44 protein-coding genes and 1 pseudogene are annotated in these 45562 nt (G+C 48.7%); 23 read left to right on the top strand and 22 right to left on the bottom strand.

Annotated elements, in window-relative coordinates:
- Window positions 1–675: 675 nt before the first annotated feature.
- Window positions 676–873, top strand: a complete 198-nt coding sequence (locus J7438_RS20320) for a hypothetical protein (protein WP_209203467.1) — start codon at window positions 676–678, stop codon at window positions 871–873.
- 2 nt (window positions 874–875) lie between these two features.
- Window positions 876–1409: a DUF2878 domain-containing protein gene (locus J7438_RS20315; RefSeq protein ID WP_209203468.1), complete on the top strand. Its 534-nt coding sequence runs from the start codon at window positions 876–878 to the stop codon at window positions 1407–1409.
- A 63-nt stretch (window positions 1410–1472) separates the two neighbouring features.
- On the opposite strand, the gene J7438_RS20310 is transcribed toward J7438_RS20315, so the two are convergent.
- Window positions 1473–1958, bottom strand: coding sequence for a hypothetical protein (locus J7438_RS20310; protein WP_209203469.1), 486 nt, complete (start codon window positions 1956–1958; stop codon window positions 1473–1475).
- Between the two features lie 249 nt (window positions 1959–2207).
- Between J7438_RS20310 and selD the strand changes: the two genes are divergently transcribed.
- The gene (gene selD / locus J7438_RS20305; protein ID WP_286196756.1) at window positions 2208–3278 is read left to right on the top strand and encodes a selenide, water dikinase SelD; all 1071 of its coding nucleotides are present in this window, start codon (window positions 2208–2210) and stop codon (window positions 3276–3278) included.
- A 123-nt stretch (window positions 3279–3401) separates the two neighbouring features.
- On the opposite strand, the gene J7438_RS20300 is transcribed toward selD, so the two are convergent.
- Window positions 3402–3647, bottom strand: coding sequence for a hypothetical protein (locus tag J7438_RS20300; RefSeq protein ID WP_209203471.1), 246 nt, complete (start codon window positions 3645–3647; stop codon window positions 3402–3404).
- 160 nt (window positions 3648–3807) lie between these two features.
- On the bottom strand, window positions 3808–4236 hold the full coding sequence (locus J7438_RS20295) for a secondary thiamine-phosphate synthase enzyme YjbQ (protein WP_286196754.1): 429 nt from the start codon (window positions 4234–4236) through the stop codon (window positions 3808–3810).
- 177 nt (window positions 4237–4413) lie between these two features.
- On the opposite strand from J7438_RS20295, the gene J7438_RS20290 reads away from it, so the two are divergent.
- Window positions 4414–4869: a M78 family metallopeptidase domain-containing protein gene (locus J7438_RS20290; protein WP_209277983.1), complete on the top strand. Its 456-nt coding sequence runs from the start codon at window positions 4414–4416 to the stop codon at window positions 4867–4869.
- Window positions 4870–4998: 129 nt separating this feature from the next.
- The gene (locus J7438_RS20285; RefSeq protein WP_209203474.1) at window positions 4999–5376 is read left to right on the top strand and encodes a RidA family protein; all 378 of its coding nucleotides are present in this window, start codon (window positions 4999–5001) and stop codon (window positions 5374–5376) included.
- Between the two features lie 85 nt (window positions 5377–5461).
- Here the strand turns inward: J7438_RS20285 and J7438_RS20280 are convergent, their stop codons facing one another.
- The 9 genes from J7438_RS20280 to J7438_RS20240 all read right to left on the bottom strand — a co-directional run bounded on the left by J7438_RS20280 (window position 5462) and on the right by J7438_RS20240 (window position 13689).
- A complete protein-coding gene (locus J7438_RS20280) occupies window positions 5462–6010 on the bottom strand; it encodes a DUF2058 domain-containing protein (RefSeq protein WP_209277982.1) in 549 nt (182 codons plus the stop codon).
- 177 nt (window positions 6011–6187) lie between these two features.
- Window positions 6188–6958, bottom strand: a complete 771-nt coding sequence (locus J7438_RS20275; RefSeq protein WP_209203476.1) for a cytochrome c1 — start codon at window positions 6956–6958, stop codon at window positions 6188–6190.
- Window positions 6958–8193 carry a cytochrome b gene (locus J7438_RS20270; RefSeq protein WP_209277981.1) on the bottom strand — a complete coding sequence of 412 codons (1236 nt, stop codon included), beginning with the start codon at window positions 8191–8193 and terminating at the stop codon, window positions 6958–6960. Before J7438_RS20270 ends, J7438_RS20275 begins: the two co-directional genes overlap by 1 nt.
- Window positions 8193–8786: a ubiquinol-cytochrome c reductase iron-sulfur subunit gene (gene petA, locus J7438_RS20265; protein ID WP_101745149.1), complete on the bottom strand. Its 594-nt coding sequence runs from the start codon at window positions 8784–8786 to the stop codon at window positions 8193–8195. Before petA ends, J7438_RS20270 begins: the two co-directional genes overlap by 1 nt.
- A gap of 441 nt (window positions 8787–9227) precedes the next feature.
- A complete protein-coding gene (locus J7438_RS20260; RefSeq protein ID WP_209277980.1) occupies window positions 9228–9416 on the bottom strand; it encodes a hypothetical protein in 189 nt (62 codons plus the stop codon).
- Between the two features lie 102 nt (window positions 9417–9518).
- Entirely contained in the window at window positions 9519–9911 is a 393-nt protein-coding gene (gene rpsI, locus J7438_RS20255; protein ID WP_101745147.1) for a 30S ribosomal protein S9, read from the bottom strand.
- Between the two features lie 12 nt (window positions 9912–9923).
- Window positions 9924–10352 carry a 50S ribosomal protein L13 gene (rplM, locus tag J7438_RS20250; RefSeq protein ID WP_209203478.1) on the bottom strand — a complete coding sequence of 143 codons (429 nt, stop codon included), beginning with the start codon at window positions 10350–10352 and terminating at the stop codon, window positions 9924–9926.
- 316 nt (window positions 10353–10668) lie between these two features.
- On the bottom strand, window positions 10669–11619 hold the full coding sequence (locus tag J7438_RS20245; RefSeq protein ID WP_209277979.1) for a hypothetical protein: 951 nt from the start codon (window positions 11617–11619) through the stop codon (window positions 10669–10671).
- 231 nt (window positions 11620–11850) lie between these two features.
- Entirely contained in the window at window positions 11851–13689 is a 1839-nt protein-coding gene (locus J7438_RS20240) for an NEL-type E3 ubiquitin ligase domain-containing protein (protein WP_209277978.1), read from the bottom strand.
- Window positions 13690–14333: 644 nt separating this feature from the next.
- Here J7438_RS20240 and rpe point away from each other — a divergent pair.
- Window positions 14334–15011 carry a ribulose-phosphate 3-epimerase gene (rpe, locus tag J7438_RS20235; RefSeq protein WP_209277977.1) on the top strand — a complete coding sequence of 226 codons (678 nt, stop codon included), beginning with the start codon at window positions 14334–14336 and terminating at the stop codon, window positions 15009–15011.
- Between the two features lie 3 nt (window positions 15012–15014).
- Window positions 15015–15728 (top strand): phosphoglycolate phosphatase, encoded by a 714-nt coding sequence (locus J7438_RS20230; RefSeq protein WP_209277976.1) that lies wholly within the window; start codon window positions 15015–15017, stop codon window positions 15726–15728.
- Window positions 15729–15746: 18 nt separating this feature from the next.
- Here the strand turns inward: J7438_RS20230 and J7438_RS20225 are convergent, their stop codons facing one another.
- A complete protein-coding gene (locus J7438_RS20225; RefSeq protein ID WP_209277975.1) occupies window positions 15747–16868 on the bottom strand; it encodes a hypothetical protein in 1122 nt (373 codons plus the stop codon).
- Between the two features lie 172 nt (window positions 16869–17040).
- On the opposite strand from J7438_RS20225, the gene J7438_RS20220 reads away from it, so the two are divergent.
- From J7438_RS20220 to J7438_RS20200, 5 genes are all read left to right on the top strand, one after another.
- On the top strand, window positions 17041–18471 hold the full coding sequence (locus J7438_RS20220) for a hypothetical protein (protein WP_209277974.1): 1431 nt from the start codon (window positions 17041–17043) through the stop codon (window positions 18469–18471).
- Window positions 18472–19919: 1448 nt separating this feature from the next.
- Window positions 19920–21281, top strand: a complete 1362-nt coding sequence (locus tag J7438_RS20215; RefSeq protein ID WP_209277973.1) for an RING finger protein — start codon at window positions 19920–19922, stop codon at window positions 21279–21281.
- A gap of 188 nt (window positions 21282–21469) precedes the next feature.
- Window positions 21470–21619: a hypothetical protein gene (locus tag J7438_RS20210; protein ID WP_209203486.1), complete on the top strand. Its 150-nt coding sequence runs from the start codon at window positions 21470–21472 to the stop codon at window positions 21617–21619.
- A gap of 68 nt (window positions 21620–21687) precedes the next feature.
- Window positions 21688–22149 (top strand): hypothetical protein, encoded by a 462-nt coding sequence (locus tag J7438_RS20205; protein WP_209277972.1) that lies wholly within the window; start codon window positions 21688–21690, stop codon window positions 22147–22149.
- A gap of 3 nt (window positions 22150–22152) precedes the next feature.
- A complete protein-coding gene (locus J7438_RS20200) occupies window positions 22153–22932 on the top strand; it encodes a transposase (RefSeq protein WP_209277985.1) in 780 nt (259 codons plus the stop codon).
- 129 nt (window positions 22933–23061) lie between these two features.
- Here the strand turns inward: J7438_RS20200 and J7438_RS20195 are convergent, their stop codons facing one another.
- The gene (locus tag J7438_RS20195) at window positions 23062–23334 is read right to left on the bottom strand and encodes a hypothetical protein (protein WP_209277971.1); all 273 of its coding nucleotides are present in this window, start codon (window positions 23332–23334) and stop codon (window positions 23062–23064) included.
- 473 nt (window positions 23335–23807) lie between these two features.
- Here J7438_RS20195 and J7438_RS20190 point away from each other — a divergent pair, with 473 nt between their 5' ends.
- The 5 genes from J7438_RS20190 (at window position 23808) to trpC (ending at window position 30312) form a co-directional block, all read left to right on the top strand.
- Window positions 23808–25826 (top strand): ATP-binding protein, encoded by a 2019-nt coding sequence (locus J7438_RS20190; RefSeq protein ID WP_209277970.1) that lies wholly within the window; start codon window positions 23808–23810, stop codon window positions 25824–25826.
- Between the two features lie 516 nt (window positions 25827–26342).
- The gene (trpE, locus tag J7438_RS20185; RefSeq protein WP_209277969.1) at window positions 26343–27833 is read left to right on the top strand and encodes an anthranilate synthase component I; all 1491 of its coding nucleotides are present in this window, start codon (window positions 26343–26345) and stop codon (window positions 27831–27833) included.
- Window positions 27833–28417 (top strand): anthranilate synthase component II, encoded by a 585-nt coding sequence (locus tag J7438_RS20180; RefSeq protein WP_209203491.1) that lies wholly within the window; start codon window positions 27833–27835, stop codon window positions 28415–28417. The genes trpE and J7438_RS20180 overlap by 1 nt, the downstream gene beginning before the upstream one ends.
- A 24-nt stretch (window positions 28418–28441) precedes the next feature.
- The gene (gene trpD / locus J7438_RS20175; protein ID WP_209277968.1) at window positions 28442–29491 is read left to right on the top strand and encodes an anthranilate phosphoribosyltransferase; all 1050 of its coding nucleotides are present in this window, start codon (window positions 28442–28444) and stop codon (window positions 29489–29491) included.
- A gap of 17 nt (window positions 29492–29508) precedes the next feature.
- Window positions 29509–30312, top strand: coding sequence for an indole-3-glycerol phosphate synthase TrpC (gene trpC, locus J7438_RS20170; RefSeq protein WP_209277967.1), 804 nt, complete (start codon window positions 29509–29511; stop codon window positions 30310–30312).
- A 44-nt stretch (window positions 30313–30356) separates the two neighbouring features.
- Here the strand turns inward: trpC and sodC are convergent, their stop codons facing one another.
- The gene (gene sodC / locus J7438_RS20165; RefSeq protein WP_209203497.1) at window positions 30357–30932 is read right to left on the bottom strand and encodes a superoxide dismutase family protein; all 576 of its coding nucleotides are present in this window, start codon (window positions 30930–30932) and stop codon (window positions 30357–30359) included.
- Between the two features lie 81 nt (window positions 30933–31013).
- Window positions 31014–31667, bottom strand: a complete 654-nt coding sequence (gene crp, locus J7438_RS20160) for a cAMP-activated global transcriptional regulator CRP (RefSeq protein ID WP_209277966.1) — start codon at window positions 31665–31667, stop codon at window positions 31014–31016.
- A gap of 185 nt (window positions 31668–31852) precedes the next feature.
- Here crp and J7438_RS20155 point away from each other — a divergent pair, with 185 nt between their 5' ends.
- Entirely contained in the window at window positions 31853–32266 is a 414-nt protein-coding gene (locus tag J7438_RS20155; protein ID WP_101745137.1) for an OsmC family protein, read from the top strand.
- Between the two features lie 145 nt (window positions 32267–32411).
- Here the strand turns inward: J7438_RS20155 and J7438_RS20150 are convergent, their stop codons facing one another.
- Both J7438_RS20150 and cysZ read right to left on the bottom strand, forming a co-directional pair.
- Window positions 32412–32753 carry a histidine triad nucleotide-binding protein gene (locus J7438_RS20150; protein ID WP_209277965.1) on the bottom strand — a complete coding sequence of 114 codons (342 nt, stop codon included), beginning with the start codon at window positions 32751–32753 and terminating at the stop codon, window positions 32412–32414.
- A gap of 33 nt (window positions 32754–32786) precedes the next feature.
- A complete protein-coding gene (cysZ, locus tag J7438_RS20145) occupies window positions 32787–33521 on the bottom strand; it encodes a sulfate transporter CysZ (RefSeq protein WP_209277984.1) in 735 nt (244 codons plus the stop codon).
- A gap of 182 nt (window positions 33522–33703) precedes the next feature.
- On the opposite strand from cysZ, the gene trxB reads away from it, so the two are divergent.
- On the top strand, window positions 33704–34657 hold the full coding sequence (gene trxB / locus J7438_RS20140; RefSeq protein WP_209277964.1) for a thioredoxin-disulfide reductase: 954 nt from the start codon (window positions 33704–33706) through the stop codon (window positions 34655–34657).
- A gap of 48 nt (window positions 34658–34705) precedes the next feature.
- On the opposite strand, the gene J7438_RS20135 is transcribed toward trxB, so the two are convergent.
- Complete coding sequence (locus tag J7438_RS20135) at window positions 34706–35182, bottom strand: Z-ring associated ZapG family protein (RefSeq protein ID WP_209203503.1); 477 nt, start codon at window positions 35180–35182, stop codon at window positions 34706–34708.
- Between the two features lie 346 nt (window positions 35183–35528).
- On the opposite strand from J7438_RS20135, the gene zapE reads away from it, so the two are divergent.
- From zapE to J7438_RS20110, 4 genes are all read left to right on the top strand, one after another.
- Complete coding sequence (gene zapE, locus J7438_RS20130) at window positions 35529–36623, top strand: cell division protein ZapE (protein WP_209277963.1); 1095 nt, start codon at window positions 35529–35531, stop codon at window positions 36621–36623.
- A 33-nt stretch (window positions 36624–36656) separates the two neighbouring features.
- Window positions 36657–37442, top strand: a complete 786-nt coding sequence (locus J7438_RS20125) for an SDR family oxidoreductase (RefSeq protein WP_209203505.1) — start codon at window positions 36657–36659, stop codon at window positions 37440–37442.
- A 412-nt stretch (window positions 37443–37854) separates the two neighbouring features.
- Window positions 37855–40596 (top strand): ankyrin repeat domain-containing protein, encoded by a 2742-nt coding sequence (locus J7438_RS20120; RefSeq protein ID WP_209277962.1) that lies wholly within the window; start codon window positions 37855–37857, stop codon window positions 40594–40596.
- Window positions 40597–40902: 306 nt separating this feature from the next.
- Window positions 40903–43179 (top strand): ankyrin repeat domain-containing protein, encoded by a 2277-nt coding sequence (locus tag J7438_RS20110; protein WP_209277960.1) that lies wholly within the window; start codon window positions 40903–40905, stop codon window positions 43177–43179.
- A 386-nt stretch (window positions 43180–43565) separates the two neighbouring features.
- Here the strand turns inward: J7438_RS20110 and J7438_RS28450 are convergent, their stop codons facing one another.
- The 3 genes and pseudogenes from J7438_RS28450 to J7438_RS20095 form a co-directional block, all read right to left on the bottom strand.
- A complete protein-coding gene (locus J7438_RS28450) occupies window positions 43566–43730 on the bottom strand; it encodes a sigma factor-like helix-turn-helix DNA-binding protein (RefSeq protein ID WP_209277959.1) in 165 nt (54 codons plus the stop codon).
- A gap of 92 nt (window positions 43731–43822) precedes the next feature.
- A complete protein-coding gene (locus J7438_RS20100; protein ID WP_209277958.1) occupies window positions 43823–44938 on the bottom strand; it encodes a hypothetical protein in 1116 nt (371 codons plus the stop codon).
- Between the two features lie 442 nt (window positions 44939–45380).
- Window positions 45381–45562: pseudogene (locus J7438_RS20095) on the bottom strand (hypothetical protein); the annotation flags it as partial.

The following is a 45562-nucleotide window of genomic DNA, read 5'->3' as shown; positions in this document are numbered from 1 at the left end:
TTCTGATTTATTGTCGCCGGATTTTGATTTATTTGCGACCGGGTCAGAACGGGTCAACAACAACCATGACTGGCTTGAAGAGTTCCTGCAAGGATAAACCAGTTGTCATGACACAAGCATTTTACGGTTAAAATGGCAACATACGCAGGTTAAATTGGCGCTTACCTGAAGAGGAAGCCGGAAGCGAATATCAAGAAGAAAGTCAAACCACTACCGCTACTTCCGCAATAATAGTTGAAGCCTGAAGCGAAAATATCACTTCAGGATTCCTTCTTTTCCTCACACAGTTTATCAATTAACGCCGGTAGCAGGTTGAGAATTTACTGTTTTTTTCTCGCATTGATCCACCTTCAGGGTCCAACCTGAAGGACAAGAATAATCGTAACGAACGAAAGTGACACCAATTGTAGACTGAACTTGTCTACGGCACTGATTGCCATAAGGTTGTGTCCCAGAAGGACACACTGATTACTATTTGATCCTCTAGAGCATTACTTGTGGAGCACTCCGAACCGGCTGGGAAATTACTATCCCCAGCAGCCAAAACAACGGCATTTCTGCACCAAGACTCGGATTATCTATGCAAAATGCAGTTCATGTATTTGGGAGGCTCACCTGAATAATCATTTTGATGCCAACCCAACCATAGATTCTTGGGTTACTACAGTTATTGTGATGCCAATAACTCTTAGGCCACCCCGGACCTGCCAGGAGTCAGAACTGTTCGCCGTTGACAGCTACTCAGTCTCCCAGGCCATACGCCTTTGTATCAGCAGCCGTGATAGTAACAATAAAGTTCAGTTCGCTTTGGAAACCATTCGGGATATCCTGACCGTAGAACTGGAACCCACCTATCGCCCACTGGTGTTCTAATAATGATGACAAACGACAAAATAAAACTGATTACTAATTATCTGCTTTTCCAGCTTGGCTGGTTTGCCTGTGTTCTTGGGGGGGATCAAATTGCCCTGGCTGCAGCCGTAATAGTCCTTTTTATCCACCTGCTATGGATAGGTAACTGGCATAAGGAAAAACAAATACTGGCTCTTACTTTGCTACTGGGGTGCGCTATCGATAGCTTTCTTGGAAATCTGGACATCCTGAAGTTTAACTCTCAACTGGATGACGCTGGACGTATTTTACCACTCTGGCTGGCCTGTCTGTGGCTGATATTCGGCACCACTCTCCGGCACAGCCTTGACTGGTCCCGAACCCACAAACTCTACGGAGCCATACTGGGCTTCTTAGGGGGACCATTAAGCTATTTGGCTGGGTCAAAAATGAGTGATGTAACCCTTGCCCAGCCTTTATGGCAGACGCTGTTGATCCTGGCCATTATCTGGGCAGTTGTTATCCCAATGCTTCAGTCCTTTTCGCAGGCATGGTTGAATAAAGCAAAAAGCGGATAACGTCCCATGTTACTCAGCAGCTTTTTCAGTGATTAAAAAGCTGCTTTCAGCTACAAGTCAATCTCAATCAATCTCAGCTTCGAACTCTTTATAAGCGAAAATCCGATTGATGTGATGACTCCTGGCCAGCTTCTTAAACCAGTATGTACACCAATGCTCCGGCGTTATTAAATCCGCCAGGTCGGGAACATGTGCCTCAAAATAATCAATCAGAACACTCTGATCTTCATCATCCAGTACATTAAATAATATTCCGGGACCGGCGGTAGAGCCGTCATCCAATAGCCGCGCCCTGGTATGAAAGATCATATCTATATTAACTCGCCAGATGTCATATTTATTACACATCATCAGGCGAAAACGCGCAGTATCAAACCGGGCACCTGAGCCTGCTTTAATAAATTGGTCAGGCTCCAGCCAGGCGGGAAATTTACGAACAACCAGACCTTCGATCTTGCGACCACCGCTGGAAAGCCACTGCTGCAACGCTGCCGACTGTTGCTGCAGCAAATCATCGATAGAAGAACAAGGCAAAGTTAGTGCTCCCATCCGATTCTCCTGATTCATCAATTATCACTATTCTTCTTTCGCTTTGGATCAACCTGGTCCAAGGCAGTAGCCATATGTAATCCAAAATGCAGGGATTTATACGGTTAGCTACTTAACACTAACGTCTAAAATTACCTTTTATCACATAGAAATGACATTAGAAACCTCTGTTTTCTGCGGATGCCTGGTAAATGTGTGCAACCTTCTCCCCCTTAAGGCATTTAATGAAAGAGGTCGCGGTGCTAAAGTATGCGCATTTTAAGAGTTAGCTCAGAGGCAGTATTAATGAAGGATCTGAAGCTCACAGAATACAGTCATGGTGCGGGATGTGGATGTAAAATTTCACCACAGATTCTTGACGGTATTTTGCAAACCAACCTTACTCTCCCAGAGTTTCCTAACCTGGTTGTAGGTAATGCCAGCAAGGATGATGCAGCCGTTGTTGACCTTGGCAATGGTGAAGGGATCATCAGCACTACTGATTTCTTTATGCCTATTGTTGATGATCCATTTGACTTTGGTCGCATCGCTGCCACCAATGCCATCAGCGATATTTACGCCATGGGTGGCACGCCCTTGATGGCCATAGCCATTCTTGGCTGGCCCGTTAATAAGCTACCGCCGGAAGTCGCAGCTCAGGTAGTAGACGGTGGTCGTCAGGCCTGTGCCGATGCTGGTATACCTCTGGCTGGAGGCCACAGTATTGACGCTCCTGAACCCATCTTCGGACTTGCCGTCACTGGTCGTGTATCCCTTGAGCATCTGAAAAGAAATGATCAGGCTCAGGCCGGTCACAAGCTTTATCTGACCAAGCCGCTTGGCGTTGGTATTCTCACAACCGCGCAAAAGAAAAAGCTGTTGCAGGAGGAGCACCGGCATATTGCCCGTGACTCCATGTGCGTAATGAACACCATGGGGGCCGACCTGTCTCTGCTGAATGGCATCAGTGCCATCACCGATGTTACTGGCTTTGGTCTTCTTGGCCATCTTCTGGAGGTTTGTGAAGGCAGCAAGGTAAAAGCCACGCTGTATACCGACAAGCTGCCACTTCTTCCTCATGTGGAAACCTATCGTCAGCAGGGCTGCATTCCCGGCGGAACGGAAAGAAACCATGCCAGCTATGGCCACAAAGCCGCCAATATTACCGAGCAACAGAAACACATTCTCTGTGACCCCCAAACCAGCGGTGGACTGTTGGTCGCGGTAGACCCGGCAGCAGAAGAAGCTTTCCATAACGTCGTGGCAAGATTTGAATTGTCACTGGAACCAATTGGAGAACTATCGCCTTACGACGGTGGTAATTGGGTAGAAGTCGTTTGAATCTTCTGGAAGCGCTTACTGATCATTTTTCATGGGCAGCCTTGCATCCATGCTGGCGTGCGCTTCTGGTATAAAATATATGCGCAAAAAAAACCCGGCGAATGCCAGGCTTTAACGGTTAAACTATATTGGTCTGTTACCATATTCACCGGAGGGCTTTTTCGGTGGGTCTGCGGTAATGTTCGATGGAACCTCCTCAATCTGGCCTCCTTTCTTCAAAAACTCTTCTACCTGGGCATCCAGACTTGCCCTGAGTTTTTTACGAGACTCGACGGTCCTCTCTTCAGCAGGTTCGTCGCGGCTCCCCAGAAACCCTATATCAGCGCCATCAAAACCAGCAGCAGCTTTAGTCGGCTTTTTCCGTGCCATAGCTATGTCCTCTAGGTACTGGTTTTCGGAATGTCCATTCCGAAATATTTAGATTGACTTCTTGTCCAATTTTTATAGTTATAGTCCAGCATTGTTAAAATGCCAGTTTGGTCTCACCCTCCTGTATAAAAAATACATTATTAATGCTTGTTTTTTATCATTACGTATAACTTTCACCGTGTAAAGTGATGATTAACTTACGACTTCCACCGCTGTCTCTGTGTTCCCCCAGCCATATCCCCTGCCAATTACCCAAAGCCAGCGAACCGTCTGTGATTGGAATGATTACATCGGCACCAAACAGGCTGGATTTAATGTGGGCCGGCATATCATCACTGCCTTCTATCACATGGAGAAAATACTCTTCATTTTCAGGGATATAATGATTGCTGAAGGCTTCCATATCATGACGGACATTGGGGTCGGCATTCTCATTGAGTATCAGTGAAGCAGAAGTATGCTGTAAAAAGATATGACAAATCCCTGTCTTATACTTCTTCAGCTCCGATAACTGACCAATAATTTCGGCCGTAACCAGATGAAAACCCCTCTGGTAGGGACGCAGCTGAACCTGTTTCTGGAACCACATAATTTAACCCTCACTCAAAGGTGCCGATAACAATCCGTCAATCGCCAAAGGATCCGTACTCATGATGCCACTTTACGATAAAAATGTGACAGTTTTGAAATCTGACTTGGTGTTCATAATCCGGAATGAACGGAGTTATCTACCCATGGCAGTTTAGCAATATAAGACAAGGTTAACGTGAAGGCGATACCGATCATTCCTGTGTTCCTGTGGATCATTGCATCACCGCCAATCAAAGCAATGTACAGTGATGAACTTAATCCTTCAGGTTGTACGTTTCTGGATATGCAGGCTTTTTACATGGAAGAGTTAGGCATTGATCCTGACATTAGTATTGAGTATGTGCACATGAGGATGCCCGGGCCCAATATGCTCGGGTATACACTCCCACTGAAGAACGGGAGTTACCAACTGGCTCTTGCCAGGGGATTGGAGCCAAGTGAAGTCCGCATCACCATTGCCCACGAATTAGTGCATGTACGACAACTTGAAAATAAACAGATTAAGCTTTCTGAATTCAAAAAACACTATATGGAGAGGAGTTTTGAAGACGAGGCTTTTCGACTGAGCATCCCCCTCGCCATCAAGTTCTACACAAAGCATTCCTGCCAAAAGACGACATCTGAAGCGTAAACACAGCAGTCATGATCTTTGGGAAACAAGTCAAAAATAAACCCAAAAATTCATTTTGAACCGATGACAAACACACGTGACATCTCTAAAATCTCGCTCCTTTCCCTTAAACAAAGCAGCTTAATCATCATGGACAAAGTGATCGAAACCCCTGACGCTCCTCCGGCTATCGGCCCATACTCTCAGGGTATGCGCTTTGGTAACCTGGTATTCACATCGGGCCAGCTGCCAATCGATCCGGAAACCGGAGAAGTCTCTGAAGACACCAAACAGCAGGCTCATCAGTGCCTGAAAAACCTGAAAGCGGTATTGGAAGCGGCTGGCAGCGGCATGGACCGTGTGAAAAAAGTCACCGTATTCGTTCGCGATATGGATGAGTTCAGCAATATTAACGAAGTCTACAAGCAGTACTTCAAAGTACCTTTCCCTGCCCGCAGCCTGGTTGAAGTTGCCCGTCTGCCAAAAGATGTGAAGGTAGAAATTGAAGCCCTGGCAACGGTTGACTAACCCGTTGGCAGAGCAGCCAACAATGGTTCTCATTCATTAAGTAACATTTCGAGAACACATTAATTGAACGGGGGGTTAGCCCCCGTTACCACATCAGGTCATCCGGAATCTGATAATCCGCATACCAGTCTTCTTCTTCCTCGGTCAAATCACCAGACTTATCATTCTGCATGACAATCGCTTCTGGCTTTCGCTCTGCAATCTTACTGGCCACCGGCGCAGGAATGACCAGAAAATCGTCGCCCAGTATCGCCAGGGCCAGCAAGCCCCTTTCCAACCTGGTTAACTGTTCATCAGTCACATAAATTTTCTTGATTTTGTTTTCATAAACAAACTTATATTCTGCTTCGCCTCCATTACGGGACAATACATTAGTCTCAATCAGTTGACGAACCTGTGCCTCCAACGCCTTACGCTGACGTTCATCTTCAAGCTGTCGATTCAGCTCACGATCTTTCTCAGCCTGAGCCTGTCTCTCTTTCTCCAGCTCAATACGACGCTTTTCCTGATCGGTCATATCACCAGAGCGGGCAGCCTGCTGTTTCTTTTTCTTATTACTGGTCTTGGCCTGTAATGCCTGTTGTTTTGTCGCAAGGCCAGCTTTCATCAGCTGGTCACGCAGTGATTTACTCATCGTTATATACCAAGGGGATACAAAAAACTGGAATCTTAGCAAGCCCTTCTACTGACAGCCAGAGATGAAACCCGCCATTGTCTGCTTTTTGATAACCATAAAAAGCACAAAGCCCACAAAGAAGAACCTTCCTTTGTGGGCTAGTTGATTCAGAAAGCCAATAACGGCGACTATTGGTTAGTGGACATCCTTCCAGAATTCCCGTTTGAGCAGATAGGCAAACACAAAGAACAGCGCCAGGAACAGGTATACATAAATACCCAGCTGCTTACGCTGTTCTTGCATTGGCTCCGCAGAGTAAGCCAGGAAGTTGGTCAAATCATAGGCCATTTGATCGTATTCGGTGGGCGTCATACTCCCCTTACGCTCCGGATCAACCGTCAGGCCACAGATTTTGTCTCCGGTCAGCGGGTCACGGGCCGTTGGGTCGGTATCACCGCAATTGTCGATCTGTACTCCCTGAAGCCCCAGAAGCACATGGGGCATACCAACATCCGGGAAGACCTTGTTGTTTACCCCATAAGGACGGCTTGGGTCTTCGTAGAAAGTCCGGAGGTAGGTATATAGCCAGTCAGGCCCACCCTTGACGCGGGACACGAGTGTCAGATCCGGAGGCGCAGCGCCAAACCAGACCTTCGCTTCGTCCGGATCCATGCTGTTATGCATCAGATCACCGATCTTGGCAGACTTATCGAACACCAGGTGTTCCATCATCAGGTCATGGGGTATGCCCAGGTCATCCGCTACCCGTTCATAGCGCTGATACTGGGTCGCATGACAACCTGCGCAGTAGTTCTGGTAATACTTCGCCCCCCGCTGCAGCGAAGCTTTGTCAGAAGGGTCCACATTGGCCTCATCAAGAGGGTATCCCCCACCGGCTGCTGCTGCCAACGATGAAAACAGCACCGAAACCAGAAACAACTTAATGGTCAGTATTATTCTTTTCATTAGCCGGTCACCCTCTCAGGTACAGGTTTGGTCTTCTCCCATCGTGTGTAAAAAGGCATCAACAGGAAGAACGCAAAGTAAATCAGCGTACAGATCTGGGCAATGAGTGTATAAGTCTCAGTGGCCGGTTGCGTTCCGAGCCAGGTCAGCAAAATAAAGACAAAGGCAAAAACCACAATGCTGGTTCTGCTGATCATGCCCTTGTAACGCCATGACCTGACCGGACTGCGATCCAGCCAGGGCAGAACAAAGAGAATGGCAATCGCGCCACCCATGGCGATAACCCCACCCAGCTTGGAGTCGATTGGTCCGATATCAAAGGTAATCGCCCTGAGAATGGAGTAGAACGCGCCAAAATACCAGACTGGTGCAATATGCTCGGGCGTCTTCAGGCCGTTGGCCGGTTCAAAGTTGGCATGTTCAAGGAAGAACCCGCCCATCTCCGGGAAGAAGAAAATAATGCCACAGAACACAAACAGGAAAACCACAACACCGACAATATCCTTAACGGTGTAGTAGGGGTGGAAAGCGATACCATCCAGGGGCACACCATCGGATCCTTTGTTCTTCTTGATATCTATACCGTCCGGATTGTTTGAGCCCACTTCATGCAGCGCCAGGATGTGCAAAACCACCAGGCCAAGAATAACGATCGGCAACGCAATGACATGCAGCGCAAAGAAGCGGTTCAGGGTAATACCGGAAATCAGGAAGTCTCCACGAATCCACTGCTGAAGATCCGGACCAATTACCGGAATAGCGCCAAACAGGGAAATAATTACCTGCGCCCCCCAGTAGGACATCTGCCCCCAGGGCAACAGGTACCCCATAAAGGCCTCACCCATCAGCGCCAGGTAGATGGCCATCCCGAAGATCCAGATCAACTCCCGTGGGGCTTTGTAGGACCCATAGAGAAGACCACGAAACATGTGGCAGTAAATAACCACAAAGAACATGGATGCTCCGGTAGAGTGCATGTAGCGGATCAACCAGCCATACTCCACATCCCGCATGATGTACTCAACAGAAGCAAAAGCGGCTTCGGCGCTGGGCACATAACTCATGGTCAGCCAGATGCCCGTCAGGAGCTGGTTAACCAGAACCAGCAGGGCCAGAGAACCAAAGAAATACCAGAAGTTGAAGTTTTTGGGCGCATAATATTTGCTGAGATGCTTCTCCCACGCCTGGGTGACGGGAAGTCGGGCATCAACCCAGGCCATTATTTTATTTCCCATCACGCATTCTCCTCATCTTTACCGATAATCAGAATATCATCGCCTTCAAAGGAGTATGGTGGCACGACCAGATTCGTTGGGGCAGGAACTCCTTTATACACCCGACCGGCCAGATCGAACCGCGAACCATGACAGGGGCAGAAATACCCCCCCTTCCAGTTGGCATCAAACTCCATGGGTTTGACTTCCGGCAGATATTTTGGAGAACACCCGAGGTGGGTACACAAACCGACCAGAACAAGAACATCTTCCGTCCGTGAACGGTACGGATTGGTGGCATACTCAGGCTGCTCTGAGCTTTCTGATTTCGGGTCGCGCAAACGCCCATCCTGTGATGGCAGTTCATTCAGCATATCTTTGGTACGTCGCAGCACAAAGACTGGTTTACCCCGCCATTCGTAGACAACCTGTTGCCCGGGTTCCAGCTTGCTTAAATTGACTTTTACCGGTGCACCGGCAGCCTTAGCTTTTGCACTCGGGTTCCACGACTTCAGAAAAGGCGTAGCGACCCCTACAGCCCCGGCAGCCCCCACCACCGAAGTCGCTGCCACGAGAAAGCGGCGCCGGCCTTTGTTTATGCCGTTGTCACTCATTAACCTACTCTCCCCATCCGGGCTGAATGCCCAATGACTTCTTTTTGTTCATGGGTGTGATAACTGGAGTCTCCGCAAACCTCCAGCGAGGAACTCTGTAAAACGTACGATCGATCAGTAAACCGGCTTTCCGTTTTTGAACCCCGAACTTTATTATTGGCAGGATACCACCTATCACAGTCCATTCGTCACAAGTTCAAACAAAGGACACCAGAGATGATAACAGATTTACTTCTGAAACAGGGCTTTTGTTAACCCGGATATTTCATAAACGTGCTCCCGCTCTCGCTTGTCCTTTGCCGCTCTAAGGGAGTTTTGCTCAGTCAACCGTACTCCCCGGTACGGCACTGCCTCACAAAATCCCTTAGAGCGACAAAGTCCGGCGCGAGATTCGGGGCAGTTTATGAAATATCCGGGTTGCAGCCTGAAAAGAACAAAGACTCAAAAGCTCTCTCGCAGAACCACCCGCACCCCAAATAACAACCTGACAGCTGCAATCAACCCCCAACAATAAAGCCGCATCGCATTATACTTACCCACATAAGCGGCAGTGCGTAATGATACTGGTTTTAACGCATAAAAAAAATGCCCAAAACAGGGCACAGGTTTTTTAATAAAAGTTTCAGGCATAAAAAAACTTCCCGACACGCTCTCCCGAAAGAGGCACAAAGGGAAGTTTTCCAGTAATCCAGGCAACCAGCCGGAAAACCGGCAGGTTGTCTGAGCACAATATCAGCGCTTGGAGAACTGTGGACGCTTACGGGCTTTACGCAGACCCACTTTCTTACGCTCAACTTCACGAGCGTCACGGGTAACGTAGCCAGCCTTACGCAGAGGAGAGCGCAGAGTCTCATCGTACTGCATCAGCGCGCGGGTGATACCATGACGGATAGCACCAGCCTGACCAGAACCGCCGCCACCAGATACAGTGATCTTGATGTCGAACTTTTCAGTCAGCTCAGTCAGTTCCAGAGGCTGACGAACTACCATTCGAGCAGTTTCACGGCCGAAGTATTCGTCCAGGGAACGGCCATTGACAGTGATACTGCCAGAACCAGCTCTCAGGAAAACACGTGCGGTTGAGGACTTACGACGTCCAGTTCCGTAGTATTGAGTTACAGACATAACCACCCCTGATTAAATTTCCAGTTGCTGAGGCTGCTGAGCAGCATGTGGATGCTCGCTTCCGGCATAAACCTTCAGCTTGCTGTACATGGCACGACCCAGAGAATTCTTGGGCAGCATCCCCTTAACAGCCGTCTCGATTACCAGCTCAGGCTTGTGGTCGATCAGCTTGTCAAAGCTGATGGACTTCAGGCCGCCGATGTAACCGGTGTGGCGGTGGTACATCTTGTCAGTAGACTTACGTCCGGTAACACGTACTTTCTCGGCGTTTACTACAACGATGTAGTCGCCAGTGTCCACATGAGGAGTGAACTCTGGCTTATGCTTGCCGCGCAGACGCAGAGCGATTTCTGTTGCCAGACGACCCAGCGTTTTGCCTTCGGCATCAACTACGAACCAGTCACGTTTTACGGTTTCTGGCTTAGCACTAAAAGTTTTCATTAAATTCGCCTCTATGATACCGCTTACGCGATACCTGTTCCTACATGGCCGTTCCCTGCTGGACAAGAGCCAGGCTAATAGCCCCGGTTCAGCAATACCGGCCTGTTCAAAACATTGGGCGCTCAATCGGGAAACGGGAGCGGTATTATACCGTTTGGCAAGAGGAAATAAAGCCCCTTGCGAACCGGATCTCTGTTAAAAACCCGGAGCCACACTATTTGCCTTCTGTGACAGCACATCCGGGGAATAGCTGACCGGAAATTTTTGCCTGCACATTGTATTGCATCATTAATTTGCATAGCTCCGGGCGAGATGACTAACGAGCAACCTGCAAACCGCTGTCAGCAGCCCTGAGGACTTTTAAAATATGCTGCCCCTGAAAGTCCGGATTAAACTGAAGGCCATCCGGAAGCACCCTTCTGCCAAGCCTCTCAAGCTCTGAGGAAGCAGCACTGGTTCGGGCTTCAACGGCCAGTAACAGGGAGTTCAGCAGGAAGCCTATAATGCTACGATTCCATAAACTCACACCAAAACCACCGGCAAGGGCAGCGTAAGTGACGATAAAAGATACCCTGTTAACAAAACCGTTTTTCTGATCCCCGTGATACCCGGTCACCATTCTCACAGGAGGCTGCGTTCTGTCATTATCGGCAAAGCTGAACCCGACACCTTCTGAGAGGCCGTTTATACTGAAAGGCCCGCCAAGATCGAGAAAAAGTTCATTATCTCTGGGAAATTTGTAATATCGATAACCATAAATGCCACCGCGCCCTGCGCTACTGATATACAGTGACTTAAGATCCATCCACTCCAGGCTCATAATATAAATAGATCTTTCCGGGGACAGCATCAAATCAAGGGCTGACTGATGGGTTGCCAGAATTAAAAAAAGTAACAATGGGTTTTTCTGCAAAGGGGCGGGCATTGTCCTTGAATCAATTTTTTTTACCAACCGTCTGATCTTACTTTCCGTAGTAAATAGCACCTTGTAACCCGAAACCTCTGATGCGGATTCAGTCAATATCGCCTCAAAGTCCACCAACAACAATTGCCCGGTTCTTTTAAGGTAAGAGAGGTAATTGACATAACCAAAAGCCCCATCCTCCACTTCCTCCATTTGATCAATTTCTTCCGCCTCTGATGGGACTGAAATCATTATTCGACAGGACTCGGCAATCCCCTGCAGGCACCCCTCTGTATATTTCAAACTCCCTTGAACACCGTAAATATCCCTCAACTCCAGAGCACCAACATAATCTGGAGCCACAACCGCGTCAGAAAGGCCGTGATTACCGGCAATTGCCTGACCGGTAATAACAAGTGTGATACAAGCACACCAACACTGCCTCACTCCCCACGCCAAAGCTCTTGAAAAAAACAGGAACATCGTCTCAATTTTCACCACAAGCCTCACCAACCGTATGAATGCGCCTAATCCAATATCAGGAATTCAGCTCTCGATTATAGACACGAGCAACATGTCCCCCGTGGAACAATTTCATCGCTGAAATTTAGCCTTTTTCCGTGGCGGTGCCTCATCCTCCAGCCGATAGACAGCCGACCAGTCTAACGGCGATTTAAAAAATGGGTCACGGCTGTTTTCCAGGAAGGCTCTGCGCAGGCTTTGGTAATCAAAATGATCATCGCCAAAGGCAACCATTTGCCCGGTTTTCTCCAGACAGAACGGGCAGTCTTTAATCCGGTCAACAGTCATGGGTTGCAGCTGTTCAAAGGGTGGAATAGCGAGGTTGCGCCGGTATTTCTGCCAGGGCCCCCAGGTCTCGAGATAGCTATCCAGGGCTTGTTCCGTACAGGTTTGCTCTATGAGTTCAGCCGCACTGGCAATGTCCTGATCTGATAAATCGGCAACATAGCTGTAGTGCATTTTCCGGGTACTGCCGGGTAGATCAAAGTACCCACGCAAACCAATTTGAAAAGCCAGCTCCACCTCAACCATAAACGACGCAGGCCTACCTGATGACCCGATATGCTCACTGGCAATTTTTTTTACTTCATCAAGAATCATCATCTGTCGACCCAGGGCTCTTAACTCCGCTCTTAACTCGATAGTATCGTCATTTTGCAGGGCCATGGTCTCTGCCAAATGGGACAGCTGCAGTGTTTCCAGGTCGTCCAGGGCCAGGATCACCCCGTCTTCACAGCTGCTGATGGCCTGGTGTATCCGGGTCAGGGCGTTGTCACTGACCTCACTGTCACCGTTCAGCAGCGAAAACATCTCCGAGACCCGAACCGCCAATAAATATCGTGTCTCCGGGTCTTTATACTCCACTGTTTCCGTTAACCGTTCCAGAAACGTCACCAGGTCCTCAGCCTGGTCTGGCCGACACTCCAGTTTCGGCGCTGCAACAGCAGGCACGGCCCACCAGAAGAGAATGGCCTGATCGAGCGTCGCAAAGCTGGCAGGGCGTTTCCGAAAGTGGTCAACATGAAACAGTATGCCGGGTAAAGGTTTAGTCCTGAGGTTATCCATCAGCAATACGGGCAGTTGGGTATTCTTCAGATAAACATGGCGCCTTTTGTTCTCCCATGTTCTGCCCAACCCCGTGACCCAGTCAGGCAACTCCCCCAGACGGGTGCACCCCGTGAGGCAAAGGTCACCGCCCAGCCTGACATCTTTGGGCAAGCACTTCAGTCTGTGGCATCCGTGGAGATTGATATAACCCCGGACGAACATTGTCTCGGGTAATTCATCCAGATTTTCACAGTAGGCAAGGTCGAGATACCGCTCCACCTCAAGTTTGCGTGGCAGGTACCTCAAGTTTTGGCACCCCCACAGGTCCAGGCAACCATACCGGGAATGATTTGCTGGCAGGCTTATCAGGCCAGGGCAATCTTTGATGTAGATCCGCCTCTTGACCTCAATGGTCCGGGGCAGCTCTGTCAGTTTATACAGTGAACTCAGGAAAAGTGAGCCAGCTACCGAAAGGAACGGAGGCAGGTCTGGCAGGTCGCGGCATCCTTGCAGATAAAGGGATCCAGTGATTGAGAGACGTTCGGGCAGCAACATTGAGCCGCTGAGCCCCTGAAGAAACACACAACCTTTGACACGGTAATGAATATCATTCTGCAAGGTGCCGGCCCTGATCGCCTTAATTAACCCGGCCTCGCTGATCTCTGTGACCTTGATGATTGAGCGTTCCGATATCACCTCAATTTTTACCGTTTCCCTGACCCACCGCCTATCCGACAAAAACTCAGTGGGTCTACCGATGCGACAGGGCTGGTCAACGCCGTAAATGCCTGCCTCCTCCTCTTCAGCTGAACGGGTAGCATCATGCCGCCGGGCAGGAGGAGCATTGCGACTTATCCTGTCCATCAGTGCGGTCTCCGTTTACCTGCAAATAACGCGATATTAAGTCAGCACAGTTCGTGTCGTAGCAGCATAGACGATGTCAACCATTGTGAATAATGATGCAGGCATTCCACTCTTGTATGCACCTGTTTTGCATACATTCCGTAATGCTCTACCTCATTGGATAAACAGGCTCCCCCGGGGGGCGGTTCACTCAGTAGAGCTTTGTTTATTGCAGAAGAAGGCCTCTTTCCAGCTTGCTTTGATGACTATCTTCCAGATAATCATATACCCCATGCCCAGGCACCTGCCGGACTTACCACTGACCTACTGCGGAAAAATCCTACTAGCTCATGGGCGTTTAGCCACATACCGATTTTGTTGGCGTTTCGGATGCTCTCTCAATCTGATAATTGACTTATACGTCAATTAAAAAGCTCCGGGAATTTCAGCCACCTCTGAATAATGGTAATGTTTGGGCAGCACAATCCAGTAGTCCAGTAGTCTGGACTCAGCCTCAACAGTATCCAGTGACTCTGATAAACACGTTTAATAAAGCCTGAACACCCGGTTCATCTCTGCAATGAGCAAATGCCGACGGCACCTGACAGCGCCCTGACAACCCGCTACAATCGCCGGAAATCATACACAGGCAGATCAGGATAACCATGCGCGACTACATTATTGCCCCAAGTATTCTTTCCGCAGATTTTGCCCGCCTGGGCGAAGAGGTCGACCATGTTCTGGCCGCTGGAGCGGACTGGATTCACTTTGATGTTATGGACAACCACTACGTCCCGAACCTCACCCTGGGCCCGATGGTGTGCAAGGCACTGAGAAAGCACGGCGTCACTGCGCCCATCGATGTTCACCTGATGGTAAGCCCTGTGGATCGTATCATCGGTGATTTTATTGAAGCCGGTGCCAGCATGATCACCTTCCATCCGGAAGCATCTGAACATATTGATCGCAGCTTACAACTGATTCGCGAAGGTGGCTGCCAGGCTGGACTGGTACTCAATCCGGCAACATCCCCCGACGTGCTTGAGTACGTGATGGACAAACTGGATATGATCCTGTTGATGTCGGTCAATCCCGGCTTTGGCGGTCAGAAGTTTATCCCCTCAACCCTGAAAAAACTGTGCAGGGTTCGTAAGCTGATTGATGATAGCGGGCTGAATATCCGTCTTCAGGTGGACGGGGGCGTGACCACCAGCAATATCCGCCAGATTGCCGAAGCCGGCGCTGATACCTTTGTTGCCGGTTCAGCCATTTTTGGCGCGGACAACTATCAGGATGTCGTGACGCAAATGCGCTCCGAGCTGGCTGAAGTCGTGGCTTTATAAACCATGACAACATTTAGCGGCCATCCATTTCTGAACAACCTGACCCTGGTCATGTACGACCTGGATGGCACGCTGATAGAAAGCGCGCCGGACCTTGCCGTCGCGCTGGATAAGATGCTGCTCGATATGGGCAGGCCTGCCGCCGGAGAGTCGAAAACCCGCCTATGGGTTGGCAACGGCATTCCTGCGCTGGTGAAACGCGCGCTGGCTGATGATATGCATGGAGATCAGCCTGGCCGGGTAGATTCCTCACTGTTCGAGACCGCCCATGAATGCTTTAAGTCTTACTACAGCGAAGAACTCGGACATCACAGCTACCTGTACCCCGGGGTTTCTGACTTTCTTGAGGCGATGAAAGATCGCGGTATCAAGCAGGTCGTTATTACCAACAAAAGTGCGCAGTTTACTGACCGCCTGCTGCAGCTGATGGGTATTGATCACTACTTTGATCTGACCATCGGGGGCGACAGCCTGTCTGAAAAAAAACCTCACCCCTTGCCCTTACTGTATGCCATGCAGAAGTTTAATTGTCCTGCCGGGCAATCACTGATGATTGGCGACTCCGTTAATGATATTCGTGCCGCCAGAGCGGCGGGTGTCCGGGTGGTTGGCTTACCTTATGGATATAATCATGGTGAACCTATTGAGTGGGCCAAGCCTGACTTGGTGATTGCATCATTAACCACTCTCCTCCAGTTACACTCAGCGAAGTCTTAACCAGGTTCGCGGATGGAGTCATGCAGCCACTGCCATTTTCCAATCAGCCACCTCCGAAGTTACCTTACGCTGGTAAAGACGTGAACAAACCCGATTGCTGTGCCCCCATGCCTGCTCCACAACCTTTGGCAGAACGGGTACCGGATTTGGCTTCTCAGCCCTGAAAAACAGATAGTTAAGCGCAGTATATAACGCATATGCCCGACGCGATATATAAGCCCCGGGCTTAGCCTGATAACCACTCACCGCCGGTATCAACAGCTTACTCAGCAGTTCGGGTCGCTCATTGCAGGTGGCGCAAAACTGCATATTCCAGGTTGTGTAGAGATCACTCCAATGCTTCGGCAGCGGATAATTAAACAGAGGTTCCTGCCCCTGCTCATCCAACTCAGAAGCACATTGGGTGTATTTACCAGGATAATGCTGGGCCAGGGTCAAGCCTGCACAGGCATTTTCGTGACGGCCACTGACTGCCTCCACGGCGGTCGCTTCAATAATATTAAAGGGCAGAATACAACGCCCCTGCGAATGGGGGTAATTTGGTTTCTTTCGACCTTTCAACATCTTCACAATAGGCTGCTCAACGGAGATGAGCTTAATCGCTTTTTTGAAACCCAGCCCTCTGATAGCCCCCCCCATTTCATTTCGCTTTTTTTTCCACAAATGAACACACGCTTCCAGCACTTCGGTATTTTGAATCTGGGCTTTGGTCAGTAAATTAAGCGCCAGAGCAAATGGCAATACCGATTCCAGTTCATGAATAATTTCATTTTTACCCTTTTCGAGCATGCCTTCGTTCGTTTCACTGACATTAATAATGTTATGAATGGCACGCATCAAATAATCATTGTCCTTGATATTCCTGAAAACCTCACTGACTGCCTTTTCTATTGCTTCCTGCGAAGTATCATCGGATAAGTTACTACTGATTATTTCGAATATTTCCTGAGTCCACTCGCCTCTGCGATCCATCAACTCAAGATCCATGAAGGACTGCTTAACCTTTTCCCTCACTTCGTTAACATCCAGCTTCTGTATCAGCTGGCTGGCACGAGTATGCAAGTCACTCAGGAAACCATTTACCTTTTCTCTCTCTGCCGAACTCAGTGATGTTTCTGAGCGATCAATTGCCCCTTTCATACATAGTGCAATTTTCAAATAGATGGGTGAAAGTCTCATATTGATCACGCTCACAGGCTTTGAGCCACAACAAGCAGGCGTAACAGCAATTTTTTCAACCTGAGAGGGGAGCGACCAAACACAGCTATGATTCTAACAGCAAAGAAAGAGTCAACTGTGAGAGGCCGCTCCGATGGAAGTATGTCAGTCACTGACCAATGTCGCCAATGATTCCTGCCCTGCTATTGACCAACTGCAGCAAAAACTGACGCTCCTTCGTCAGTCCAATAAACCAATCCAGCATTTTGAGGATCATGAAAACGAGATTCACTCCCTCTTTGTTCAGGCAGAGCGAGAAATACTGGCAGAAGAACTGCAAAAATTAGACATCAATGAAGCCGCTATCGAGTTGAACGGGGTCGTGTATCACCAGGCACCGCGCAGCTATCAAACCTACCAGTCAGCAGCAGGACCTGTCCGGGTATTACGCAGCCTCTACCGCAATGCCGGGGATAAGTGCATTGTCCCTTTAGAGCTCAAAGCTGGCGTTGTAGAAGGCCACTGGTTACCAAAGGCTGCGAAGCAAGCAGCATGGTTGGTTGCCCAGTTACCACCCGCAGACGTAAAAAGCTTACTCGACCTGATGGGGAATATGATGCCCTCAACCAGCTCTCTGGCACGTCTTCCAAAAAAACTCAGCGAACAATGGGAACAGCACCTTGAACCTTTCGAGACCCTTCTCGCGGAGAATCTCACAGTACCACCTAACGCGGTGACGGTAGCGGCCTCCCTTGACGGTGTGATGCTACCAATGAAAGACGGCAAGCGTCAGGAGAAACGTGAAAAGAGTGTTGCTGACGGTAAACGTACCCGAGGGCCAGCAGGTTGTCAGGAGGCAAGTTGTGGAACACTGTCGTTTTATGATGACCAGGGAGATCGCCTCTCTACGATCAGGATGGGAAGAATGCCTGAAAGCAAGAAAGCGACATTGAAAAAATCCCTTTCAAACCTTCTGGACAAGGCGCTTCAGCAAAAGCCGGATCTGACTCTGGTCAAAGTGGCAGACGGAGCCCGGGACAATTGGACATACTTCACCAAAGACCTGCCTGAGGGAGAAGAAATTGTCGATTATTACCATGCGGCAGAACACCTGAAGAAGGCATTTGACCTGGCTTACGGTGAAAATAGCGCGAAATCCAAAGAGAAGTTCAGCACCTACCGACATATCCTGAAGGAAGAGCCAGATGGGGTTGAAAAAATCATCAAGGCACTGGCTTACCAGCATAGCAAGCATCCCCGGCGATCGAAATTAAAGACAGAGTTGAAGTACTTCAGAAAAAACCGGTTACGGATGAACTATGCAGAACACCTGTCGCTCAATCTGCCCATAGGCTCAGGGGTCATTGAAGCGTCCTGTAAAACGCTGGTTACACAGCGAATGAAGTGTTCGGGAATGCGTTGGCGGCACCCCGGGGGACAAGGCATCCTGACACTCAGGTCACTAATTCAAAGTGGTTGGTTCGACTGTGGCTGGATGCTGCTGTCGGTAACGTACCGAGCCAAGGTAAACATGGTCAGTGATAATGTGCTTCCATTTCCTGGGAGGGATAAGATTGAACGTTAGTACTCATCAATATGAGACTTTCACCCAAATAGATTGACAATACTTTATTGCAGATATAGACCAAAGGTCGGCTAATAAGGTAATCGGTGATCTTTTTCCTGATCGTTGACGACCCGTAACCTGTATGTGAACACTGGCCAGATATTGCTTTTGGATTATTGAAATTGCTCGGTAACAAGCCTTGAGTCTGCACCAGTCCCTGAACGTCAGCCTGCTGCAGACCCTGAGTATCGGTGGAATTTCCTATCATGTGAATCTCCCTGAATAGTTTCTGCCATATGAAGAACCTAACCTATTGATTAACCGGATAAACTGACAAATTGATCAGAATTGCTAACAATTGCAGCATTGCATCATTAAAGAGTCAGGAACCTTTTCAGAAGCAGGGAGTCGAACGAGATGCACATTATCTATATGACGGTCATGCTATGAATGCAAATTCGACGATATACGACGGATCACTCAGCGCTAAAACTCTCTGGTATTTGAACAAGATAAGAACTTCGCAGGAATCTTTATCCTCTTCAGTATCCGCCTTTAAAAGGCATGCTGAGCAATTATCTGGTGAACAGCGCCTTAATCTTGTCAAAAAGATCAAGCCTGATAAGCGTCCCGGCTGGTTGGTTGACTTAAAATTCAGTGAAAGACAGTTACAATTTCAGTCAATACTTTTGCAACCATTCATAAAGTATTGCTCAACTTCAAGGCACCGATTACCCCTCTGCCTGAAAGGTGGAGAGCCGTCGCGCCCCTGGTTGAGGTGACATTGATATTCAGGCAGCCATTTCAGATACTCCGATTTGCCCCATAATGCCGTGGCCATCAGGGGTGAGATACCGTGTTTATTACAGGGAATGGTACTCCTTCACTGTAACAGGCAGCTCTTTCAGGCATCCAGTGTCGTTTTCCTTTGTTTTGCTGGAACAGACTTCGAGCAGCCGGTTGCCATCGGTTAGTCTGCCCAAGGCTACATGTTTTTGACGGGCCTCGATCCTGCTGATTTTGGTGGCCATCAACAGGGGCGTTTTGCCTTTATTATTGGTGGCATTGACACTCGCTCATGGGCAACCTAAATTTTATGGCATTGTAAATGGCCGTTCTCAGCCGCCGTGTGCCCAGTACCAATAGCGATAGCTGACGGGTATGCAGGCTGACCGGTGAGTGCCGGGCGGTTCGTCCCCGTTGCCAGACCGGCATCAACGGCCAGCAGCAGTTGGCGGAATTCCACCGGTTTGTTACCAGAAGCCTGTCCCTGTGGTTATGGTATCCGCTATCGATTGTCTTGCAGGAATCGGTCGATGCCGTCAAAGCAGCGACCAAACGAACCGCTTGACCGATCAGATCATGAAAGCATTTCAGCACTGGAATAAGTAGCTAACCAAGGAACCAAAAAGGATAACGCAAATCAAATCGGGTAAAGTAAAATCAAATATTACAGGACAGGTAATATGGAGAGAAAGATAACAGGCTCTGACCAAAATAACCCGCCAATCGTCTCTTATCAAACTGAGTCAGACGACTGCTCTATTTGTCTTCATCCTTTTGCGGGAAAAGAAGTAATGGTAACCAGTTGTCGCCATATGTTTCATGAAGAATGCCTGAAGCTTTGGCGACTGAACGAAAATTACTGTCCTATATGTAAAACCAATCTTAATGAAAGGGATACTCAACAAGCCCCTGTTGCCCAACGCTACACCTTTTTTCGATCTCGAACACCCCATTGGAGCCCCCTCATCCCCTACATGGAGGAGTTGTACCAACTCCACGCGCACCCTTGGCTGCGGGAAGATCCCGTTTTGAATGCCATTGCACGCATGACTTATGGGCGTGAGCTTCCCGAGATGGTGCATGTGCATGTGAAGCAACTCCTTGATCACCCTCGCCTGCAGGAAAATGGCACATTGAACCTGCCCCTGTTGAACGCCATTGCAGACATGATGCCCACGGGTGGTGGGCTTCCCCGGATGGGGCATTTAGACCAACTCCTCAATCACCCTCGTCTGCAGGAAAATGGTGTATTGAATCTGCCCCTGTTCAAAGCCATTGCCGACCTAATGTATGGGCGAGGTTTACCCTCGATGGAGGATCTGGACCAACTCCTCAATCACCCCCGTCTGCAGGAAGAAAATGGCGCAGTGAACCTGTCCCTGTTCAAAGCCATTGCAGGCATAATGTACCAGCGAGGTTTACCCCGGATGGAGGATCTGGACCAACTCCTCAATCACCCTCGCCTGCAGGACGAAAATGGTGCATTGAACCTGCCCCTGTTCAAAGCCATTGCAGGCATGATGTGCAGGTCAGGACTGCCACGGAATGGGGAGCTGGAGCGATTCCTGAATCACCCTCAACTGCAGGAAAATGGCGAATTGAACCAACCCCTTGTCAAGGCAATTGCAAGCATGATGTACAGGTCAGGGTTACCCGAAATAGAAGAGATGGACAAATTCCTCAATCACCCCCGCCTGCAAGACGAAAATGGTGCATTGAACCTGCCCCTGTTTCAAGCCATTGCAAGCATGAGGCACATGCGTGGTTTTCCCCGTATCGAGCAGTTGGAACAATTCCTTGATCAACCTCGCCTGCAGGAAAATGGGGTATTGAACCTGCCCCTGTTGGACGCCATTGCAAGAATGATGCTCGCCAATGGCTTTCCCCGAAGGGCTCATGTGGAAGAACTCCTCGATCACCCTGGCCTGCAAGAAAATGGCGTATTGAACCTGTCCCTGCTCAATACCATTGCAACTGAAATGACAGGTCGTGGGATACCCCGATCAGAGGGTGTGGACGCCATAATCCTGCAACACCAATAGCCGTTTAACGGACTGATTGCCAGGAGGCTGTTCGGGCCATAGCGGTTTCGATCACAAAATGTGCCTAAATCCTGCCTGTTGTATACACACCTTTTCTGCAACAATACCATCCAACTTTTATCATCCAACAATCTTATGCTTAAGAATATTGCTCCCAACCTTTTTTCGTACCCTAAATACTGGGCTGAATGCTAAAGCTGGACAAGCTCCAGCATATCCCACTGGATATGGATGTTTTCCCCATGGACAACAGCAAGACTAAAAAGGAAAAGGTGGAGTGGCAGCAATTCCCGATGAATCCTGAAGCACTACAGCCACGGGAGATACAGAAGAGGTAAAAAAATCATGCCCGCACAATTCTTCGACTAAAATCTTATGTTATTCAATCATTGTCGTCGGGTCAGTCATGGGTACGGCCATTCAGAAAAATGTCAGGCAATTCAGTGCTTCTTACTTGATAAAAAAGGTATCAGAATGCTTCGACAGCATTCCAGATCATCGTCCAAACAAATGCGTGATCCCCTTTCCTAATTTCCTGAAATCTGCTTTTGCGATGATGCATCAAAAGTTCGATTCACTATTAGGATTCGATGAAGAGCGGCTTGATGAAATTTGCTGTCATAATCTTGAAAAGCTCTATCACGTCAAAGATGGCAGAGTCCCCTCCGACACCAGAATGAGAGAGGTTGTTGACCCGGTTAATCCACTTGGGTTGAAGACGCCGTTTAAAGAATTGTTTTCTGTCGTTCAGCGCAATGGTGCCCTTCAAGCTTATGCATTCCAATGCGGCAAATTGAAAGATCTTTATCTGCTTCCTATTGATGGTACTGGTCTCTTCTATTCGGGTACCTGCCGCTATGATGACTGATGCATTAAAAACGAGGGCAAAAAAAATGATTGTGAAAAAGCGGCAATAAGACGTTTTCTGGCGCAGACAAAGCACGACCATCCACGCCTGAAACTGGTGATTCTGCTGGATGGCCTATATGCGGACAACCCTACCATTACTCTGATCAGAGAGTATGGCTGGCACTATATCATCGTGGCCAAAGATGGTAACCATGTGTCGCTTATTGAGGCCATGAATGCCCTTTATGACGAAGGCCAGGTTCATCACCACAAAATCGTTGATGAGAAAAATAACACGACTCATAAATTCCGCTACGCCAATAACGTTCCCCTCAATCTTCAGAATGAAACAGAGCGGGTTAATGTTCTGGATTACATTGAAATCGACAAAAAAGGGATCCAGCATGTCTGGTGCTGGGTAACAGATCTTGAATTAAACGATGATACCGTTGAATCCGTGATGCGAGGAGGTCGTTGTAGATGGCGGATTGAAAATGAAACGTTTAATACCCTGAAAAATCAAGGCTATCAACTTGAACACAATTACGGTCATGGCGAAAAACATCTGGCTACAAATTTCGCCTACCTTACTTTTCTGGCATTCCTGGTTGATCAGATTCAGGAACTGTCTTGTCCAAAATTTCAACAGGCCTTAAATAAGCCTAAGAAGCCTACACGAAAGCGATTATGGAGGAAAATCACCAGCTTCTTTCTCACGTTAATGATTGATAGCTGGGATAGTTTGTTTAAAGCCATTGCCCATGGTGCTAAAGCACAAAAGATAGCTTTTGACACATCATGATTTGGCAAGGTAGCCAGAGTTTTTCAGGGTTGTGATAGTTATTTTTCTTAGCAGCGAAAGCTGAGATCTTTTTGTGTTTTCAGAAATTACGAATACGTCAGTTTTCAGGTTATGGCAGCTGACGTGTATTCATCGGGAGTAGCTGCTTTCTATTGCTTCCTGCGAAGTATCATCGGATAAGTTACTACTGATTATTTCGAATATTTCCTGAGTCCACTCGCCTCTGCAATCCATCAGCTCAAGATCCATGAAAGACTGCTTAACCTTTTCCCTCACTTCGTTAACATCCAGCTTCTGTATCAGCTGACTGGCACGAGTATGCAAGTCACTCAGGAAACCATTTACCTTTTCTCTCTCTGCCGAACTCAGTGATGTTTCTGAGCGATCAATTGCCCCTTTCATACATAGTGCAATTTTCAAATGGATTGACAGTACTTTATTGCAGATATAAACCAAAGGTCGGCTAATAAGGTAATCGGTGATCTTTTTCCTGATCGTTAACGACCCGTAACCTTTAAGTAGCTGGCCATATGGAATCAAATATTTCTGACTCCTTGGGCAGGTACTATGCGAGGCACAACGGAGGGAGCATAGCCGTAGCTATGTGACCGGAGTTGTAACGAAGCAGAGTGCCGGCACAAGGAGTCAGAAATATATGATTTCATATGGTTAGCTACTTATGTGAACGCTGGTCAGATATTGCTTTTGGATTATTGAAATTGCTCGGTAACAAGCCTTGAGTCTGCGCCAGTCCCTGAACTTCAGCCTGCTGCAGACCCTGAGTATCGGTGGAATTTCCTATCATGTGAATCTCCCTGAATAGTTTCTGCCATATCAAGAACCTACCCTATTGATTAACCGGATAAACTGACAAATTGATCAGAATTGCTAACAATTGCAGCATTGCATCATTAAAGAGTCAGGAACCTTTTCAGAAGCAGGAAGTCGAACGAGATGCACATTATCTATATGACGGTCATGCTATGAATTCAAATTCGACGATATACGACGGATCACTCAGCGCTAGAACTCTCTGGTATTTGAACAAGATAAGAACTTCGCAGGAATCTTTATCCTCTTCAGTATCCGCCTTAAAAAGGCATGCTGAGCAATTATCTGGTGAACAGCGCCTTAATCTTGTCAAAAAGATCAAGTCTGATAAACGTCCGGGCTGGTTGGTTGACTTAAAACTCAGTGAAAGACAGTTACAATTCAAGTCAATACTTTTGGAACCATTCATATTGAATCTTAGTAAAATAGGCAAAGTTACCATTGCAGATAACGATTCACTGTCAGATTTTCTCAATGAACATGTGGTGACTCCCTTTAAACACCAGGAGTCATATGCACACTTTGCTCCTGCAGACCAGCCAGAAGGGCTCGTACTATTAGGTTCTGATAACAACTCCCGCCAGGAGATAATCAACAAACTGCAGGATACCCTCGGGAACCCGGTTTATCAGTTGACTGAAATCAATAAGGGCTCCGCCATAGACCAGATGATCCTGCAGATAAAAGAAGACGGTTTGAGCTATGCTGTCATCGCTATCGAGGCGGACTGTTGCAATGACAGTTGTATACAAACATTACTGAATCAACTTCGTTCCAAGCTCAAACACAACAATATCAATGCTGTTGTTATGGTCATGGCCTCCCGGGAAGAACAAATACCTGAACTTTTACTGGATAAACAGTTCAAGTGTTACCGGTTTAATCAACAGAACCATTGGAGTCCACAAGAGAAGGTTGCCTTGCAGATATTGGCCAGTATCAATCAGTACATTCGTGGACACAAGTATTCCGTGAATGACAATGTTGACTGGAAACAGGTTGCCGACCAACTGTCTGACCGAATCCCTGAAGGGGTTAGCGACATTGACAGAAAAGACAAGTGTAGAAAAGTCGTGAATGAGTTCTTCATCAAAGTGGGCCAGGCATGCGCCAGGGCTGGCTTGTTTGAGATAGATCAGAAAATCATTGATCAATGCATCACGCAACGGCTCAACAAGGAAGTTGAACCACTTGGTAAAAAACTGGAGGATTTTATCCTGCATGGTCAACCGGAACTGACTCAATTTTTCAGGAATCATGTCATCCAACAGCTATTAAAACCTGAATTTTATGAACTTTATAACCTCTACTTTCCACAATCATTTTTGTTATATGGCATCCCGGGAACTGGTAAGACTCGTGGGCTGAAAGCACTGGCGAATTTTTTGGATCTGGCTTTCTATGAGATGAATCCTAAAACGGTTGGAAGTTGCTTGGTGGATGAGTGCGAGCAAAACATTGCTGATATGTTTGAAAAAGCCTGTGAGGCAAAAGGGGCCATAATTATGATTGATGAAATTGACAGTATGCTTCCGAAACGGAACGGTAGCTCTCATTTCAATGTTAAACGAACTAACGAATTGCTAAGGCATATAGAAGCGGCAAATGAGAATCGCATCATCGTGGCGGGAACCACTAATCGGCCAAACGCCCTTGACCCTGCTGCTCTCAGGAAAGGGCGATTAGGTACTCAGTTTGAAGTCAAAGGGCTGAACCAGACCGGAATAGAGGAGCTACTGACTCATCAGCTGCAGAGGTTTATGGACAAGGATAAAATTCTCGAATTGACCCCCGCCGTTAATTACCTGGGAGATAATTGTCTGGTTTCTGATGTTTATGATTTTTGCAATGACTTATGTTCTTTTGCTGCAAAAAAAGAAGTTCACCCCCTCAATCAGCAGATTCTAAATCAGTATATCAGTGAAAAAACGGATAAAATCATGTGTAATGCTCATGAAAATCCTGTCACCTCCCCTCCCCCATCGAAGCCGGGAAAATATAATCTGAGGTCAAAAAAGAGTTTTCTTTCTATCTTAAGCACTGAAGGAGCGCTCTTTGGATAGATATCAAGCTTGGGGGGAAACATCATCGGCTGTAAATTCATATCAAGCAGTCCTTTGACCACTGATTTCAGGAAAAGATCAATATCAAAACCGTACGCAGCCAATGCTCAAATCCAGACACACTGATTGCCCCGCCCGATGCACTCTCATCTTCGGGAACCCCCATCGGGTCAGCATACTCGCTGATTTGCAATAGCCCCTGTAGTCATATACCCTTAGCGCAGATCATAATGACATAAAGCAGTACTAAAGAGTCTGGATAGATCCTGCCCTGGTACGGAGTTTGCCGTGAAGCCCTGTCAAAGCCAAGACCGTTATCACCAACATAGCTTTCGACTCAGATACAACGACCATAACGGCTGTTCCGATACTTCCTTGTCTTCAACTTCCCTCCTTACTGCCTCTTGGCGCTGGCCATAGGCCTGCAAATTTCACTTAGCCCAACGGCAACATGGTTGTTGCCAAACATAGATAATTTAAATCAATAATCCTGTTAGCTTATTCGAGAGAGCTGCTATGACGCCTGAAGCGTTTGCGCGTCTGACCAGAGAAGGATACAACCGCATCCCTGTTGTACGTGAGATTCTGGCAGACCTTGATACACCATTAACCACCTATCTCAAGCTGGCCAATGGCCGCTACTCCTACCTGCTGGAGTCTGTGGAGGGCGGTGAAAAGTGGGGCCGTTACTCGATGATTGGCCTGCCCTGCCGCACCTTGCTCCGGGTCAACGGCGATCGTATTCAGATCGAAACCGATGGCCAGATTGTGGAAGAACACACCACCAGCGACCCGCTGGCGTTTATCAAGGCATTCCAGCAACGTTATCAAGTGCCGGAGTTGCCGGAACTGCCCAGATTCACCGGCGGTCTGGTGGGTTATTTTGGTTACGATACGATTCGCTACATTGAACCCAAACTGGCACAAAGCGCCCCGAAGGACGAGCTGCATACACCGGACATTCTGTTAATGGTGTCTGACGAACTGGTGGTATTCGATAACCTCAGTGGCAAACTGATCCTGATTACCCATGCCAACCCTGATCAACCAGCCGCACTGGAAAAAGCACAATTCCGCCTGGACAACCTTGTCCGCCAGCTGCAGACCAGCCATATTCAACCTCCGGTCCAGGCCTCTCTGAACCCCGCCTGTGAAGATGATTTTCAATCAGGATTTGGCGAAGAAGCCTTCAAAGATTCCGTTGGCGCTATTCGGGATTACATTCTGGCAGGCGACGCGATGCAGGTGGTTCTCTCCCAGAGAATGACAATCCCTTATGACAGTTCACCGCTGAACCTTTATCGGGCTTTGCGAAGTACCAATCCTTCCCCCTACATGTACTACATGGATCTGGGGGATTTTCATGTGGTGGGCTCTTCTCCTGAAATTCTGGCCCGGCTGGAAGATGGCGAGGTGACCGTAAGGCCCATTGCCGGCACTCGAAAGCGGGGTGATACCGAAGAGAAGGATAAAGCGCTCGAACAGGAGCTGCTCAATGACCCCAAAGAGCTGGCAGAACACCTGATGCTGATCGATCTGGGAAGAAACGACGTTGGACGTGTAGCAACCACAGGCTCAGTAAAACTGACGGACAAGATGGTCATTGAGCGATACTCCCACGTTATGCACATTGTCTCCCATGTGACGGGCGAACTGAAAAGTGGACTGGATGCCCTGGATGTACTAAAAGCTACGCTACCCGCAGGGACGTTAAGTGGGGCACCCAAAGTACGGGCCATGGAAATCATCGATGAAATGGAGCCGGTAAAACGGGGCGTCTATGGCGGCGCAGTGGGCTACCTGGCCTGGAACGGCAATATGGACACCGCTATTGCCATCAGAACCGCGGTCATCAAAGACCGGCAGCTCCATATTCAGGCCGGTGCCGGTATTGTTGCTGACTCCAGCCCTGACCTGGAATGGAAAGAAACCATGAATAAAGGGCGTGCCCTGTTTCGTGCGGTAGCCATGGCCCAAACCGGATTCATTAAAGGGATGAAACACTGATGCTGTTAATGATCGACAACTACGACTCATTCACCTTTAACCTGGTTCAATACTTCTCAGAACTGGGGGCTACTGTCGATGTCCACAGGAACGATCACATCACCATTGATGACATCGAAACGCTAAAGCCAGACCATATCGTTATTTCCCCAGGCCCCTGCACGCCGAACGAAGCTGGCATATCCATGGATGTTATACGACACTTTCAGGGTAAGGTCCCGATCCTGGGTGTCTGTCTTGGCCATCAGAGTATTGGCCAGGTGTATGGCGGCAGGATTGTTCGCGCCCGACAGGTGATGCACGGTAAAGTTTCCCCGGTCTTCCATCAGGATTTCGGGGTGTTTCAGGGTCTGGCCAACCCGGTCACCACAACCCGTTACCACTCACTGGTTATTGATAAAGAGAGTCTTCCTGATTGTCTTGAGGTCACCGCATGGACGCAATTTGCCGATGGCAGCAATGACGAGATCATGGGCGTTCGCCACAGAGAACTGCCCGTTGAGGGCGTGCAGTTTCATCCGGAGTCCATTATGACCGAACAGGGGCATGACCTTCTGGCCAATTTTCTCAAACAGTCCATATAACCATTGATTTAAGGGAATGAAGACATGCAGATAAAAGAAGCCATCAACCGGGTCGTACAACATCTTGACCTGAGCCGGGATGAAATGGTCGAGGTCATGCAACAGATCATGACAGGCCAGTGCAGTGACAGCCAGATTGCGGCTTTTCTGACTGGCATGCGGATGAAAAGCGAGAGCATTGAAGAGATCACCGGGGCGGCCATGGTCATGCGACAGCTGGCTACCCGGGTTGAGGTAAACGCTGAGCATCTGGTGGATATTGTCGGTACCGGCGGGGATGGAGCCCACTTGTTCAACGTCTCAACAGCGTCGGCATTTGTCTGTGCGGCTGCCGGTGCCAAAGTGGCAAAGCATGGTAACCGTGGGGTTTCCAGCTCAAGTGGCAGCGCCGATCTTCTGGAGCAGGCTGGCGTCAACCTGGATATCAGCCCTGATCAGGTGGCCCGCTGCATTACTGAGGTGGGGGTTGGCTTTATGTTTGCACCAGCCCACCACTCAGCCATGAAAAATGTGGTCGGTGTACGCCGGGCGCTGGGCATTCGTACTCTGTTTAATATTCTTGGGCCGATGTCTAACCCGGCTAACGTAAAAAATCTGCTGATTGGTGTCTTTAACCGGGAGCTATGCCGTCCCATGGCCGAAGTACTGCGTGAACTGGGCAATGAGCATGTTATGGTGGTGCATTCTGTCGATGGACTGGATGAAATCAGTATTGCCAGTGCAACTCACGTTGCTGAGCTGAAGGATGGCAACATCCGCGAATACACCCTGAAACCGGAAGATTTCAATATCAACTCCCAAAGCCTGATCGGGCTGGACGTGAAAGACAGTGATGAATCACTGGCGCTGATCAAAGACGCCCTCGGTAAACAGGAGGGAAAATACGCTGAAAAAGCCGCCAGCATGATCGCCCTGAATGCCGGTGCCGCCATCTATCTTTCGGGGGTTGCCGGTGGCCTTGAGGAAGGTATTCTGATGGCCCGGGACGCCATCGATAGTGGCCTGGCGCTGGAGAAAATGAAAGAGCTTGCCAGCTTCACCCGCGTTTTTTCTGCAGAAGCAGCCAACTGGTAAGTGAGAGGATTCAATTCATGTCGCTACCGACGATTCTGAATAAAATCATAGCACGCAAGCATGAAGAAGTTTCTGAGCGCCAGAATACCAGGCCGTTTGATGAAGTAAAAACGCTGGCCGCACAAAACACCCCAACACGGGGCTTTGCCCGCAACCTGCTGTTACGGGTGGAAAAGCAGCAGGCCGCTATCATTGCGGAAATCAAAAAAGCCTCTCCCAGTAAAGGGGTTATTCGGGAACACTTCGAGCCTGCTGACATCGCCAGAAGCTACGAACGCTCCGGAGCCAGCTGCCTGTCCGTGTTGACGGACCAGGATTTCTTTCAGGGGAGTGATCGCTTTTTACAGGCCGCCCGGGATGCCTGCTCTCTGCCGGTGTTACGCAAAGACTTTATGGTTGACCCGTATCAGATATACGAAGCCCGGATGATTGGTGCTGACTGTATCCTGTTGATCGTCTCCGCACTGTCTGACCAACAGCTCAGTGAATTTAATGCGCTGGCACAATCCCTTGGAATGGACGTTCTGGTCGAGGTGCACGGGGCCAATGAGCTGGAAAGAGCACTGCCATTGCCGGGCGCTATTCTCGGTATCAACAATCGCAATCTGCATACGTTTGAAGTCAGTCTGGACAATACGTTTGAGTTGCTGAACCGGATTCCTGATGGTCGGCTGGTGGTTACGGAAAGTGGTATACACACAAAACAGGATGTGGAATCCATGGTCCGGCATAATGTGAAAAGCTTTCTGGTGGGTGAGGCTTTTATGCGCCAGGAAGATCCGGGAGAGGCGCTCAGCAGCTTGTTTAGCCGTTATTTATGATTAAAGGCCGCCCTGAGAGGGTCGGCCAGTCTTTATCACGTCAACTATTGAATAATCCCACAGGCTATTCTGGCACCACCGCCACCCAGGGGAGGGTTGTCAGAATAGTTATCGGAACCGGCATGAATCACCAGTGAACGCCCCTTCAGTTCAGAGAGTGAAAGTCGAGGTGCTATAACAGGGCTGACCGCGTTCCCATATTCATCAACCATTAATACCGGCAAATCACCTGAATGACCATGACCTTCAGGCCCCTCGTGGTGACCGGTGCTGTTTGGGTCATAGTGATCACCTGCGGCCAGGGCAGCAACGCTCTGGCCACCTTTTTCTCCTGGCTCACAGGAGGGATTTTCATGAACATGAAAGCCATGCTTCCCGGGTGGCAGATCATGCAGTGCCGGCTGCAGTCTAATCCCTTTGGTAACATCATCATCGTCAGCATGATGTATAAACACGTTGCCTATTGTTGGCCCATTACCTGCCGGAGTCACCTGAAACATCGCAACTTCCAGCTTTTCCTCTACCTTGCCTTCAACCTGATCCGTATTATTTGAACACCCGGACAGCAAAGCAGATAGCGCGATCGGCAGAGCCAGAAACCTGATACTTTTATTAGCCATGATATGAAACCCCTGAGAAAACATATAAGCCTCAGTATAGGTTCCAATGACACTCAACAAGGGCTGATTATTACGGCTTTGCTAACGGGTGCCAAACACAACCATGGTTTTTCCCTTTACCGAAACAAGCCCCTGGGCTTCAAGGCTTTTCAGAACCCGTCCAACCATTTCACGGGAGCAACCGACAATACGACCAATTTCCTGACGGGTTATTTTGATCTGCATCCCATCAGGGTGCGTCATGGCATCGGGTTGACGGCATAAATCCAGCAACGTTCTGGCCACCCGGCCGGTCACATCGAGAAATGCCAGATCCCCCATCTTCCGGGTGGTATCCTTCAACCGGGCAGCCATCTGACCAGACAGCATCATCAGAATCTCTGGTTCTTTCTGCACCAGATCCCTGAACTGCCGGTAACTGATTTCCGCTACCTCACAGGCGGTCCTGGCCTTAACCCAGGCACTGCGTTCCTGCTGGCCCTCGTCGAAAAGACCCATTTCTCCAAAAAAGTCACCCTGATTCAGATAGGCGACGATCATCTCACGACCACCATCGTCTTCAATAACCACGGATACAGCACCCTTGATGATGTAATATAGTGTCTCTGAAGTATCACCAGCACAGAGTATGGTACTTCTGGCCGGATAGTTTTTCCGGGAGCACATGTCCAAAAAAACAGACAAAAAGTGTTTTACTCCGGAGGCTGGTCTGACAGGTAAATTCTTTGCCAACATCTTCTCACCACAACTGCCTTGTTTTGATCACATCATACCGCAAACTTTTCTTGACTGTCTTGGCACTATTCGATGAATGGATGCTGTTACGAAGAATACAGAATTCTGATTGAATGGCTGTTTTGACACAAAGGCTTTAGAATTGCCCCCAAATAGAAACAGTCAAACGAAAACAGGAATTTCAAATGAAGGCTCAAGTCAAGTGGGTTGATAACCAGCGTTTTCTGGGACTGACCGACAGTGGCAACTCCATCGTTATGGATGCCGACAAACACCAGAAGAGCGCACCGAGCCCCATGGAGATGGTGCTGATGGGTTTAGGTGGGTGTTCTTCGGTGGACGTGGTCAATATCCTGGAAAAAGCGCGTCAGAAAGTGACCAGCTGCCATGTGGACATTGAATCCGAACGTGCTGATGCCATTCCCGCCGTATTTACCAGAATACACCTGTCTTTTGTGGTGAAAGGCAGCAAGATCAAAGCATCCCAGGTGGAACGTGCCGTAAACTTATCCGCCGAAAAATACTGCTCGGTTGCCCATATGCTGGGCAAAGGTGGTGTTGAAATCACCCACAGTTACGAGATTATTGAAACCGAATAGATGATTTAAACCACAAAGACACGAAGGCACAAAGGAAGCCTTTTTTGTTAGCTGAGCCTGAAAATCAGGCAAGCCCAGAAAAAACTTTGTGTCTTTGTGCCTTTGTGGTTCCCTTCTTTTTAAGGCCTTTCGCAAAGACTCACAATCAGCCCGGCGGCCACTGCATTTGACGTCCCGCCAGCAAATGCAGGTGTATATGGTAGACCGACTGCCCACCATGGCTGTTGGTATTCACGGCCAGGCGAAAACCATCCTCACTTACCCCTTCGCTGGCTGCGATGTCTTTTGCCACCAACATCATCTTGCCAAGCAGTGGCTGGTCTTCTGCTACGGCGTCATTCATGGTCGCAATATGCTTTTTCGGAATGACCAGAATATGGGTTGGAGCCGCCGGGTTAATATCCCTGAAGGCCACCACCTCATCATCTTCAAATACTTTATCTGCGGGAATATCGCCCTCAGCAATTTTACAGAAAAGACAACTCATTAAACCCACTCCTTGCCTATATGAAAGATCCCATCACCCTGCGGCCACAGGCTGCTCTATTTCCCGTTCCCACAACAGCGTTGCACCAACGACTGCAGCAGGAATAATCAGCAAATTGATCAGCGGTATCAACATGGCCAGGTTAACAACCGCACCAAAAGGCCACGACGTTGATAGCTTCGGTTTCAATCGTGATAACATGTCGGAAAACGAGACACCCCGGTTATCCGCTGCATAGTCACAGTACTGGATAGCCATCATCCAGCCATTAAATAAAAACCACAACACAAATCCCAGCACCGGAACAAAGGACAGTATCAGCAGCACAATTGCCCGGGGCAGAAAATACAAAAGTTTACGCAACTCCCTGCCAATACTTCTCGGTACAATTGTCAGCCAGTCAGACAATTTAAGATCAGGCAGCTCGGCACCTTCCATTTGCTGCACTTTTTCCGCCAACAATGCATTAAACGGGGCCGCAATAAAATTCCCGATAATGGTAAAGGTAAAAAACATCACGGCCGCCAGGGCCAGAAAGAACAGTGGCCATAGCAGATACTCCAGGAACGCCAGCCACTCTGGCATCCAGCCGGTGAGTTGCTCCATCCACACAGAGAAATGTCCCGATGCCCAATAAATAATCCCGGCAAACACCAGAATATTAATGACCAGCGGAATCAAAACAAACCATCGCAATTGTGGCAGTAAAATCATTTTCAGCCCCCGGATAAAGTAACCGGGGCCTGATGCAGGGGTGTTATGTATCATCACTTTATTGTTAATGCTTGCCAAAAAACGGAATATTACACCAGCAACAGCTATTTCTCTTGTTTTCTTCTCTTAATAGGGACAGACAATAAAACCAATAAGTTTTGCCAATTGCCATGGCTCAAAGGCTATAGCTATTATAAGGCCATTTAATCATTACCCCTTCCTTAATGGAGTACATAATGAGCATAATCAGACACTCCCGCCTGTTAATTCTTGGTTCCGGGCCTGCGGGTTATACCGCCGCAGTCTATGCCGCAAGAGCCAATCTCAATCCGGTGATGATTACCGGCATGCAACAGGGAGGCCAGCTGACCACCACAACGGATGTCGATAACTGGCCCGGTGGACAGGAAGGGCTTCAGGGCCCAGGCCTGATGATGGAGATGGAAGCCCACGCCAAACGCTTTGGTACTGAAATTATTTTTGACCATATCGAAGAAGTGGATTTCAGCCAAAAGCCCTACACCCTGAAAGGCAGCCACACGTATACCTGCGACGCCCTGATTATCGCCACCGGAGCCAGCGCACGTTATCTGGGCCTGGACAGTGAAGAAGCCTTCAAGGGTAAAGGGGTGTCTGCCTGCGCAACCTGTGATGGATTCTTTTACAAAAATAAAGATGTGGTCGTGGTCGGTGGCGGCAACACGGCGGTGGAAGAAGCGCTCTATCTCTCTAACATTGCCAGAACCGTTACTGTGATTCATCGTCGCCAGCAATTTCGCTCAGAAAAAATCCTTCAGGACAAATTGATGGATCGCGTGCAGAACGGAAATATCAAACTGGTTCTTGACTCTGTTCTGGATGAAGTTCTGGGCGACGATATGGGGGTCACCGGCGTCCGGGTTAAAAACGTGCTAAGTGGTGAATCTGAAGAAATATCCGCAATGGGCTGCTTTATCGCCATCGGCCATACCCCGAATACCGGTATTTTTGCCGGCCAACTGGACATGAAAGATGGCTATATCCGTGTGAATAGCGGTCTTGCAGGCAATGCCACACTGACGTCAAAAGAGGGGGTATTTGCCGCCGGGGATGTTATGGATCATGTCTATCGTCAGGCGATTACCTCTGCAGGTACTGGCTGCATGGCAGCATTGGATGCCGAGAAGTATCTGGATGCGCTGGAAGCTTAAATAGAGCTACTACAGGCTTCCTCGACAGGAAGCCTTGTAAGTCACCGTTTATTTATCGGTGGTGGTTCCTTCTTTCGCAGACTCACCGTAACCGTACTCTTCAGCCAGCGCTCCCTGTTCATCAGGGCTGGATTTAGGCGCATAGTCCTTGGGCTGCTCCAGGGGTGGCGTGCGCTCATTACGACGCTTATGAATCTTCCCGGACAGCAGTGCGTTACTGCTTAACAGGGAGTCGCCAAGCCGGTTGCGGACTTCTTCATCCTTACAGAGCGCTTCTGCACCATTGGCCAGATGTTCATGGACATCCCGGTAGGTATCAGTCAGTTTATTGATCAGGTGAGCGGATGTGGTGAAGTGATCTCCCACACGCTCCTGGTACTCTTTGAATTCCTGCTGAAGTTCATCCAGCTGGCTCTCCAGCCTGCCGTTACGGGATTTTGCACCGGACAGTAAATGGTAAACGAGCGCACCACACAGAATCCCCGCCAGAAACGCCAGACTACCGATAAACCAAAGTACGTTCATGTTTTCCACAGTATCGCCTCACTCAGTGGGGCCCGCGCCCTTGTCATTAAATCACAACGCCATGTGCTTTAGCGCCTGCCTATAAACAGATTGTATAGATTCCATTGAAGTTGGCCTAGTCCATATCGGCAAAAGCCAGAATCGAGCAGAATCCACAGACTTTGTATAGCTGCTTTCATCAAAGAGTGATAAAAGAACATCAAAGCCTATAATGACCGAACCCGGCCTGAAAAGGTTCAGTTCAGCAAGCCTTGCCACCTGACCGTAGTCCAGTTACATTGACAGCTTCTGGCCCCTTGGCAAATATGAAAACAATAAGCAGCGCTCCTTTATCCAGTATTTGATTATGACCCCGCAAGCTTGTTATCAAAGGGATATCACCCAAAAAGGTTTTAGCAGGGACCCCGCCCAGGCTGAGGCGGTAAAACACTTGCAAAACCTCTATGAACAGCTGATCCAACCACCCGGGGGATCACTCCTCAAGAAGATCAAAGGTGCCCTCGGCAAGCCCCGGGAGCCATTACGTGGCCTCTATTTCTGGGGGGGCGTTGGCCGGGGTAAAACCTGGCTGATGGACACCTTTTATTACTGCCTGCCCTTTCAGGATAAGCTGCGCATGCACTTCCACCACTTTATGCGCCGGGTACATGCCGAACTTAAGACACTGGAGGGGCAGAAAAACCCGCTATCAAGCGTCGCTGAACGTCTGTCCAAAGAAGCAAGAGTCATCTGTTTTGATGAGTTCTTTGTTTCCGACATCACGGACGCCATGATCCTCGCCGGTTTGATGGATCAGCTGTTTCAGCGGGGCGTCACCCTGGTCGCCACATCGAATGTGGATCCCGACCTTCTCTACAAGGATGGGCTGCAAAGGGCCCGCTTCCTTCCGGCCATCGACCTGATAAAAAAGCACACCCTGGTGGTGAATGTTGATGGCAATATTGACTATCGCCTGCGGCTTCTGGAAAAAGCTGAAACCTACTACTGGCCCCTCAATAAGGCCAACCATGAAAAGCTGGAACGGATATTTTCAGAGCTGGCGGCTGACCCGGAACATATTGAGACGGGCCAGAGCATCGAAATATCAGGACGCCCTATTAACACCGTAAAGTCAGGCAGAGATGTGGCCTGGTTTACCTTTACTGATCTGTGCGATGGCCCCCGCAGCCAGAATGACTATATCGAGCTTGCTTGCCTGTACCATTCAGTCATTCTTCAGGATGTCCCTCAGTTTGATGCCAACCGGAATGATCAGGCCCGCCGCTTTATCAATCTGATTGACGAGTTCTATGACCGTGGCATAAAACTTATTTTATCCAGTGAAGTACATCTTGAAGCACTCTATGCCAGCGGTACTCTGTCGTTTGAGTTCAAGAGAACGCGCAGTCGTTTGCAGGAGATGCAGTCTACAGAGTACCTTGCCCGGCCTCACAAGCCATAAGTGCGTCGAAAATAACTACAGGAGTTTCATCGTATGGATCTTGGTATTCAAAACAAAGTTTTCATGGTGGCGGGTGCCAGTTCAGGGCTCGGCTATGCCATTGCAAAGAAGCTGGCTGAAGAAGGCGCAAAAGTCTCCATTGCCAGTCGCAGCCGGGAAAGTATCGCCACAGCAGCCGCAATGATCAGCGAAGAAACGGCAGCAGAAATCCGGGGCTATGTATTTGATGCCCGTGATGCGGATTCAATCACCCAGTGGGTGGCCGATACCCAGAATGACTTTGGCCACATTGATGGACTGGTCATCAATGCCGGAGGTCCCGCACCGGGTTTCTTTGAAGAGTTTGATGATCAAGCCTGGCAGGCTGCTTTTGAATTGACGCTGATGAGCGCCATACGACTGATCAGGGCAACGCTGCCTGCGCTTAAAGTAAACGGCGGCAGCATTCTTACCCTGACCTCCTCCGCCGTAAAGGAACCCATCGATATTCTGGTGATGAGCAATGTCATGCGTTCAGGCGTCAACAGTCTGGTAAAAACGCTGGCAACCGACCTGGCGCAATACAATATCCGCATCAACAACCTGATTCCGGGCTCAATCAATACGGATCGAATCAAAGCCCTGAATATGTTTCTGGCGCAACGGTCTGATACCAGCCCGGGCAAAGTTCGAAAAGCTGCTGAGTCAGCTATTCCCATGGGGCGCTACGGCAAGCCTGAAGAGTTTGCCAATGCTGCCGCATTCCTGCTTTCCGACGCTGCCAGTTACATCACCGGAACCAATACGGTAGTCGATGGTGGAAAAATGAAGAGCGTCTAACGCAACGGCAGTCGATATCAAACGTCAGGGAACCCCGCCCTGAAGGACGGGGCTTGTAAAAGCCTCTAAGGGTAGTGGTTAAACAGTGTATTGAGGGCTAATCACGGTGCTGCTATCGAGAAACCGACTATTAACATTGTAATAAACACATTAGGATGAAGTTTTTAAAAAACTTAAAGAGCTTCTCGAACCATTTGGAGTTGAAAAATTTTATCGGAACAAGAACTTTCAGGATGGTCTGCTCTCTGACGAAGCAAACCAGGAACGACAGTAATAAAATACTCACAATGCTCTGGATAATCGATATATGATTCCACCATGCCAGCCAGTTTATTCAGATAGATCATCTGCCTCTGCGAATCATGGGAAACCGGATTCTCCTGTTCCGTCTCATGTCGCTAATCCCGATACCGTGGTAGCAGTAAATCCTCGTATTAGTGTTGGTACCAGCCATTGCACAGTAACAGAGCGCCCTCTCATCACAACCGCCAATCTTGAGCGAACTGTCCGGAAATCACCCTGTGTTGAGCATCCCATTACGGCTGCTTTTGAGCGGGCCATTGAGGAAAAAAATCCGGAACAGTTACTGCGTCTGGTTGCCCGGTATCCGTCACTTATTGAGCAGTATCCGGCCTGTCTTTTGTTGGCAGACGAAGAAGGCAAGACATTGGTTCATCGGATGGGAGCGTCGGATTATACGCTGTTGCTCCGTAAAGCGCTCAACACTGAGCAAGGTAAACATGCATTGTGTACAAAAGATCATAATGGCGACACGGCATTACACCATGCAGCACGCGCTAAAACATCCGGAAGTCTTGATGTGATCATTGCCTCCGGTGCCGGTGCGCAGTCTTTGCTCGAACAAAATAAAGAAGGATTGTTACCGCTTCATATCGCTGTTTTACGGGGGTACATCAGCAGCAGCATCAAGATGATGAACTGTGTACCTGAAACGTTGGTAACCATGGATAACAGTCTTAAAACGCCGGTGCATTGCCTGGAATTTTCCCAGGCTTCAGAGCGGGCACAGCTGGCATTTCTCAAAGTTGCCATAGAGAAGCCCTGTGTCCGTGAGAGACTGAATCACCTACTGTTCTTTCTCAATTTACACAGCACCGATGCCCAATGTGAAAAAAGAATCCAACAGTTAAGAACATCGGTTTTGCCAGCCTTCAGGCCTGTTATTGCTTATGGGCCGAATAAAGAAACAGCCATTTCAAAAACGGGTTCCGGGACATTCCGGTTCTCACCTCCCGGGGAGCTGTTTGCCCCTCTATGGAACTGTCCTGAAGTAACTTCCACATTTCCGATGTTGGCCAGCAAAGAAAAAACCTTGCCACAGAGTTACGGAGACACGGAGAAAAGAAAAAATCTTTGCCTCTGTGACTCCGTGTCTCCGTGGCAAAAAGAGGAAGTTACTCAGGGACAATTCCTATTTTCCCGAAAAGACAATCCTTCGGGCAGTGCATTCATTCAGGCCATGGATTTATCGTCGACGGTTTCATCCGGTAGCCGGGCATTACGCCAGAGGGCAAAACAGGTGCTTCAGTGGCTTGGAGAGGTGGGGGTGTATGGCACCTTTTTCTGCATGAAGAGGGAGCAAGAGCAGAGTTTTATCGCTCTGGGTGATGAAAATGTCAGTGTACAACTGGTTAACCAGCTGGTTGCATTGGGCGCTCCAAAAATTCAACTGCGATTATCGCCCCCATGGCATCAACCCACCGCTACCCGGCAGTCCGAAGCAACAGGTCAATCAGACAATGATGCCGACCCGGAATCTGCTGAAGGGCTGAAAACAGAACGATTAAAGCGGGTGGAACTCAATAAGCTGGCGCTGTTATTGCCCGGCTTTGATCCTGACAAACGCCTACCGCAATGTTTCCGTATGGGGCAAAGTACACTATCTATCGTGCAGTGCGATGATGGAGTACCAGAACCTGCTGTGGTGTTTTCATTTCTGGACCTGCCCGAAAAACACCAGCAACACACAGTCCATTACGATCATTACATGGTGGTAAAACCCTACCGATTTGACATTACATCACCGGATGGTCGGGTGTTGTACACCGATTTTGATGGTTTGAACCTGCGAAAAATCCCCCTGCACCTGCCACCCAACAGCCTGCTTCCGGAGCCTGGTGCCATCAGAACTTTTAGCTCCGACCGGGATGAACGACAGTGGATCAGAGAAGCCTTGAATGCCTCACCCATAAACAGTCCCTTACAGGCGAAAACCTTGGGCAGAATCTGTACTTTGTGCCGACAAGGGCATATCCATTTGAGTGTCATCTATGGGTTGCAGCATCAGGACGTTATACCCAGAAGAGAACAGCTGCTAGGTCGATGGATTGATGCCTTGCAAAAAGTCACCCAAGAGAAACAGGGCAAAGCCACGCTGATTTTGATGGGTAAATCCCAGACACCCAACAAACTGCTTGATAACCTGGGCATGGCCAAAACACTGGTGATTATTGATTCTGAGTCGGAAGAGGTTGAGGCACAGCTGGGACAGTTCAGCAAACATAAAGCCGTTGCCATCTGTTTGCTGCCAGACCTGCCAAAACCGGTGTTTCATCATCTGATCACGGCTTCCGATCTGCCTGTATTGACCGAGGGAGCCAATACCACATCCTTTCTTTTGCAAACGGGCCACCCCTATTTGTCTACTCTGCCTGATGGTGAAACCCCGATTCCACAGGATATGGGGTATCCCCTTGAGGCGCTGAAAATTGAGGCTCTTTCCTATAAACTCAGGATGAACGAAACGGAACAACAGCTTTTGCAAGAGGCCTATTCACTGATTTGCCACGGGCATTATCAGGAGGCGATGGACTATCTGGATGACCATAAAACAGCCCTGGCCGATTTACGATTTATCAATGACCAACAGCATCAGGACGTTTCTGCCGTCACCGTCCGGAGCCTGCTGAACAAAGGGGTGCGAAAGCGCCTCGGCACCCTGGAAAGGATGGCACTACTGGCGGCAACTAACCCCTCAGTTGATGCATTGGTTGAATATATTGATGATTGCCTGGATGGCTCATCCGTTGTCGCCCACCATTTTGCCCTGCAACGTATGCATGTGGGGCATGATTTTAACAATGCACTGATCGCCACGTTAGCGAAATTTGCCCGGATAAAACAGGTGCTTTGATCAATGTCTTTTGTCCTGCACTTGGCCTGCTCAACCACAATAGCAATGGCTTTACGCTTAAATTCCGGAGAATAATTCTTATGCTGCTTTACTGTAGTTGTTTTTGAGCGGCATTATAGACTTCGCTTCGTTCTCGTTTACCAACACTGACCACAAATACTACAACAACGTCGTCCAAGACTTGATAAACCAATCGATAGCCCGAATTTCGCAGCCTGAATTCAAGATATAAAAAAATCATCCGGGGGGATAAAAAGGAGGGATAAATGTCAATACAGTTTTCAATAACTGAGTTGGGATCAAAAAATGTATGGTGCAGTTTCCAGTCCTGATAGCCAGGGCGCATTCTCCGGTGTAATCACCGACCAAAAGCCTTCTGGCCATGATGCCACCGATAAGTCGTCAGCGCCTGTTCTTCCTGCCTTGCCAAAAGAGACTCCCCCTGACCACAACAGCCCTGTCCCCGCCACTGCCCTGATAGAAAGAACCATTGCACCACCAGGGCATCATAACCCACAGCCCCTGCTGGAAAACTGGCAATGGCAATTGGTCTCTGGAATCCTGAATGGAGAAATTCACGCCCTTTCAGCATTGCTTCAACAAGGTGCTGATGTTAATTGCAACCTCTCCAGCCAGATTGCGACATTGGATCAACAACCTGTCAACATTAGCGGGGTAGAACCCTCTATTGCCGCCCACCTGCCCATGGCTGTTGAGAAAGGATCGCGGTACACCCCACTCTGGCTGGCTGCATTGGCTGGCAATCTTGAAGTGGTAAAGCTTCTGCTGTCTTCGGGGGCACACCTTGAGGCCAGTAACCCTCTCCATGCACCTCTGTCAGTAGCGGCCGCTGGCGCGCATCGGGAGATAGTCAAGGTTCTGTTGGAACATCATGCCGACATACAGGCTGGCAGCACCACAGGCGTCAATTCGCCACTGTACTTGGCCATTAAAGGTGGCCATCAGGATCTGGTGGCGTTTCTGGAAAAGAACGGTGCCCGTTTGCAAATCGGTTGCCCGGGCAGGGGTGCCCCGATTCACCATGCCGCCAAAATGGGGTTTTCCAGAATCGTAGAGTATCTGCTCAATCGGGGCGAGGACATTGATAACCAGAGTACCGGGCAGCTTACCCCGGTTTATGCCGCGGCAATCTGCGGCCATTTTGAGCTGGTCAAGTTACTGCTTGAGCGAGGCGCAAACAATAGCCATGGCGAAACCGGCGGCAAAACCCTGATCTGGGCTGCCTGTCGCAGCGGCAACCTGCAAACGGTCAAATATCTGCTTGACCAGGGGGCGGACATCAACGCCGGCGGCCCGGACATCGACGCCATCACCGGTAGTAGACGCCCCCCCCGGAAACACCCCATCGAGGCTGCTGCCTGTTCTGGCAATTGCCAACTGGTGGAGTACTTGCTTGAGCGTCAGACGCTGAGAATTGATGCTCCCGGCCTCGGCACCGCCCTATTCCGCCACGCTGCTGAGGGTGGCAAGGTGGTGATGATGGATTACATTGCCAGCAGGGCAACCATCAACATTGATGAGAAGGGTTATTATTCCCCGATCTCTTCTGCAGCCCGCAGCGGCTCCATCGAAGCGGTGGCGTGGCTACTGAACAGGGGCGCAGACATTCACGCCAACTGCCGAGGCCAACAAACCCCAATATGCCAGGCCTGCGCCCGGGGGCACTTTGAACTGGCCAAATTCCTGGACAGCAAGGGCGCAAGACTTCACGATACCGGGTGGGGTTCGCCACTCTATTGGGCGGTTAGCGCTGGCAGTATGGATACCGTGGCATACCTGCTTGACAGAGGCGTCAATGTCAATGCCGCTGCTTCAGGCTATGAGGCCCCTATCTACATAGCAACGGGGAGGGGTTTCGGTGAGATCGTGAAATACCTGCTGGAAAAAGGTGCAGATGTTAATGCCAACAGTAGTGGGCGCACTACGCCTATCATTGAGGCCGCAGCGAAGGGACACCTTGGGCTGGTCAAGTGTCTGGTGCATAAATCCGCAACCTTTGAAGCAGACCGTTTGCTCAATGCCGCCGCAAGCGGAGGTCATTGTCCCGTATTGGAATACCTGTTTGAAGAGAAGGCAATACTGCAGCGCATCAAGCCGTCATACTTTTCCATGGCACTCATTCAAGCGTCCCTTCAAGGCCAACTGGACGCAATAAAGTACCTGCTCGGCGCATTCGAGACCCATTTCAGTGCTGCCCACAGACCTGACATCTCCTACCCTCTCTGGTTAGCGGCCCAACGGGGCGATATTGATGTGGTGAAGTATCTTGTTGAGCTGGGGGCTGACGTCAATGTGGAATGCCAGAGCCTTGGCAGCGCACTCTGGACTGCATCACAGTCTGGTCGTCTGGATACCGTCATCTACCTGTATCAACAGGGTGCCAACATTAACTACTCAAACCCGTTCCACAATGCGGACGTACTTTCCATCGCCAGACAAAATGGCCATCAGGATGTGGTTCGGTTCCTGCAACAACAGCTTAATCATTCTCCTGCCAACCACCAGCAGTCCCCGCCGGAAGTCTTGGGGGCGCTTTCCCTTTACGGATCAAAAATAGAGTGAAATGAAAGCTGGGCGGACCCTATATGACACCGGTTTTCTGGCCGATCTTTCTGGAAAAAATTCGGCATGCTTACCAACGGCCAAACTTCCTCCCGGGCAGGCACAAGACCCTATCGAACGAGAAAAAGCCCTGCAGGCACCGGATCCATATAAAGCGACAATGGCGTAGTGATTCCCGATAATGTGATTATTGAACTGATCGAAGCGGCTAGATTCGGAACCGCCAGCGGATGAGGCGGTGGAGGCAGTGAGGAATGCTTCGCTTTTTGGACGGTTGATGAGGCTAATTTCCCGGTGTTGCAAAATGAAAGAACCCGGCTAAGGTATCAACGACAATGTGACATTTTCTACCCTTAAAGAAAAAAACACGACCCGGGACTTTTACGTCACAGAAATGTCTGGATGGCTTTTTTGTGGCCTTTAGCAGCAGCTGTGTTGAGCACTTTAACGGTTGAGCAGGAGATATTGCAGCTTTGGGCTATCTTTCGCTCACTGAGGTGGTGCTCAAATTTGAGCCTGAAAACTTCACGAAGCTTAGTTTTACCCTTCAAATGAAACAAACCATTCGGGCAGATTTCAACGGTGAAGAGCTGTCGTTTACTTTGGAACTCTGGTGTTTATGAAATATTCTGGCTAATCTATTTTATTTAAAAAGCACCTTCAATGCTTCAGATAAATCTTTGAACTTTACCTGGCTACCGGTTGAGTTGATCTGTAAACGGGCGGGGCTGTTTGATGACTCAAACCGGTCAAATTCAATTTGAATTTTCTGATCTTTCTTGATGTTATGCAGTAAATTGATGGGGCCACTGCAAACCTCAAAATTATTTTTTGACAATGCTGTGCCAATATCAGTTTCGTTTTCGTTGAGCCTTTTTAATTCGTTGCGAATTTTATTGATGGTGCTGTCGAATTTTCTGGATTTTATTTCTTCAGGTTGTTTTGCTGCTTCGCTACCAAGATTTTCCTGCATTTTTCCTGCGTTTTTAGGCAGATCACAATCATCCAGACATAACTTTATATTCATACTGACTCTGGCTTTTGATTGCTCTTTTTTTTCAATACTTTTTGCCGTAAAATGGAATCTATTATATTTATCCAAGAATTCAATAATTTTATCTTTGGTGCCTTCGATATGGAAAGGATAGCCATCCAGTGATAAATCATATAGTCCAGAGTCAGGTATAAAGTGTATGGGAACGTAGATTTGTTTCAGGTCTCCAGACTTTTTGGTATTGATGTTTCCTCTAATTCCGGAATAGCCGAAAATTGCATCTTCATAGAATTCTTCAGGATGCTTTTCCTTGCAATCAAGTGCTATCGCCTTTTCAATTGCCCTTTTTGCGGAACCATCACCATGATAATAATCGTAAGATTGAGTATCCAGATCATTTCCAGTGATATTTATTTTCAGCGGTTTGGTATCAAGATAATCAAACGACAATGGTAGATTTTTGCTTTGGGCATTTTGTATGTGTTGTTCAGCAACTTTGATGTCCATCTCCGGGAGTAATCTCATCGACATCAGTATTGCAGGATTTTTTATATTGCAATATGCAGCTCCTCCTCCTTTCGCGTTATCCCATAAACACTTTAGTACCAATGGTTTGCTGAGTTCTGAAATTCTGACTTGATGCTGGCCAAAAAAACCAGAAGCGCCCTGAGAGTCATTAGTTGATGACTGCTGCACAGCAGGAAGAACATGTGATTCCCGGGGGATATCAGTAGGACGGGAAGAAGCAGAATTTACAGGATTCATGTGATAAACCTTTTTAGTCTGAACATTTCATGAAAGAAGACAAGTACCACCCAATCACCTGAAATAATTGGATCGACTAAAATAGCCGCTTCGGAAGAAGCAGGCCAGAACTTGCCATGCCCAAGCCTGCACAAGCATAGCTTAGTTTTACCCTTCAAATGAAAAAACCATTCGGGCAGATTTCAACGGTGAAGAGCTGTCGTTTACTTTGGAAATCTGCTGTTTATGAAATATTCTGGCTAATCTATTTTATTTAGTGCCTGTCAGAAAACCCATGAATAATCCGACTCAACAGGCACTGACAAAATTTTTTTGAAAACAAAACAGGCCGCTCATGCCAGTCGCCTCCTTTTTTGATCAAAACTTAATCATTTCCCCGTTTTTCGGGTATCCGTAATCTTCACCCAACGATGATCGTTTGTTTTCTGGTACGCTTCTCCGTTCAGGCTGCTTTTTTGACAGCCTGACTGGATTGCTTTTGCAGTATAGAGCCCAAACGGTGAAGATTGGTTCCTAAAACCGCCAGGCCAACATACCGACGATAACCGTCAATCCCTGAGTCCGGGCATCGGTCCAGCCCGTGCTGCTCAAGTGCATTAATGTCGGACTCTACCGCGGAATGCT

Source organism: Thalassotalea sp. G20_0 (assembly GCF_017744175.1).
Taxonomy (GTDB): domain Bacteria; phylum Pseudomonadota; class Gammaproteobacteria; order Pseudomonadales; family Endozoicomonadaceae; genus Endozoicomonas.
Note: the sequence above shows the minus strand (reverse complement) of the source record. Positions and strands in the feature narration are given on the sequence as shown.

Coding starts and splice junctions, on each gene's coding strand:
- J7438_RS20230 (WP_209277976.1), top strand. CDS start 15,015: ATGACAACATTTAGCGGCCATCCATTTCTGAACAACCTGACCCTGGTC.
- J7438_RS20135 (WP_209203503.1), bottom strand. CDS start 35,182: ATGAACGTACTTTGGTTTATCGGTAGTCTGGCGTTTCTGGCGGGGATT.
- trpD (WP_209277968.1), top strand. CDS start 28,442: ATGCAGATAAAAGAAGCCATCAACCGGGTCGTACAACATCTTGACCTG.
- selD (WP_286196756.1), top strand. CDS start 2,208: ATGCGCATTTTAAGAGTTAGCTCAGAGGCAGTATTAATGAAGGATCTG.
- sodC (WP_209203497.1), bottom strand. CDS start 30,932: ATGGCTAATAAAAGTATCAGGTTTCTGGCTCTGCCGATCGCGCTATCT.
- trpE (WP_209277969.1), top strand. CDS start 26,343: ATGACGCCTGAAGCGTTTGCGCGTCTGACCAGAGAAGGATACAACCGC.
- J7438_RS20315 (WP_209203468.1), top strand. CDS start 876: ATGATGACAAACGACAAAATAAAACTGATTACTAATTATCTGCTTTTC.
- cysZ (WP_209277984.1), bottom strand. CDS start 33,521: ATGATACATAACACCCCTGCATCAGGCCCCGGTTACTTTATCCGGGGG.
- trpC (WP_209277967.1), top strand. CDS start 29,509: ATGTCGCTACCGACGATTCTGAATAAAATCATAGCACGCAAGCATGAA.
- J7438_RS20125 (WP_209203505.1), top strand. CDS start 36,657: ATGGATCTTGGTATTCAAAACAAAGTTTTCATGGTGGCGGGTGCCAGT.
- J7438_RS20195 (WP_209277971.1), bottom strand. CDS start 23,334: ATGAAAGGGGCAATTGATCGCTCAGAAACATCACTGAGTTCGGCAGAG.
- rpsI (WP_101745147.1), bottom strand. CDS start 9,911: ATGTCTGTAACTCAATACTACGGAACTGGACGTCGTAAGTCCTCAACC.
- J7438_RS20225 (WP_209277975.1), bottom strand. CDS start 16,868: ATGAAAGGGGCAATTGATCGCTCAGAAACATCACTGAGTTCGGCAGAG.
- J7438_RS20310 (WP_209203469.1), bottom strand. CDS start 1,958: ATGGGAGCACTAACTTTGCCTTGTTCTTCTATCGATGATTTGCTGCAG.
- J7438_RS20110 (WP_209277960.1), top strand. CDS start 40,903: ATGTATGGTGCAGTTTCCAGTCCTGATAGCCAGGGCGCATTCTCCGGT.
- J7438_RS20295 (WP_286196754.1), bottom strand. CDS start 4,236: ATGTGGTTCCAGAAACAGGTTCAGCTGCGTCCCTACCAGAGGGGTTTT.
- J7438_RS20100 (WP_209277958.1), bottom strand. CDS start 44,938: ATGAATCCTGTAAATTCTGCTTCTTCCCGTCCTACTGATATCCCCCGG.
- J7438_RS20150 (WP_209277965.1), bottom strand. CDS start 32,753: ATGAGTTGTCTTTTCTGTAAAATTGCTGAGGGCGATATTCCCGCAGAT.
- J7438_RS20210 (WP_209203486.1), top strand. CDS start 21,470: ATGCTAAAGCTGGACAAGCTCCAGCATATCCCACTGGATATGGATGTT.
- J7438_RS20260 (WP_209277980.1), bottom strand. CDS start 9,416: ATGCCTGAAACTTTTATTAAAAAACCTGTGCCCTGTTTTGGGCATTTT.
- J7438_RS20180 (WP_209203491.1), top strand. CDS start 27,833: ATGCTGTTAATGATCGACAACTACGACTCATTCACCTTTAACCTGGTT.
- J7438_RS20215 (WP_209277973.1), top strand. CDS start 19,920: ATGGAGAGAAAGATAACAGGCTCTGACCAAAATAACCCGCCAATCGTC.
- J7438_RS20320 (WP_209203467.1), top strand. CDS start 676: ATGCCAATAACTCTTAGGCCACCCCGGACCTGCCAGGAGTCAGAACTG.
- J7438_RS20240 (WP_209277978.1), bottom strand. CDS start 13,689: ATGGACAGGATAAGTCGCAATGCTCCTCCTGCCCGGCGGCATGATGCT.
- J7438_RS20300 (WP_209203471.1), bottom strand. CDS start 3,647: ATGGCACGGAAAAAGCCGACTAAAGCTGCTGCTGGTTTTGATGGCGCT.
- rpe (WP_209277977.1), top strand. CDS start 14,334: ATGCGCGACTACATTATTGCCCCAAGTATTCTTTCCGCAGATTTTGCC.
- J7438_RS20280 (WP_209277982.1), bottom strand. CDS start 6,010: ATGAGTAAATCACTGCGTGACCAGCTGATGAAAGCTGGCCTTGCGACA.
- crp (WP_209277966.1), bottom strand. CDS start 31,667: ATGTTGGCAAAGAATTTACCTGTCAGACCAGCCTCCGGAGTAAAACAC.
- J7438_RS20275 (WP_209203476.1), bottom strand. CDS start 6,958: ATGAAAAGAATAATACTGACCATTAAGTTGTTTCTGGTTTCGGTGCTG.
- zapE (WP_209277963.1), top strand. CDS start 35,529: ATGACCCCGCAAGCTTGTTATCAAAGGGATATCACCCAAAAAGGTTTT.
- J7438_RS20155 (WP_101745137.1), top strand. CDS start 31,853: ATGAAGGCTCAAGTCAAGTGGGTTGATAACCAGCGTTTTCTGGGACTG.
- rplM (WP_209203478.1), bottom strand. CDS start 10,352: ATGAAAACTTTTAGTGCTAAGCCAGAAACCGTAAAACGTGACTGGTTC.
- J7438_RS20285 (WP_209203474.1), top strand. CDS start 4,999: ATGGACAAAGTGATCGAAACCCCTGACGCTCCTCCGGCTATCGGCCCA.
- petA (WP_101745149.1), bottom strand. CDS start 8,786: ATGAGTGACAACGGCATAAACAAAGGCCGGCGCCGCTTTCTCGTGGCA.
- J7438_RS20205 (WP_209277972.1), top strand. CDS start 21,688: ATGGGTACGGCCATTCAGAAAAATGTCAGGCAATTCAGTGCTTCTTAC.
- J7438_RS20220 (WP_209277974.1), top strand. CDS start 17,041: ATGGAAGTATGTCAGTCACTGACCAATGTCGCCAATGATTCCTGCCCT.
- J7438_RS20270 (WP_209277981.1), bottom strand. CDS start 8,193: ATGGGAAATAAAATAATGGCCTGGGTTGATGCCCGACTTCCCGTCACC.
- trxB (WP_209277964.1), top strand. CDS start 33,704: ATGAGCATAATCAGACACTCCCGCCTGTTAATTCTTGGTTCCGGGCCT.